The 57,671-nt window shown below is 42.1% G+C and carries 57 protein-coding genes and 2 pseudogenes (2 of these 59 cut by a window edge); 13 read left to right on the top strand and 46 right to left on the bottom strand.

Annotated features, from left to right (window positions below; translation table 11 throughout):
* From JCM19039_RS11500 to JCM19039_RS22045, 5 genes are all read right to left on the bottom strand, one after another.
* Positions 1-362 carry the 5' portion of a carbohydrate ABC transporter permease gene (locus JCM19039_RS11500; RefSeq protein WP_042427248.1) on the bottom strand. The gene continues 544 nt to the left of window position 1, outside the view, so 362 of the gene's 906 nt are visible here — the first part of the coding sequence; its start codon is at positions 360-362; its stop codon lies beyond the left edge, outside the window.
* A gap of 114 nt (positions 363-476) precedes the next feature.
* On the bottom strand, positions 477-1,436 hold the full coding sequence (locus JCM19039_RS11495) for an ABC transporter substrate-binding protein (RefSeq protein ID WP_042427246.1): 960 nt from the start codon (positions 1,434-1,436) through the stop codon (positions 477-479).
* Positions 1,430-1,774 carry an extracellular solute-binding protein gene (locus JCM19039_RS26520; RefSeq protein ID WP_042427243.1) on the bottom strand — a complete coding sequence of 115 codons (345 nt, stop codon included), beginning with the start codon at positions 1,772-1,774 and terminating at the stop codon, positions 1,430-1,432. The genes JCM19039_RS11495 and JCM19039_RS26520 overlap by 7 nt, the downstream gene beginning before the upstream one ends.
* A gap of 9 nt (positions 1,775-1,783) precedes the next feature.
* A complete protein-coding gene (locus JCM19039_RS22050) occupies positions 1,784-2,089 on the bottom strand; it encodes a hypothetical protein (protein WP_152550184.1) in 306 nt (101 codons plus the stop codon).
* Positions 2,090-2,178: 89 nt separating this feature from the next.
* Positions 2,179-2,682 carry an N-acetylglucosamine kinase gene (locus tag JCM19039_RS22045; protein WP_193744216.1) on the bottom strand — a complete coding sequence of 168 codons (504 nt, stop codon included), beginning with the start codon at positions 2,680-2,682 and terminating at the stop codon, positions 2,179-2,181.
* Positions 2,683-3,041: 359 nt separating this feature from the next.
* On the opposite strand from JCM19039_RS22045, the gene JCM19039_RS11475 reads away from it, so the two are divergent.
* Positions 3,042-3,428 (top strand): hypothetical protein, encoded by a 387-nt coding sequence (locus JCM19039_RS11475; RefSeq protein WP_152550183.1) that lies wholly within the window; start codon positions 3,042-3,044, stop codon positions 3,426-3,428.
* A gap of 92 nt (positions 3,429-3,520) precedes the next feature.
* Here the strand turns inward: JCM19039_RS11475 and JCM19039_RS11470 are convergent, their stop codons facing one another.
* On the bottom strand, positions 3,521-4,075 hold the full coding sequence (locus tag JCM19039_RS11470; protein WP_193744215.1) for an NUDIX domain-containing protein: 555 nt from the start codon (positions 4,073-4,075) through the stop codon (positions 3,521-3,523).
* A gap of 993 nt (positions 4,076-5,068) precedes the next feature.
* On the opposite strand from JCM19039_RS11470, the gene JCM19039_RS11465 reads away from it, so the two are divergent.
* The 6 genes and pseudogenes from JCM19039_RS11465 to JCM19039_RS11440 all read left to right on the top strand — a co-directional run bounded on the left by JCM19039_RS11465 (position 5,069) and on the right by JCM19039_RS11440 (position 9,447).
* Complete coding sequence (locus tag JCM19039_RS11465; RefSeq protein ID WP_042427235.1) at positions 5,069-5,281, top strand: hypothetical protein; 213 nt, start codon at positions 5,069-5,071, stop codon at positions 5,279-5,281.
* A 149-nt stretch (positions 5,282-5,430) separates the two neighbouring features.
* Positions 5,431-6,198: a MerR family transcriptional regulator gene (locus tag JCM19039_RS11460; protein ID WP_042427232.1), complete on the top strand. Its 768-nt coding sequence runs from the start codon at positions 5,431-5,433 to the stop codon at positions 6,196-6,198.
* A gap of 257 nt (positions 6,199-6,455) precedes the next feature.
* Positions 6,456-6,758, top strand: coding sequence for a PepSY domain-containing protein (locus JCM19039_RS11455; RefSeq protein ID WP_042427229.1), 303 nt, complete (start codon positions 6,456-6,458; stop codon positions 6,756-6,758).
* A gap of 121 nt (positions 6,759-6,879) precedes the next feature.
* Positions 6,880-7,565: pseudogene (locus JCM19039_RS11450) on the top strand (response regulator transcription factor).
* Positions 7,562-8,920, top strand: coding sequence for a cell wall metabolism sensor histidine kinase WalK (locus JCM19039_RS11445; protein WP_042427225.1), 1,359 nt, complete (start codon positions 7,562-7,564; stop codon positions 8,918-8,920). Before JCM19039_RS11450 ends, JCM19039_RS11445 begins: the two are co-directional and overlap by 4 nt.
* A gap of 5 nt (positions 8,921-8,925) precedes the next feature.
* On the top strand, positions 8,926-9,447 hold the full coding sequence (locus tag JCM19039_RS11440) for a PepSY domain-containing protein (RefSeq protein ID WP_052398729.1): 522 nt from the start codon (positions 8,926-8,928) through the stop codon (positions 9,445-9,447).
* Here the strand turns inward: JCM19039_RS11440 and JCM19039_RS11435 are convergent.
* Entirely contained in the window at positions 9,444-10,268 is an 825-nt protein-coding gene (locus tag JCM19039_RS11435) for an alpha/beta fold hydrolase (RefSeq protein WP_042427220.1), read from the bottom strand. The genes JCM19039_RS11440 and JCM19039_RS11435 overlap by 4 nt on opposite strands.
* 127 nt (positions 10,269-10,395) lie before the next feature.
* Here JCM19039_RS11435 and JCM19039_RS11430 point away from each other — a divergent pair, with 127 nt between their 5' ends.
* Positions 10,396-11,388, top strand: a complete 993-nt coding sequence (locus tag JCM19039_RS11430; protein ID WP_042427217.1) for a hypothetical protein — start codon at positions 10,396-10,398, stop codon at positions 11,386-11,388.
* 14 nt (positions 11,389-11,402) lie between these two features.
* Here the strand turns inward: JCM19039_RS11430 and JCM19039_RS11425 are convergent, their stop codons facing one another.
* From JCM19039_RS11425 to JCM19039_RS11395, 7 genes are all read right to left on the bottom strand, one after another.
* Positions 11,403-13,508: a Z1 domain-containing protein gene (locus JCM19039_RS11425; RefSeq protein ID WP_042427215.1), complete on the bottom strand. Its 2,106-nt coding sequence runs from the start codon at positions 13,506-13,508 to the stop codon at positions 11,403-11,405.
* Between the two features lie 159 nt (positions 13,509-13,667).
* Positions 13,668-15,137: a YdiU family protein gene (locus tag JCM19039_RS11420; protein WP_042427212.1), complete on the bottom strand. Its 1,470-nt coding sequence runs from the start codon at positions 15,135-15,137 to the stop codon at positions 13,668-13,670.
* Between the two features lie 557 nt (positions 15,138-15,694).
* Positions 15,695-16,282: a hypothetical protein gene (locus JCM19039_RS11415; protein ID WP_042427209.1), complete on the bottom strand. Its 588-nt coding sequence runs from the start codon at positions 16,280-16,282 to the stop codon at positions 15,695-15,697.
* Between the two features lie 107 nt (positions 16,283-16,389).
* Positions 16,390-17,214 carry a MetQ/NlpA family ABC transporter substrate-binding protein gene (locus JCM19039_RS11410; protein WP_042427206.1) on the bottom strand — a complete coding sequence of 275 codons (825 nt, stop codon included), beginning with the start codon at positions 17,212-17,214 and terminating at the stop codon, positions 16,390-16,392.
* Positions 17,215-17,228: 14 nt separating this feature from the next.
* Positions 17,229-17,891, bottom strand: coding sequence for a methionine ABC transporter permease (locus JCM19039_RS11405; protein ID WP_042427205.1), 663 nt, complete (start codon positions 17,889-17,891; stop codon positions 17,229-17,231).
* Positions 17,884-18,618, bottom strand: coding sequence for a methionine ABC transporter ATP-binding protein (locus JCM19039_RS11400; RefSeq protein ID WP_052398728.1), 735 nt, complete (start codon positions 18,616-18,618; stop codon positions 17,884-17,886). The genes JCM19039_RS11405 and JCM19039_RS11400 overlap by 8 nt, the downstream gene beginning before the upstream one ends.
* Positions 18,619-19,709: 1,091 nt before the next feature.
* The gene (locus JCM19039_RS11395; protein ID WP_052398727.1) at positions 19,710-20,435 is read right to left on the bottom strand and encodes a hypothetical protein; all 726 of its coding nucleotides are present in this window, start codon (positions 20,433-20,435) and stop codon (positions 19,710-19,712) included.
* 662 nt (positions 20,436-21,097) lie between these two features.
* On the opposite strand from JCM19039_RS11395, the gene JCM19039_RS11390 reads away from it, so the two are divergent.
* Both JCM19039_RS11390 and JCM19039_RS11385 read left to right on the top strand, forming a co-directional pair.
* Entirely contained in the window at positions 21,098-21,700 is a 603-nt protein-coding gene (locus JCM19039_RS11390; RefSeq protein WP_042427204.1) for a histidine phosphatase family protein, read from the top strand.
* Positions 21,701-21,739: 39 nt separating this feature from the next.
* Entirely contained in the window at positions 21,740-22,171 is a 432-nt protein-coding gene (locus tag JCM19039_RS11385; protein WP_042427203.1) for an NUDIX hydrolase, read from the top strand.
* 877 nt (positions 22,172-23,048) lie between these two features.
* On the opposite strand, the gene JCM19039_RS11380 is transcribed toward JCM19039_RS11385, so the two are convergent.
* From JCM19039_RS11380 to argH, 25 genes and pseudogenes are all read right to left on the bottom strand, one after another.
* Positions 23,049-24,293 (bottom strand): M20 family metallo-hydrolase, encoded by a 1,245-nt coding sequence (locus JCM19039_RS11380; protein WP_052398726.1) that lies wholly within the window; start codon positions 24,291-24,293, stop codon positions 23,049-23,051.
* A gap of 32 nt (positions 24,294-24,325) precedes the next feature.
* The gene (locus tag JCM19039_RS11375) at positions 24,326-26,878 is read right to left on the bottom strand and encodes an acyltransferase (RefSeq protein WP_042427200.1); all 2,553 of its coding nucleotides are present in this window, start codon (positions 26,876-26,878) and stop codon (positions 24,326-24,328) included.
* Complete coding sequence (locus tag JCM19039_RS11370; RefSeq protein ID WP_052398725.1) at positions 26,862-27,959, bottom strand: glycosyltransferase family 4 protein; 1,098 nt, start codon at positions 27,957-27,959, stop codon at positions 26,862-26,864. The genes JCM19039_RS11375 and JCM19039_RS11370 overlap by 17 nt, the downstream gene beginning before the upstream one ends.
* Positions 27,931-29,007, bottom strand: a complete 1,077-nt coding sequence (locus JCM19039_RS11365) for an O-antigen ligase (protein WP_193744214.1) — start codon at positions 29,005-29,007, stop codon at positions 27,931-27,933. The genes JCM19039_RS11370 and JCM19039_RS11365 overlap by 29 nt, the downstream gene beginning before the upstream one ends.
* 156 nt (positions 29,008-29,163) lie before the next feature.
* Positions 29,164-30,630, bottom strand: coding sequence for an oligosaccharide flippase family protein (locus JCM19039_RS11360; protein WP_052398724.1), 1,467 nt, complete (start codon positions 30,628-30,630; stop codon positions 29,164-29,166).
* Positions 30,627-30,758: a hypothetical protein gene (locus JCM19039_RS26515; protein WP_255343654.1), complete on the bottom strand. Its 132-nt coding sequence runs from the start codon at positions 30,756-30,758 to the stop codon at positions 30,627-30,629. Before JCM19039_RS26515 ends, JCM19039_RS11360 begins: the two co-directional genes overlap by 4 nt.
* A 76-nt stretch (positions 30,759-30,834) precedes the next feature.
* Entirely contained in the window at positions 30,835-31,188 is a 354-nt protein-coding gene (locus JCM19039_RS11355) for a hypothetical protein (RefSeq protein WP_042427194.1), read from the bottom strand.
* A gap of 102 nt (positions 31,189-31,290) precedes the next feature.
* Positions 31,291-31,893, bottom strand: a complete 603-nt coding sequence (locus JCM19039_RS11350; protein ID WP_238545019.1) for a YveK family protein — start codon at positions 31,891-31,893, stop codon at positions 31,291-31,293.
* 18 nt (positions 31,894-31,911) lie between these two features.
* Entirely contained in the window at positions 31,912-32,838 is a 927-nt protein-coding gene (locus JCM19039_RS11345) for an NAD-dependent epimerase/dehydratase family protein (protein WP_042427187.1), read from the bottom strand.
* A gap of 61 nt (positions 32,839-32,899) precedes the next feature.
* A complete protein-coding gene (locus JCM19039_RS11340; protein ID WP_052398723.1) occupies positions 32,900-33,106 on the bottom strand; it encodes a helix-turn-helix domain-containing protein in 207 nt (68 codons plus the stop codon).
* A gap of 46 nt (positions 33,107-33,152) precedes the next feature.
* Entirely contained in the window at positions 33,153-33,794 is a 642-nt protein-coding gene (locus JCM19039_RS11335; protein WP_042427183.1) for a sugar transferase, read from the bottom strand.
* Positions 33,795-33,808: 14 nt separating this feature from the next.
* A complete protein-coding gene (locus JCM19039_RS11330) occupies positions 33,809-34,567 on the bottom strand; it encodes a glycosyltransferase family 2 protein (protein WP_202963199.1) in 759 nt (252 codons plus the stop codon).
* Between the two features lie 245 nt (positions 34,568-34,812).
* Positions 34,813-35,489, bottom strand: a pseudogene (locus tag JCM19039_RS27955) (sensor histidine kinase).
* Between the two features lie 1,301 nt (positions 35,490-36,790).
* Complete coding sequence (locus JCM19039_RS22040) at positions 36,791-37,390, bottom strand: response regulator transcription factor (RefSeq protein ID WP_052398722.1); 600 nt, start codon at positions 37,388-37,390, stop codon at positions 36,791-36,793.
* A gap of 647 nt (positions 37,391-38,037) precedes the next feature.
* Positions 38,038-38,382 carry a hypothetical protein gene (locus tag JCM19039_RS11315; RefSeq protein WP_042427175.1) on the bottom strand — a complete coding sequence of 115 codons (345 nt, stop codon included), beginning with the start codon at positions 38,380-38,382 and terminating at the stop codon, positions 38,038-38,040.
* Between the two features lie 13 nt (positions 38,383-38,395).
* Entirely contained in the window at positions 38,396-38,713 is a 318-nt protein-coding gene (locus JCM19039_RS11310; protein ID WP_042427172.1) for a hypothetical protein, read from the bottom strand.
* Positions 38,714-38,793: 80 nt separating this feature from the next.
* Complete coding sequence (locus JCM19039_RS22035; protein ID WP_052398721.1) at positions 38,794-39,321, bottom strand: hypothetical protein; 528 nt, start codon at positions 39,319-39,321, stop codon at positions 38,794-38,796.
* The gene (locus JCM19039_RS22030) at positions 39,318-39,662 is read right to left on the bottom strand and encodes a hypothetical protein (RefSeq protein ID WP_052398720.1); all 345 of its coding nucleotides are present in this window, start codon (positions 39,660-39,662) and stop codon (positions 39,318-39,320) included. The genes JCM19039_RS22035 and JCM19039_RS22030 overlap by 4 nt, the downstream gene beginning before the upstream one ends.
* Before the next feature lie 2 nt (positions 39,663-39,664).
* A complete protein-coding gene (locus JCM19039_RS22025) occupies positions 39,665-40,318 on the bottom strand; it encodes an NEW3 domain-containing protein (RefSeq protein ID WP_152550179.1) in 654 nt (217 codons plus the stop codon).
* Complete coding sequence (locus JCM19039_RS22020) at positions 40,252-41,085, bottom strand: PIG-L family deacetylase (protein ID WP_193744211.1); 834 nt, start codon at positions 41,083-41,085, stop codon at positions 40,252-40,254. The genes JCM19039_RS22025 and JCM19039_RS22020 overlap by 67 nt, the downstream gene beginning before the upstream one ends.
* Complete coding sequence (locus JCM19039_RS24410; RefSeq protein ID WP_193744210.1) at positions 40,989-41,276, bottom strand: hypothetical protein; 288 nt, start codon at positions 41,274-41,276, stop codon at positions 40,989-40,991. Before JCM19039_RS24410 ends, JCM19039_RS22020 begins: the two co-directional genes overlap by 97 nt.
* Positions 41,277-41,483: 207 nt before the next feature.
* Positions 41,484-42,116: a carbohydrate ABC transporter permease gene (locus JCM19039_RS11300; protein WP_238545016.1), complete on the bottom strand. Its 633-nt coding sequence runs from the start codon at positions 42,114-42,116 to the stop codon at positions 41,484-41,486.
* A gap of 60 nt (positions 42,117-42,176) precedes the next feature.
* Positions 42,177-43,061, bottom strand: coding sequence for a carbohydrate ABC transporter permease (locus tag JCM19039_RS11295; RefSeq protein WP_238545015.1), 885 nt, complete (start codon positions 43,059-43,061; stop codon positions 42,177-42,179).
* A 471-nt stretch (positions 43,062-43,532) separates the two neighbouring features.
* Positions 43,533-44,843 (bottom strand): extracellular solute-binding protein, encoded by a 1,311-nt coding sequence (locus JCM19039_RS11285; RefSeq protein ID WP_042427168.1) that lies wholly within the window; start codon positions 44,841-44,843, stop codon positions 43,533-43,535.
* Entirely contained in the window at positions 44,840-47,500 is a 2,661-nt protein-coding gene (argH, locus tag JCM19039_RS11280) for an argininosuccinate lyase (RefSeq protein ID WP_042427164.1), read from the bottom strand. The genes JCM19039_RS11285 and argH overlap by 4 nt, the downstream gene beginning before the upstream one ends.
* Positions 47,501-48,082: 582 nt before the next feature.
* Between argH and JCM19039_RS11275 the strand changes: the two genes are divergently transcribed.
* Positions 48,083-49,369 carry an endonuclease MutS2 gene (locus JCM19039_RS11275; RefSeq protein WP_307190231.1) on the top strand — a complete coding sequence of 429 codons (1,287 nt, stop codon included), beginning with the start codon at positions 48,083-48,085 and terminating at the stop codon, positions 49,367-49,369.
* Positions 49,345-50,007 (top strand): hypothetical protein, encoded by a 663-nt coding sequence (locus JCM19039_RS27300; protein ID WP_307190230.1) that lies wholly within the window; start codon positions 49,345-49,347, stop codon positions 50,005-50,007. The genes JCM19039_RS11275 and JCM19039_RS27300 overlap by 25 nt, the downstream gene beginning before the upstream one ends.
* A 74-nt stretch (positions 50,008-50,081) precedes the next feature.
* Here JCM19039_RS27300 and JCM19039_RS11270 read toward each other — a convergent pair whose 3' ends face one another.
* On the bottom strand, positions 50,082-50,543 hold the full coding sequence (locus JCM19039_RS11270) for a hypothetical protein (RefSeq protein WP_042427161.1): 462 nt from the start codon (positions 50,541-50,543) through the stop codon (positions 50,082-50,084).
* A gap of 432 nt (positions 50,544-50,975) precedes the next feature.
* Here JCM19039_RS11270 and JCM19039_RS11265 point away from each other — a divergent pair, with 432 nt between their 5' ends.
* Complete coding sequence (locus JCM19039_RS11265) at positions 50,976-51,221, top strand: hypothetical protein (RefSeq protein ID WP_042427158.1); 246 nt, start codon at positions 50,976-50,978, stop codon at positions 51,219-51,221.
* 82 nt (positions 51,222-51,303) lie between these two features.
* Here the strand turns inward: JCM19039_RS11265 and JCM19039_RS11260 are convergent, their stop codons facing one another.
* The 6 genes from JCM19039_RS11260 to rlmD all read right to left on the bottom strand — a co-directional run.
* Complete coding sequence (locus tag JCM19039_RS11260; RefSeq protein ID WP_042427155.1) at positions 51,304-51,522, bottom strand: hypothetical protein; 219 nt, start codon at positions 51,520-51,522, stop codon at positions 51,304-51,306.
* A gap of 314 nt (positions 51,523-51,836) precedes the next feature.
* Complete coding sequence (locus tag JCM19039_RS11255; RefSeq protein WP_042427151.1) at positions 51,837-54,398, bottom strand: DEAD/DEAH box helicase; 2,562 nt, start codon at positions 54,396-54,398, stop codon at positions 51,837-51,839.
* A complete protein-coding gene (locus JCM19039_RS11250; RefSeq protein WP_042427147.1) occupies positions 54,398-55,306 on the bottom strand; it encodes a DUF1837 domain-containing protein in 909 nt (302 codons plus the stop codon). Before JCM19039_RS11250 ends, JCM19039_RS11255 begins: the two co-directional genes overlap by 1 nt.
* Positions 55,307-55,761: 455 nt before the next feature.
* On the bottom strand, positions 55,762-56,097 hold the full coding sequence (locus JCM19039_RS25520; RefSeq protein ID WP_238545014.1) for a hypothetical protein: 336 nt from the start codon (positions 56,095-56,097) through the stop codon (positions 55,762-55,764).
* 85 nt (positions 56,098-56,182) lie between these two features.
* Positions 56,183-56,602 (bottom strand): ParB/RepB/Spo0J family partition protein, encoded by a 420-nt coding sequence (locus JCM19039_RS25515; protein ID WP_052398716.1) that lies wholly within the window; start codon positions 56,600-56,602, stop codon positions 56,183-56,185.
* Positions 56,603-56,852: 250 nt separating this feature from the next.
* Positions 56,853-57,671 carry the 3' portion of a 23S rRNA (uracil(1939)-C(5))-methyltransferase RlmD gene (rlmD, locus tag JCM19039_RS11235; RefSeq protein WP_042427138.1) on the bottom strand. It continues 570 nt past the right edge of the window, so only the last 819 of its 1,389 coding nucleotides appear in the window; its start codon lies off the right edge, out of view; it ends in the stop codon at positions 56,853-56,855.

Raw genomic sequence — 57,671 nt, 5'->3', positions numbered from 1 at the left:
ATAAACCCAATCATAAGTATGGAAATCGTTACAGGAATAAAGATAATCGTCCGAAACAGTCCGGTCAGCTTCAACCCTCTTGTTAACGCCAGCGCTAAAAGCAGTGCAGTCACATTTTGAAACACCATCGTATATAGGAAAAATTCTAGCGTATTCGTAATCGCATTAATAAACCGATCAGCGTACGGGGATTCAAATAACAGCCTTTGGAAGTTATCTAACCCAATGAAAGTCATGTCTCCGATCCCGGTATACTCATACAAGGCAACACGCATTGACATGAGCAACGGAATTAACATGAACGCTGAGTAGATAACAAATGCCGGTACAAGAAATAGCAGCACACGTTTTCGAAATCTCATGGGGACTCCATCCTCTTTATGATTAATTGGTCGATCTTAATTCGTTCATAAGAAAGCGACGCCACAGCAAACACTATTCACATGCTTGTTGACTTGGCGTCGCCTCACTTTTCGCTATTGCATTGGTTCGTACCAGGAACTTAACCCTTCTTGCATTCGTTCTGCAGCTTCTTCAGGTGTTATGTCTCCTTGCAACAAAGGTCCAATATTCTCAATATGCAATGTTGACATTGCGGGTTCTCCACTATTAAACACATCAAAACCAACGCCTACTGCATAGTTCTCATCGGCACTTCCCCCTGCTTCAAGCCACTTTTGGTTTACGGGATCTTCAAGTTCATCAACAGGAACATCCCCGACTGGAAATTGCCCGGGCAATAAATCCGCAAGCAGCCCTTGCGCATCTTCGGAGACGAGCCAATCTAAGAACAATTTCGCTTCGTCAACATGTTCAGAATCTTGGTTAATGCCGATCGCGGCGCCACCGTTCATTGACACCCATCTCGTATCTTCGCCTTCAGCCATCGGTGCTTGGAACATGTTCATCGTAAAATCAATCGGTTCACCAGCAAGGTCTGTTAATGCCCACGATCCCGTCACCCAAATCGCCGCATTTTCAGCCATGAACATTTGCATCGCATCAATGTATCCAATGCCAGACATATTATCAGGCATATACGGGGCCCAGTTCGTAAGGTTCTCTAAAAAATCTACATATTCTGGGTCAGTAAGCGCATGCTCACCTGCAATTAACCCTTCTCGCCACTCTTCTCCACCGACGAAACTAGAATAAAAGCCATTCGCAATAATTTCATCGACGACCCAATCATCAGCCGTACCAATCGCGAGCGGCGTCACTCCTTCATTTTCAATTGCTTCGAGCACTTCAAAGAATTCATCCCACGTCTCGGGCTCTTCCAACCCAAACTCTTCAAACATATCTTCGTTGTACAAAAATCCGTACGAGACATAATTAAACGGAATGCCGTACAAATCCTCATTTTCAGCTTGATAAATCCCCAATTGAGATTCCGTAATATTCGCTATATTCGGAATGTCACTTTCGTCTAACACTTCCAAATGCCTGCATTATAAATGTTCTCACCGAGTGCAAATGGCCTGACAAAAAAGAGATCAGCAGCTGTTTCAGTGCTTAACTGCGTGTTAAGCGCAGTATCATATTCAGGCGCTGTTGTCGGTTGAAAGTCAATTGTAATGTTCGGATGCTCCTGTTGAAACTCTTCATTAATACGATTAAATTCTTCGGTTTCTCCATTTCTCCAACTGAACAATTCAAGAACAACTTCTCCATCTTCACTTTCTGTAGCCGCCTCTTCTTCACTCTCACCGCCACACCCCGTTAAGATGACAGCAATACCAACCCAACCTGCTAACGACCATTTGTAATTCATTGAATTCCCTCATTTCATTGGTTTATAGTTCATCGCCATCTGAACCGCTCCACTTACCGGCTCATCGACGAGTGGTAAAACACGAAAGTCAATTCCTTCTTTCATAAGCTTCTCTCTTATCAGGCGCCGAAGCGCTTTCGTACTGGATTTTGTTAGCAACGACCCGGCCAATATGATTTGTTGATCTGGCGGTCGATACTCACCCGCGTCGATCAGCACTCTGACCGTTTTTACAAACTCATCCGCTTGCCAATGAAGAATTTGACTGGCGGCTTCGTCTCCTTGTTCTTCTGCAATAAAAAGTAAAGGTGCCAAGTCTTTGGGTACCGTTTTAGGGTAACGTATACATGCTTCATACATCGCTTCAACGGAGTCGTAACCGAGCTGCTCTAAAACGAGCGCTGTTAGTAATGTTGGCTTCTCCCGCTTGTCCCATGCTCGAATGACTGTCCGAAATACTTCTGTAGATAACGCAATCCCCCACCATAATCACCAAAGGCATACCCATGACCGCCTAGATAATGAAGCTCATGGAATGAATCGACGGCAAAAGCATTCACAGCTGTGCCGCATACGATGACGATCCCTTTTCCTGTTGCACTTCCTGCTTGTAAAGCGATTTCTGTATCACAGACGACATGAAACGTTGATAAATGTTTTTCTTGCAAATTCGTCGTAATTTGAGTGATGTCTTCAGAACGATCTGCTCCAGCCAGCCCGAAACACGTGTGTGTTAGTTGATGGCTGTCAATCTTGGCCGCCTCACAAGCTTGGGAGACAGCCCTCTGAATTTCTGCAAACGCTTCGGGATTCGTTTGGTAGTTTGAGCCCCCAGCACGCCCCTCACCTACTCTTTTCCCGGACTGATCAACAACCCAGGCAGTTGTCTTCGTGCCTCCTCCGTCCACACCCATAAAGTAACGAATATAAACCCCTCCTGAGATTGAGTCTTTAAAATAATCAGAATCCTGCTATGATAAAACGAGAGCCTATTAAGAAGGAGATTATGAACCATGTCATTTTTAGATTCTAAGTTTTATCGTGTTGCTGATTTCTTATCTTTTATTGTCTTTATAAATCTTATATGGGTGGCGAGCCTGTTTACAATCGTCCTATTTCTACCTTGTACGTTTGCATTATTTCGAGCTTCTCGGGCGATGATCGTTGATAGTGATAATCGTGCCATCTACCGTTCGTAACGACGATAAAGCAGTATTTTTGGAAAGCGAATGTGTACGGCTTGCCGTTTTTGATGACGGGGTTTAGTTTGTTTTACTATGTAGTCGCCTTCACGTCAGTTAATGCGACATGGTCGGTATACTTGTTAGCACTAACCGTCACTGCAATCGTTCTTTACACGTTGTTTCTCGCCCATTTCCTACCGATTGCATCTCACGTGAGACCGACTGCGCTAACGTCAAACGTGCAACGAGCTTTTTGGCTAATCTTTTACAAGCCCCTCCAATCGTTGTTGCTCATTGTTACGATCGGAATCGTCTCTTTCATTAGCTTACAGTTCTTGCTTCTGTTTATCTTGGCGACTGGAGGCACGCTGGCGTACTACTCTACAAGAAGTGTTTTGAAGAAATTAGAGACCCTTCATGATGAGCATCCTGAAACCGCAAATACGTTACATATTCAGGAAAGTAGTTAAATACAAAAGCTTAGCTCAAGTATAGCATTGCGATATAAGCTGTCAATTAGCGAAAGTATTTTAAAATAAAAATTCATAAAAAGCCTCGGTGATTATGACAATCTCACCAAGGCTTCGACAACTTTCTCATAATATTCATGCGGATGAGGCACAAATCTTCCGGATGTTGCATTTCCATCAATGAATAGGTCCACACATTGCTGTAATGAAATCCACTCGACGCCTTCCACTTCTTCTGCGTCAAACCGAATGTTATCTCTCTCGACTGGATTGAGCTGTTTTACATAAACGTGACAATGCTCCCGGTCTAAACGCCCGCCAGCGAGTGGGGCTTCAACGTGCAACACACCAATTGATGTGAGCTCATTGAAGGCCAACTTGAGGCCAAGCTCTTCTTCAATTTCTCGCACGCCATCTTTCGGTGACTCTCCTGCTTCTAAATGGCCTGCTGCACTAATATCTAGTAACCCAGGATAATCTTCTTTACCCGGGGAGCGTTTTTGAAACAACACGTACACCTCATCGTTTAACATCGTTGTGAACCAACAATGAAACGTCTGATGCCATAAGCCTTGCTCATGAATATCACGACGGGAGGCAACCCCTTGGTGTTGCAACTGTTTATCAAACACATCAATGTACTCCACACTTATCCACTCCACTACATTTTCATCTATCGTACCATGGGTTGAGGTATCTATATAAGTTGAAGGAATGAATTTCATTGGATCCTATGATTGCGATCGCTTTTTGCGGATGAACGCCTTCATATTATCTGTTGAAGTTCATCTTGTTTCACTTCAACAGGCTTCGGTGCGGATCGTTGCTAGCCACTGTGAGGCTTGCGGACAACGCGAAAAGCATTGGCAGAAGGGTAAAGAGATGTGACCGGTGGTGACCGCCTGGCGCAAGTCACGTTACAACCTCTCACTCTTTTATGTGACAATCTAACCATCCAACAGTGCAATTTAGGCGCTCAACTGTCACGTATATCCTGATTTGTGATAATTGATCCCATTTATGTGCAGGTCCATTTTTACATGATGACTTTTCCTTCCCAAAGTGTCACATAAATGAATTTATGTGACACTTCAACTGCTTTCTATACACCTTAGTGAGTAGACAAAAATGGGGAGCCGATGCCTCCCTTGTTATCTGGAGTATAAAGAAAACACGGTGGGCGTCTTTTGACCACCGATGTTGCCCTTATAGTCTGGACTACATAGAAAACACGGTGGTAGATGTTTCGCCACCAATGTTGCCCTTGTGCTCTGGAGTACAAGCATCCGCCTGTTGTGGAGAGAATAAACCACAGGCCAAATCAGGAAAATCTAAAGTTGAACATATAGAAGGCGTTATTTATGAAAGTTTCCGGGAATATATACTGAATGTTATATAGGATATTGGGAATATAAACCCCGAACCTCTGGACGGAGACAACCCATTACCTTACGGAGATTACTTTATAGAAATAGTTGATTAAACAACTAAGAATGCTGCATTCAGCCAAAATATTGCTGGTCTCCATATGGCGTACGAATAACTATTTAAATCTATACAATAAAAAGAGATTGTAATCGTTATTAAGCGGATAGCTGAGAGAATAATAGACCCAGTTACCTGCTTAAGGAGGTATTAGAATGAGTGACGATAACCATTTAACGACTAAAGATCCGTACTCATGGGTTACGAAAATGCGTATTGCTCTCTTTAGTATAGGTGTGATCGTTTTGATCCTCTTTTCATTCGAAATCATACCTGGAAGCTTAGCATTAACCATAGTTGCTATCATGCTCTCGGTTATTATCGTTACGTTTATTATTACTGCAATTCACAAAAGATCTTCATCATGAAGACTTTTTAGTAGACCCATTTACTGCGAAAAGAACATTATTCAGTCGACGGCCAAAATAAGAATTTACTTTTTGAAGAAAGAAATACACTCTCTCTTGCGCTTTCCGTTACGGAAGCGGTTACGCTTTAGTTAAGGAGGCGATATGTCATGTATTCCATTCGAGAATTCAGCAAAAGAACAGGGGTGTCGGCGAGGACGCTGCGATTTTATGAGGAATTGGAAGTGTTACTTCCCGAGAACCGAAATGCTAGCGGCCATCGGGTTTATGGGCTGAAACAACTAGCCGAGCTTCAACAGATTCAATCGTTAAAATTTATTGGGTATTCTCTACAAGAAATTAAACGGTATTTGCATGCTGGGAATCAATCAATAGAAGCTTGGCTTATGTCGTTGCCAATTCAAAAGCATATGTTACTCGAAAAACGAAGCGAGATTGACCGAGCAGTTTCTGCTGTAGAACACGTGCATTCACTTTTAGGCGAAGGAACCGAAGTCACGTGGACGATGGTCAGTGCTTTACTTCAAGAGATGGAGCACGAAGAAGAACGGCTGGAATGGATGAGGGAGCACTTGTCTGAAAAGGTTGTGACCACATACACTTCCATGACTGAACAAGAGCGTGCACATCTAAACCGTGAATTGCTACTCATCCTGTCTGATGTGAAACAATTAATGAAAGACAAGGTGGCGCCTGAATCTAAGCGAGCACAACAAATTCTGATCCAATTGACTGAGTTGATGATGCAGCCTGTGCCAAAAGAGGAATGGGAAGCATATGCGGACGAGCTAGAGCGCGTGCTAGCGTCGGATGAGGCGGATGATTTTCGTTTCCCGAGCTTTTGGTCCCCTGAAGAAGAGGCGTATGTTGAGAAGATCACAAAAGCCTTGGAGCAACAAAACGCGCCAAAACAGTAGACAGCTATTGTTTCCATCGAGCCAGGCGCGCAATGAAAAAACATACGTGCCTGGCTTTTTCACATGCTACTCCCGCCTCTTTACTATATAATTTTCGCTGCTAAATTTTCTCATCAAATTCTAATGTTTCTCTCATCCTTCTATTATTTTTGTTGGCTAAGATGAACCTATACAAAATCTTAGGAGGAATAAAAAAATGAAAAAAACTACTCATTGCAACAAGCTGTGTCGGTGCTCTAACAATTTCGGCTGTCGGAATGTCTCTGTATTCAGCAAATGCAGACACACCGACCTCTACGACGACGACGAGTGAACCGACGAACGTTGAAGTAGAAGAACAACCACAGAATTCTTTAAGTGATGATCTGTTCTTGCATTCTGACTATATTGAAGTGCGCGAGGCGATTGACATTGCGATGAACGAAGTGGATGGCGTTGTTGAGGAAGTAACGCTTGAGCGTGACCGCGGTGGTTTAGAATATGAAATCGAACTTTCTCACGATACAGACGTAACGATTAATGCCCAAACCGGTGAAATCATCGATATTGAATATGATTGATGTTCGTCTAGAGCCTAATCGGATATAATGACTTCAAAGGAGAGCTCATTCACTCACATTTATCTTAAAAGATAAGTGTGAGTGATTTTGAACTTTCGCTCAGTGGTAGGAGGATAACGAGATGAACATTCTAGTCATTGAAGATGAAAAACGATTAGCAAGGCTCTTAACACTAGAACTGATGCACGAAGGTTACGAGGCAGAAGCTATATATGACGGGGAATCTGGCTGGACATGGCGATAAATGGTAAATGGGATCTTATCTTACTTGATGTGATGTTGCCGGGTTTAAGTGGCTTAGAAGTATTACGTCGATACCGTCGTCTTAACTCGACGACGCCGATCATCATGCTCACAGCTAGAAATGAAGTACCCGATCGAGTGAGCGGCTTAGATCTTGGTGCCAACGATTATCTTTCGAAACCATTTGAAACGGAAGAACTGCTCGCCCGCATTCGCGTTCAATTACGAAGCCAACCAACTTCTGAGGAACAAAAGGAGAACGCTGTGCTTGAGTTTGAGGGCCTTCGGCTCGACCCAAGAACCCGTGAGGTGTACCGCGAAGACACTCATATTGAACTTACCCGCAGAGAGTTTGATCTGCTCCAATACTTACTCGCAAATCAAGGGCAAGTATTAGAGAGGGAACAACTCATTCAAACCGTATGGGGGTATGATTATTATGGAGATACGAATGTTGTGGACGTATACATTCGGTATTTACGCAAAAAAATAGATGCCGATCACTCACCATTAATTCATACGGTTCGAGGCATCGGCTATGTCTTGAAAAAGGCTTCCGTATGAAATTAAGAACGAAGTTACAAGTTGCAGCAGCGATTACACTTGTGCTTTTTGTCGCCTTGACGAATACGATCGTTTATCACGTATATGAGACGATTAGTGCTGAATCTGAAGTGGAGCGCGTTCAAGGTCAATCCGAATCCATTGCTGAGCTTGTAAGCTCGGCGATTGAGAATGATCTTCCCGTCCAACAAATACTCAGTGAAACATACGTGCCAAATGATGGGATGGTACGAATTATTAATCAGAACGATGAAACCGTAACGACCATCACGCGTGAGCAACGCTTTCTCCAGTTTCCAACCCGTTACACAAACCAACACGAAGCAAATACACAAATGACGGATGAAGACGAGCGCTTCGCATTTGTATACACACCGATTGTTTGGGAAGATGGCACGATCGTGACGCTTGAAATTTCAGAGCGTCTCGTCGGCATGGAAGAAAATATGGCGTTACTTGGGCTGATTTTAGTTGTCGCCTCACTGCTTGCCCTAATTCCAGCCATCCTTGGCGGTTGGTTGCTTGGCGCTATTATTCTCCGCCCGATTCATTCATTAATTCATCGGATGAACTCGATTCAGGAAAAAGGAAGTTTGCAAACAATTGATGAAAAACGCAGAAGACGCGATGAACTCCAACAATTGATTGACGGGTTTAATGCAATGATCGAACGTTTGCGTGTGCAATTTGAGAAGCAAGATCAATTCGTCTCAGATGCTTCTCATGAACTCCGCACTCCGCTAACGATTATTGATGGTTATGCCTCTATGCTAAAACGTTGGGGGAAAACAAAACCAGATATGCTCGATGAGGCGATTGAAGCGATTACTTCAGAAAGTACAAGAATGAAACAATTGGCTGAACAGTTATTGTTACTCGTAAAAGATGAAGAGCATCTCACGGTGAATAAAGCGGACATTAACGTAGTAACGGTTGTGCAACACTCGGTTCTGGCGATGGAAGTAGCTACAGAACGTGATGTTCGCTTTTCGTCTAGCGACGAGTTACTGATTGCGAATGCCGACGAACAAATGCTGCAACAACTCACTTATATTCTTTTAGATAATGCTTTTAAATATAGTGAAGATCACGTTGATGTTCAAGTGGTCAAGGCGGGGACAAACGTCGAACTCACTGTAACGGATTACGGTAACGGCATTACCCCATCTGAACAAACGAAAATCTTTGATCGTTTTTATCGGATTGAAAAGTCACGCTCACGAGCAGGCGGCGGAAGCGGGCTCGGTTTGGCGATTGCTTCAAAACTCGTCTCATTGCATAATGGTACGATTGGAGTGGATAGCGTCCCCCGTGAACAGACGACATTTACAGTTACTCTCCCAATGAAAGGATGAGCGGCGTGAAGAAACTATTAATCATTACAAGTTGTTTGGCAGTCATTGCTGGAAGTGCAACCTTGATTTCACTTTTCACCGCAAACGCAAACAACACAATAATTGAAGAGCAAGAAGTTACAAGAGCAATCGAATCAATGTATCCTGGCACTGTACAAACAATTGAACTCACTCACGAAAACAATGACCCGCGTTATGAAGTTGAGATTGAGAACCGTCATGGCACTTACGATGCGGTTATTGATGCCACGAGCGGTGATATGCTTCACTTAGAGCAATCCGAAGCGATCGAGCTGGAATCCCCTAATGATCAGGAAACCGAAAAGAATGAAGATGTATTAATTAGCCCTGAACGAGCTGAAGAAATTGCTCTAGCTGAAGTGGAAGACGGGTATGTTGATGACCTTGAGCTCGAACGAGAAGATGGACGTGTGTATTATGAAATCGAATTAGAAACGAGCCAAGGGGAAGTAGACATGGAAATTGATGCCTACACCGGTGAGATTGTGATTATGAGCTTTGATTAGATCGTTTGCTCGAGAAACTTATGGAAACCCCGTTCTTCTTCAATGAATGGAAAGTGACCACTATTTTCAAAGGTAGTCAACTGAGCGTTCGCAAGCAGATGTGAAGCTTCTTTCGTATGACGGTGTGGGCATTGCGTATCATAGCGACCTGAAAATAAATACGCTGGCACTTTAACCGTTGGAAGCGCTGGACGAACATCAAACTTCTTTACGGTTTCAATAAAATATTGAAGCCTCTCATGGTGAATTCCACCATCTTTCGGACGTGCCATCATCGTATGGTACGTTTCTTTATTATAAAGAGAAAACTCTGTCCTCGTTTTGTGAAGGGCTTGCCTCTCTTCTATATCCGTTGCGGTTTTTAACTTCTCCATAATTTCCTTAATCGTACTCGCATGAGGGTTACGTGTGCTATAAATGCTATCTTCATCATCTAAATAAGCAAACGACGGCGTTAGACCCCCGGCGATAATCTTTGTGAGGCTGGATGGTTTTTCCACTGCATATTGGAGCGCAAGCATGCCACCAGCAGACGTGCCCGCAAAAGCCCAAGCTGAATATCCAAATGCAGTTCGAATCGCTTCAAGATCTTGAATGGCCGTCTCCATGCTATACTCTTCCCGATCGTTAATCGACGGTGATTCGTGACACCCACGCAGGTTGATGAGAATAACTCGATAATGTTCACATAATTTTTGGACAAAGAAATCCCCATTCCCTCGAAACGATTGATAGAGGTGAGTAACCGCGACCGGCTGCCCCTTTCCCTCTGTATACACTTCAAACGTCCCCCGTGCTGTTTGTATTCGACTTCTTTTCATTTTGATCTCCTCACCTACCCTTTAAGTAAATAAAACATATCACCAAGAACAAGAGGTGTCCACGTTTCACCCCCTACATGTTAGGGAATATCTACCAAAAGAAGCTTCTGAAGGAGGCGTTCATTGGATGAGAAAGAGGCTGACGTTTGTCGTTCCAATCGTACCATTTCTCATGATGACTGCTTGTTCTGACGAAACGAACGAACCAATCCAGAATGAAGAAGCCGTTGATATTGAGCCTGAACCAGAACAACAAGAAGATCTGGAAAATGAAGATACTGAAATGGAAGAAATTAAAATAGAAGATGCTGATCATTCAGAATCCGAACAAGAAGACGGACCGATTCACGATGAAATGTTCGTTGATGCTCCTTTTCTTCTTCACACAGATGTAAATTTTCTAGATAATGTTTCTAATGAAGTTATGATGGTAGACATTGAGCGTACAGAGGAAGAAATTGCTCGAGCGGATCAATTTTTACTGTCATTACAACAAAGTGACACGACCCAAAATGACATTTTTTCGGCAATTGATGAAACGAGTATGGATGAAGGAAATGCTTTGTTATACTTCTCGTTTGATGGTCCCATGAGTATGGCTTCTACCGAAAGTGCCATCTTTTTAGATAAGTTGCACTATACAGCGGATATGTATGGCATCGAGACGTTGTTCTTTTTTGAGGACGGAGAACCTGGGGCGATGTTTGGGGAACTTGCAGAAATGGAAGCAGAAGACGTTGAAGTCACTCCGAATCGAGGATATTACGTCTACGAACAAGACGGTAATTCAACATTTGCACGCATTGCCGATATTGAAGACATTGATGAGAATCAAGACTTCGGTGAGACACTCGAAGCGATGCAAACCGTCACGGCTCACGAGGAACATTTCCAGCCAGGCATTTCAAACCTCGTTACAATCCATGACGCTTGGACGGACGACGAAGGCACCGCTCAAGTCCATTACGCAGTGACGGATCCTGAAAGCTGGAATGACGAAGATGAGAATGCATTTTTCAAAGCATTACAGCTCACCGCTCTGGATTTCGGGGCTGAACGATTACGGTTGGTCGATGAAGGAAACAAAGAAATTATCGACTACCGGCTGTTGGAAGAGTAAGAGCGAGAGAACCTTTAAGGTCTCTCGCTTTCTTTCGTTTTTTTGGCAAATACGGCTGTTTGACAGTTTAGCGGAGCGACAATGATTGGCCACCAAAATGGTGTGCCCATCCATCCATGTTGCTTCTCTCCGTTTTGTCGCAATAGTATAATGGCAGGTTCTGTTTGCGCCAAACGCTTTGCTGTACCAAGTTCACTGTTGTGACCACTCGGAGTGTCTGGCGCATCTTCAACATTTCCTTCTGAATCAAAACGCCGTATGTTCCTGTTTTTCCGTACAATTACCCATACGTGACCAGTGCTCATGTGCCGAAGTAATGCCTTTTGTTCATCTGGGTCCCAGGAAAATCCTGGCTGCATATGAATCGTGTGTCCAATTTCGTCGATAAGCTTCTCGACAATGTCGATGGGAAGACGCTCGGGTTGCTGTACCTGCACGAGCTGTTGATCGAGCCAGTCGATTGATTTTTTCAGATGGGTTTTATAGCCTGTCTGAAACCCAACAGGCAAAAAGCGCTTATGAGGCTTGATGACATTTAAATCAGACAGCAGCAATTTATTCGGGCTACATGGGATAATCTTGTTTTCGTCATCTTTTTGGATGAATATAACTTGCTGGTCGTCTCCTCCTGATTCGATCGACACACGCAGTGCTTGATCAAATTCATGCACTCGTTTCATCATTTCGTAAATGTTTCTCGACGTATAAAACCTTGTCACGGCTACGTCTTCAGGATCTCTCGCTCCGTAAAGCCTAGAATGTTGAAGAACGGTATCTTGTTGGTAACGGTTCGGATTTCTTCCATAATAAAAGCCAATCAGCTGATTAATTGTGACGCCCCGGTCAAGGATTTGACCGCCGATAAAGATGTTCATTGGGGATGAAAGACGAAGCTGTCCGGTGTGGTCAAGTAATAAAGACACGTCTTGTTCCGAATTCACAACCGAGGTGAGCACATATTCGTCTTGCAAAGCTTTTTGTACATCTGCGATCACCGTTTGTAAACTAGGAATGTCGCCAATGAGCGTTTCTTTCACATTTTCAAATGAAGTTTGGACGAGTTTTTGCCACTTGCGCGGCTCCTCATCGATGAGTTTGTGCAGCTGCGTCTCAATATGTTGGACAATGGTTGCTTGCCAAACATGCGCCGCCTTGCCTCGTTCTGTGTGCATTATAAACGCATATTTCTGTGGCTTTTCGCCTTTGTTTTTCTGTTGAATTCTACGTATCGTTGCCCCGACTAAAAAAAGGAGAAAGGCTTGCCGAAGTCCGGCCACATTTCGACTCGTAAGCAATGTTTCTTTTTTAACCCTTCGTAGGTCTTGTTTTTTCAGTGTCGTAAGTTCCGCTTCTTGAATCTCTTGGAAGTAACGATCAGCATGTTCACTTTCAAAAAATGTTTCACCGCCTACGTATTGTTTGAACGTAGGGACGAGTTCAGTGAACGCGGGTCGTACCGGGGCAAAAACTTTATGGTCATGGATTTTTCGTTCATCAGGTTGTAAATATAATGAATACGGAGTCGCGGTCACTTGGAGATATGCAGACACCAGGCACTTCTTTCGCAATTGATCAATCTTTAGAGAGATGACTCGCACATCGGTCACATTTTTGCGCTCATCCCGCTCATACGAGACACTGGCAAGATCTGCCTCGTCGTCTACAAACAACACATTCCGCTCTGAAAGACTCGGATAAGTAGTGAACATTGCCTCTTGGATGCGATCCATATTCTTCGTTTCTTTCTTTACGATAAATATGAGTTTTTTAGAAAGGTCGTAGTTTCGAAGGTTCGGTGGCATGCGCATAATATCAAACACCCGTACCTGATCTCTTTCTATTAGATGTGCGTACTCTTTAGACATCCGTTCATACGTCTGCTTGGCAAGCGCATTGGACGCTTTTGTAAAAATGATCGCAACGTCCATCCCTTGATCAAAGCTCCGACCGATTACACCGATAAATGCCCTCGTTTTACCTGATTGGATTTTCCCGAGCAACATTCCTGGTCGTTGATGAGACGTGCTCTCCATCATAAGTTTGTCACTTGTTCTCTCAATGACTTTCTGAAGATCATCACTATATTCGTTCGTACGTTTTAAGTATTCATAAATTGTCATCGTGCTCGGCTCCTGGTCGTAAGATTCCTACGGTAGCATAACATAAGAACACGTGTTTGGCTATGTGTATGTACGGTATGTGAAATTAATTGAATAAGAAACACGTGCCCCCCCCCCGTCACTAGTTGACGTTGTAGACGAGGGGGCACGTGTCACTTCTTAAGTGCCGCAATACGTTTGATACGGCGCTTTTGTATCCGCTGGAGGTGCACTATACTCATGTTGTTCTGTCGTGTAAGCAAACGGTGTTCGTAGCTGGGAAACAAGCTTTTCTGCAACGGAGAAATCATTGTGTGTAACCGCAGCTTCAATCGCTTCCTCAACTCGATGATTTCTTGGAATGATCGCCGGATTGTGTGTTTTCATTCTCTCCTGTACTTGGTCTTTTGAATCTCCTTGACGAGCGAGCCTCTCCTGCCACGACTGGTGCCAATCATCAAACTCACTGAGCCCATACAACCCTGTCTCTTCAAGTTTTCCAAGCGTTAGATTACGAAATGTGTTCGTGAAATCTGTTGATCGTTTTTGCATCATTTCAAGCAGGTGACCGATGATTTGTCCGTCTTCTGGTTCCTCATCACGAAGACCGATCTTCCCTCTCATCCCTTTGAGCATGTGGGCATGATACGCTTGTTGGAACTCATGGATGGCATCTGTCGCTAGCTCAACAGCTTCGGTTTCATCATCATGGAGGAGTGGCACGAGCGTCTCCGCAAATCGCGCTAAATTCCAATTCGCAATGTACGGTTGATTGCTATACCGGTATCTTCCCCCCGTATCAATGGAACTAAATGACGTTTCAGGATCATACACATCCATAAAAGCACAAGGACCATAATCAATCGTTTCCCCGCTGATCGTCATGTTGTCTGTATTCATGACCCCATGAATAAAACCAACCTGTTGCCAATTCGCGATCAGTGCCGCTTGGCTTTGAACGACGTGATCTAAAAGATACAAGTATTTGTTTTTCTGGTCTTTCGCTTCAGGAACATGTCGTTCAATTGCATAATCAGCAAGCTGTTGAAGAAGCTCGTGATCTTTTAACCCGCGCGCATATTCAAACGTGCCGACACGCAAATGGCTCGCTGCGATCCGCGTAAGTACGGCTCCTTGCAGCTCGGTTTCCCGGTACACAGGTTCACCCGTTGTGACGACAGCCAAACTTCTCGTTGTCGGTATGCCGAGTCCGTGCATCGCCTCACTCATCATGTATTCACGAAGCATCGGACCCGTTGCTGCAAGGCCGTCTCCCCCTCGTGAATATGAAGTTCGTCCAGATCCTTTTAATTGCACATCGAAGCGTCTACCGTCTGGAGTCATCTGCTCCCCAATCAGCATCGCCCGGCCATCACCAAGCATTGTGAAATTCCCAAATTGATGCCCAGCATACGCTTGTGCAATGAGTGCAGCACCGCTTGGCTGCTCACTCCCTGATAAAAGACGGGCGCCTTCGTCACTATCAAGTTCATCAACATCTAGCCCGAGCTCTTTTGCTAACGTTCGATTAAACAGCTGAATTTCTGGTTGGCTCACTTGGCGTGTACGTAATTGTTCATAGAACACACCTGGTAACGATGTGTACGTATTGTCGAAGTTCCAACCCCCAGCTACTCGAGTCTCCACCATGAGATTCTCCTTTCCATTCTTAACGTCATCCTAACATATCGGACCGTCGCCTTTGAAGAAGAGCCCGTCGATGGATACAGACGACTGTAAATATAGAGTGTTGATGTTTCGTTTCCACCGTCTTGCATAGGACACGGAATGAATTGACGATCTATGAATTCCTACAACATGACTTCTGAAACGTAAGTTAAGAAAGATTGGGGCTATACTCAGTTATTTGTATTCTTTATCGATATGGGTTTAATATACCGTCAACATCATTAATGTGAGTCTTCTTATTGATGATGGATTCCGCGGAATATCTACTTCCAAAAACCATCTATCGGAAACAGATTCACTCATACGTGGCCACTTTCGCATCGCTTTAATTCCAATCGATGAACATCTCGTTCCAAACAACCATTTATGGAAGTAGATCTAGCGCTTTAAGAAAAAAGCCGTCTATTTCCAAAGCTTTCTTCACTTTCTTGATCACACATGCAACGTCTATAGCCCGATGTGATTTCTTGCTCCACAAACGAGCGAATGGCGCCCGCTCAGGCGCCATTCTGTTCATTCTATGACTCAATAAAAGACGCTGTAAAGTCTACTGCATTATCTTCTGTTAATGAGTCTGTCAACACGTAGTGCAATACATAATCGTAGTCACCGACTTCAAATGAATGAACGACATACGGATCTCCACCTTCTTGTTCATTTTCTTCAATGAACACGGTTGTTCCGGCAATCTCCTCTTCAGAAACATCGTTACCTTCATCAGCAATTTCAGGACCGACTTCTACGCGTATATCTGGTGTCGTATCATACACACCGTATATATACTGAACACCACTCGTCTCTTCTAACTCTTCAATTTCTTCATCACTATACGACTCTCCATCTACCGTCTCTGAATAGCCTGCTTCGACAACCCCTCTTCCTTCAGCAGAAGAAATGTAGGCAACGTCTAGCTGATCAGATTCCGGGAATGACACATTCATTTCCAGTATGTTCTGAATATGGTTGTTTGCATCAGCAACAGAATCATACATTTCTGGATTTTCTAGATCTACATCTGGTTCTAAGTCTTCATCATCAGCGACTGGCGCGCAAGCCACGAGCAGTAAGCTACATCCAATTCCAGCAATCCCTACGTGTAACCGCATCTCCATCTCCACCATTCCAACAAGGTTTGTTCTTCTATACCCGCTTCTGGTTGTCATTAACCGTAGAGCCCGATAAGCTCTACGGTTCGTTGGAATTTGCGAATGATTTAAAACGCGGGAATCGCCGTTTCTGAGTAATTATCTTCTAGAAACTGTCGTACTTCATCGCTCATCATTGCTTCTTTTAGTTTTTGGATCGGTTCGGAATCCGCATTGTCCTCTCTAGCTACAAGCGTAATGGCAAATTCATTTTCTGTACCTTCTGTAATGAGACCATCCGCTGCAGGAGTGAGACCTAGAGGCTCTGCATACGCAGGCGTCATAACGACGGCATCCGCATCGTCGTACATTCTTGCTAGCATTAACAAATCAACTTCTTCAAAATTATAATCATTAGGATTTTCAGCAATGTGCGTTTGTGTATAGTATCGTTCATCTGTATCTTCTAGTTCAATGACCCCGTGTTGCTCGAGCAACTGTAAAGAGCGATCAATGTTTGAAATGTCATTGGCGATCGCAATCGTTGCCCCTTCAGGAATATCTTCCATCTGTTCATATTCCTCTGCGTATACACCATAATTGGCAAAATAGATCGATTCTATTGGTGTAAGTTCACCATCGTTGTTAAGATTGTATTCCTCCATAAACGGCACATGTTGGAAAAAATTCGCATCCACTTCTTCATTATGAAGGGCATCGTTAGGCTGAACGTTATCGCCAAGCACGACGATATCAAGGTTTATCCCGTCCTCTTCAAGCTGGGATTGGGCTAATTCTAAAATCTCCGTCATCGGTGGAATGAGCGTTGCAACTTCTAATGTAATTTCCTCAGCTTCTCCCTCTTGCGATTCGGTCGTTTCTTCTTCCTCAGCTGTCCCACATGCAGATAGAACAAGCACAAGTACGGAAAGTAAAGGTAGCAGCTTTCTCATGATGTTTTCTCTCCTTATCGTTTATCTATTTTTCTTGCTACGTATGTTCCTGTAAATTGAATGCTCTGTACAAGGATGACCATAATGACAATCATGTAAAGCATAAGATCGGTTTGGAATTGTTGATACCCATAGCGAATGGCAAAATCACCAACGCCCCCTCCACCAACGACACCCATAATTGTGGAGTAGGAGATAAAACTAATGGTAGACGTCGTTAAACCGAGTACCAGGCCAGAACGTGCTTCAACGAACAAAAAGCGGAATACGACTTCTTTTACAGAAGCGCCCATCGCCAATGCCGCATCAATGACCCCTTTAGGAATATCTAATAAAGATTGTTCAACGAGCCTTGAGTAGTGAGCAAATGCGATGATTGAGAGCGGAACCGTTGCCGCTGCCGTTCCTATTGCTGTACCCATAATCAGCCTAGTAAAAGGAATTAAAAAGACGACGAGTAATAAAAACGGAAACGACCGAATCACATTGACGATGAGATTAAGTGTGGAAAAAATCCAACGGTTTTCTAATAGTTGTCCTTTGCGACACAAATAAAGAAGTGTGCCAACAGGAAGCCCTACGAGTACCGCGGCCAAAATTGAAGCCCCTACCATAATGAACGTTTCCCCAATCGCTTGCCAGATCTCTCCTTGATACCGAAGAATAATTTCAGGCATCGTCTGTCAGCTCCTCTACGAAACGTTCAGGACTTCGGTCACTCGCTTGAATGCCTGTCTTGACGATCGGGATTGTTTTATAAATCGCACCTTCGGACATGACAGAAACACGGTCACAAACGCTTTTTATTACATCCATCTCATGACTAACAATGACGACCGTCACCCCGAGAGTTTGGTTTATATTTTCTAAAACCCCGAGAATTTCTTTTGTCGTATGGGGATCTAACGACGATGTCGGTTCATCACAAAGCAACACATCTGGTTGATTTGCGAGTGCTCTTGCAATCGCCACCCGCTGTTTTTGTCCGCCGCTTAGTTGTGCAGGATACTTTTCTCGTTGCTCCGTTAGGCCAACAAAAGCGAGACATTCTTCCACTCTCGACCGCTCTGCCTCCTTTGAAACCCGAGCCAATTTTAAGGCAATGGCGACATTTTCATAAACGGATTTATTGGCGACGAGATTGAAATGCTGAAAAATCATACCAATCCCTTTTCGAGACGCGCGCAACTTCCGTTTTGACAGCTCGGTTAAATCTTCATCTTTGACAAAGACCTTACCCTCATCGGGAATTTCCAATTGATTCATAAGCCGCAGGACTGTAGATTTCCCCGCACCACTCGCTCCAATTATCCCGTATACTTCTCCTCGATCAATCAATATATTCACGCGGCTAACTGCTGTGAACGTTCCATAGCTTTTTGATACATTTTTTAATCGAATCACAAAAAATTCACTCCATCTACTCTAGGGTGAATGCAACTTTTCTATTATAGTATATGTTTTCTCTCATGTCATTTGTCTGATAGACTTATCAGGAAATCTTACATAAACAACCCCTCATGATCATGTTCGAGGCTCGTTTCCGTTTGAATTCATTCTAAAAAGTAAGCGATATCATCAACAACAGAGCTCGTCTGAGAGTAAGGAGAACCGCTGGCTTCCCTCTGTTCATTGATTCTACATAGGATGAACTTAACATTTTCCTAATTACCCAGTTTGTTGTTGCTTTCCACTTCAGGCGGATGCTTGCACTCCAGAGCATAAGGGCAACATCGGCGGCCAAAAGACAGCCACCGTGTTTTCTTTACACTCCAGAGCATAAGGGCAACATCGGCGGCCAAAAGACAGCCACCGTGTTTTCTTTACACTCCAGAGTATAAGTGCAACATCGGTGGCCAAAGTACGCCCACCGTGTTTTCTTGACCGCGGAGGACCGGCCGAGCCTCCTCGGTCTAACGACCTGCGGGGTCTCGTCTCGGCCCAACTTCTACAGGCGTCACCGCCTTTCGTTCCAAGCAACGGTACTGAATAGACGACGTCGCTGAACTGGGGTTGCTCAATATTAGCATTCAACTCGATCCGTACACTTTGGAGGCTAATAGTAGATACTCATCTTTTCTACGTCTATTGAAACCGATGATGATCGATCTCAAAGTCGATGAACTTTAGGCTTTAACGGTTGGTCTACCATTCGTTTGTGAAGAAATTCTTTAGTTCAACTTATATACATGGAAATTCCCCCGTAAAAACGACTATGTGGGAATTTCATGGTCATCTCAGTCTCTCCTTGCTCAAATCCCCACATAGAAAAGCGAAATCACCACATAAACACGTTAACGATGGGATTTAGTATCAATTAGTGAGGCTAAATCATTAAAATCCCCACATAAACTTACTGTGCACTGGTTGGTCATCCGGGGTAGTGAAATGAAAATCTTCCATACAACCATTTATGGTAAGATTCCCCTTAATTTGCAAGATGTATGGTTGAAAATCCAACCCTTTGAACTGAAAATCTTACCATTTATAATGCACTACCAATCGTACACGTTAATCCTTGGCCACATAATGCCGTAGTCGTTACATGGAAATGCCGGCTTTCTTTCCTCTGTATCGCAAAGAGAACATAATGATAATTGGTACAATAACAATTGTTGGGCTGACCCATAAGAGAAGAGAGACTTCACTAATCGTAAGGAGTCTAGGTGCACCAAAGAGATAAAGGCAGTAATGGCACTAACTCCGCAGCTAAGCATACCTGTAAGGTGTTCAACAATCCAATTTGTTTTGTATTTAGGTTTAGTTGCCCAGTAAAGAAGCTGACTCATACCTAAGAATACGCCTATAAAAGGAAACCAAGTGAGGAGCGCATCATTGAGAGTAATGCCGAACACAATCACAATAAGTGCGCTTAAAGTTAAAAAGCTTGAGTTCATCCAGTCAAACCAAGCGTTATGCTTCCCTTTATGCGCTTTAAATCGCAATACCCGCAATCCGTGCATCGCTGTTACATAACTCAAAACAGCGATAAAAAATAAAAAGATACTAAACGAATATTCAGAAACCGGAACGTTACTTGTGGTCAGTGTAATAAGGACCATTCCCACGCTCGTTCCAGAAATGACAAACATGGAAACTGTAAAGATCCAGCCCGTAAAGATATGGATTCGACCACCTTTTTTCACTACGACAGGTATAAACAAAAAAGCTAGCGAGATAAAGCCCGCAATGACGTGGGTCACGAGTAAGATTGAGTACATCGTTCACGCTCTTTTCACAGAATGTTTGTTTACCATTTGAATGGAAAGTTATAGGAATAGAAACTCAATGACAAAAGGTTTTACTTTATGGAGTCACAGTGTAATCTTCTTGTAGATTATCTTTAATTGGTTATTAGTTTGTCATTATAGACATCATAATACAGCCATCACCTATACTTGTAGCTGAAAAACGAGGGAATAGAAATTAACTAACAATTCACGAGAAAGCCGAGCTAGTATTACTATAAAGTTTCTTCTTTTGTCAATTGATTCTTGAATGGAATGAGTTTCTTTGGTATCGTAGTAAGTCGATTTAAATGACAAATATAACGCCTCTTACAAGTTGATTATATATCAAAAATGGTATATAGAGCGAATTTTTGATTTATGTTCTTTATAAAGGCTATGCGTCATCGGTTATTCCACAGCGGCTCTTATACTAAGCGTAGTAGCAAATAAGACAGAGGAATTATCCTGTTTTAGTAAACAGAATATGATGACTGATTGGGCGTTATGGCAACTGCTCTTGTAAACACTCGGCCGCTGTTTCACTAACGAGTCAGACAATTTTTTAAGAGACAAATTATTATTTTGAACATTCATTATTTACTTTTGGTATTACGCTGTAAGCAATCATTATTTAGAGAAGAAAGGAAAAAAGCATGCAAATACTATTAATTAGACATGGGGAATCAGAAGCAGATCTTTTAAATGTACATGAAGGAAGAGCAGATTTTGAATTAACAGAAATGGGTAGAAAACAAGTGCAAGCTTTAGTACAGAGAGTGCAAAAGGACTTTCCACCAGATCTTATTTGGTCAAGCACATTAAAGCGGGCACGGGAAACTGCTGAAACTTTGGCGGAAACTGTTGGGTGTCCGGTGAACCTTGAAGCAGAATTAATGGAGTTTAATAATGGTATTCAGGCTGGTATGCCTTTTGAGGAAGCAAAAAAGCATCCGGTGCCAAAATTTCTCCATGATCGTTTTGAAAATGGGGAATCTTTCATAGAGTTTCGAATGAGAATTGAAACGATATTTTCTAAAATAGTGACAGAAAATACGCATGACCGGATTGCAGTTGTAGCTCATGGTGGGGTAATCATTAGTATACTACGTGCTTTTTTCCAAATGCCAATGAACATGGATTACTATTTTAAAATAGGGGATACAGGGATTAGTATGATAGAACTCACAAATGCAGATAAAAATAAAGTCATCCATTTTATCAATGATACGAGCCACTTAGAAAGTACTTTTCGCTAATTCATTTGCCAATAACGCGAACTCGAAAGGTTTGAAAAAATGATTAGAGTAAATGTAGTCTATGCACTTATTTATAATGAAGAAGAATCAAAAGTACTGATGGTAAATAACATAGGTGGTGAATGGTCGTTACCTGGTGGTGCGGTTGACGAGGAAGAAACTTTAGAGCAAGCACTAATACGGGAGGTCAAAGAAGAAACCAACTTAAAAATTTATGCTGGAGATGTTATAGCTGTAAATGAAGCAAAGTTCAAAGAGAAAGGGCATCACGCATTATTTATAACTTTTAAAGCCAAAATCATTGAAGGAACAATTTCAATAATTAATAAAGAAGAAATTTCTAATATAGAATGGGTAGACATCAAACGGGCAGATCAGTTAATGCCTTACCATCCAACCGGCGTTGTCGGTTGCTTACAGCATCCTCACCATATGTATATCAGGATTCATAGAAGGGTTGTTTCGGATTGATTTACAGCCTATAAGAGAGAGGCCAGCTTTCGGTTTTGGGGCATGCTGCATCGAGATCTTACACAACGAACACATGGTGGCTTATAATGAGATCGTGTTTAAAAGTCCCTTCGCTCTGCTTCCACTGACATAGAGCTAACTACCTTACAATTGAGATCGCGACAATTTTGCTGCTCCGATAATGATACTCAAGTAGGTGTCGGCCTAAAGTTCCTCAACTACATTTTGGAAACTTCTTCATAACGTCGTGAGATGCATTCGGTGAGTATTGGGGCACTGAACGTGGTTCAGAAGGCAGAGTCACATATGCACAGGAGTAGGAATTAAAATCCAACCATAAAAACTAGAAATCTTACCATAGCAAGAACAATGGTAAGATTTTAGCCTAATACACTTTCAAGTCTGACAAAATCTGCCCAAAGAGCGTATCCTCCTAAATAAAATCCGCCACATAACTTCGGACAGGTTCGTTCATGTTAATGAGAAAAAAGTTCTCGTTGATCAATAATAAAAACGACGAGACGCTGTTTTCAATGACCTGGAAATAAGACCGAAGAAGCTCGACCAGTCCTCCGCTGCATAGGAAACACGGTGGGCGTCTTATGGCCACCGATGTTGAACTTGTAGTCTGGACTGCATAGGAAACACGGCGGGCGTCCTTTGACCACCGATGTTGAACTTGTAGTCTGGACTGCATAGGAAACACGGCGGGCGTCCTTTGACCACCGATGTCGCACTTTTACCCCGGACGACATAGAAACCAGATCGGCAGATGTTTGACCAACGATGTCCTTCTTATACTCTGGAGTTCACGCCACCCTCTTGCTGTGGAGATCTATAACAATTCGCTTCCCTTAGTTGCTCGCATGAAGCTACTTTAACGAATACGTTCGTAATCCAGCGCTAAAACGGTCTTCAAAAACACGTTAGCCGCCTTTTCGATATCATCGATCCGGCTCTCTTCCAACGGACTATGACTAATACCTTTTAAACTAGGCACAAACAACATTCCTGATGGGGTAAGAGTAGCCATATGAGCGGCATCATGTCCGGCCATACTCGTGACTTGTGCGGAATTTATTTCTGATAGCGTAGCGACATGTTCCATCACATCAATCATCTGCTCGTCCATGTAGACTTCTGCTTGGTCGAGCATGATCTTTTGATCGATGCGAACACCTCTCTCGTTCTCTACCTTCTTTGCTGCAACGTGAAGCTTCGAGATAATATTTTGACGTTCGACCGCATGTTGACCTCGGACCTCCACTACGAGTTGAACGTTTCCAGGCACGATGTTTGCAGCATTTGGCGTGACGTTAAATACACCCACTGTTGCGACGACTTCATCGTTAGATTGAGCTTTGCATACCTTTTCCAGTTCGAGCACGAGTGTGGATGCGGCAACTAACGCATCTTTACGGTCTTTCATAAAAGTCGTACCTGCATGGTTGGCCTCTCCTTGCACGTGAAACACTTCCCGGTATATGCCTGCAATACCTGTTACAATTCCTAGCGGTACATCTTTGTCTAGAAGGCGGCGCCCTTGTTCAATGTGCAACTCTAAAAAATGTGCCAATTCTTTTGAAGAGCGCTTCGTATTATTGAATAGCTCATAGCTGCCTCCGGCTCTCTCAAGCACTTCTGTAAGCACATTTCCCGAAGAATCAACCACACCGTCAATGTCTTGTTGCGTTAGTTTTCCTGAGACAGACCGACTTCCAAACGTTGATAAACCGAATGGATTAGCTTCTTCTCCACTAAAAGAGACGAGTTCAAGCGGGTGATCCGTTTGAATCCCTTGCTCCTCTAGCGTTGCCATCACTTCTAACCCGACAAGCACACCAAGTGCACCATCATACTTCCCGCCACCTGGAACGGTATCAATATGAGAGCCGAACACAACTGCCGGCGCATCTTCTGTCCGTCCCGGTCTTCTTCCCCATATGTTCGCCGCTGGATCAATTTGTACGGCTAAGGATTGGTTTTTCATTTGCTGAACAAGCCATTCTCTCGCCTTCACTTCTTCATCAGTAAACGTCGTTCTCGTGATTCCTTCCCCCCGAACAGCGCCAAACTGCCCCAGTTCTTGAATCCAACGTGCCAATCGCTTCGCATTTATCATCGTATTCACTCCAGTACTCAAGGTCTATCATTTTACTTTAACATAGGCTGTTCAATACGAGAGTTCGCAGTTTTGTCCGTACGTAAGTGATTGCGCTTATAATATTGAAACACTTTCCGTTCAACGAAAAGCCAAGACAATAGAGCAAACAGACATGCAAAAGGAAGGGAAATTATAAAGTTCTGACCCGCGGAAATCTCGGGGAGAAAATGTTGCACGCTTTGTTGAACTGGATAGCCAAATAGAAAGACTCCGTATGAACAGTTGCCAAGTAAACGAGACCATGGGACGATAAGCTTCCTCACGTAGATCGCGTACAACGTCAAGTATGAGCCAAAGAATATGAACAGTTCATGAAACCATGGATGATTCCAAAACACGAGCAAGACAAGAACTGAACCAAACGCGAACGTATGTCGAATCGGGATGTTCTCTTTGTAAACAAAACATAACATCCCGAGTAAAAATACGCGGTACAAAGAAATGTACGTCTCCCCTATAGGTAAAGACAAATAGTGCAAAATGTAGGTGAAGACAAGCAACATGATGAGGACACGCGGCTTCGTCAATTGAAGCAATGACAAAATGACAATGGAAGCATAGTAGACGAGCTCTAGTTGCAACGTCCACAACGATCCATTCACAACGTTAGGATATGGATTGTTCGTAAACACCCCTGGCAATTCTTGTTGCAAAAAAACGATGGTAACTCCTAACAGATACTCCCAAGTTTTTGTGTCCGTCATGTAGCTCATGATCGATTTATCTGTCACAATCGGTCCGATGAAAAACAGAGTGACGAACATGAGCACGACCATTCCTGGAAATAATCGTACACACCTGGCCCGAACAAAACCTTTTACACTCCCCCACCGTTCAAAACTCGCGTAGACGAAAAAACCACTAATAAAGAAAAATAGGATCACGCGCAATAACTCATGAGAATGTTCACCACCAGCGATATGAAAAGCATGAAAATACATCACAAACGCGGCAATGATAAACCGAACCAAATCCAAGTTGTTTTCTTTGCCCATACTAGACATCCGCTCTGCCAGTGCGTGCTTCAGCCTCATCATTTCTGTTCCTTTCTTTATCAAATGGTCGTTAATCACGCAATCGCTTGAGCCGCCATTTCTTCCATTTATGAAAAGCGTTGCCCAATGGTAAAATTGTCGTTTTCCATCAATGAGTGTATATTCTCCGACCTTGGAAAGGGTGTGATAGCCATCTGGATACGCACTTTCCTTATCTGGTTCGATGGCTCTCACGACTACTTCTTCATAAAGTGAAGGAGTGAGCTCGATGATTTCATTTAGCACTATTCGGCCTCCATACGTGTTGGAACAATCTTGGGCAGGTCGATACCATTTGCCATCACTATGAAACGGAGTGCCTGCTCCTCGACTCGAGCAAACGTCCACTTTAACAGGATTCAGCGGGTGCGCTTTCCATTCTCCATGCAAATCATCTGCATAAAACAGATGTAAAGAATCATTGTGTTCTTCCGTCCCTTGACGAGCGACGGTGCAAAACAGCCACCAACGGTCGTCACATTGAATGACCGTTGCATCAAGAGCTTGGATTTCTCGTAGTAAGGTTCTCTCTTGCTGCCATTGCCTGTTTTGCGGCTCGTACCGATATAAATTCACCTCTTTATTTTCTGCTGACTCAGGGATACAATAATGCACCCCATCATACTGGAAGAGATAAGGGTACGATAAATGATGCGGGCGAACGAGTTTCCTTTCAGGGGATTGAATAAACCTCTTTTCCTTCATAGAATATGCGCACGTAGAGATAAACCCATTCGGCTCAGCAATCTTCATTTCTTCTACCAAAATGTTCACATGCTCTCCATCAATCCAGCCAAATGGATCGGCATAATAACTATTCTTTTTACGAGCGAACCACGTAATATCAAAGTCTTCCTCTTGAATTATGTGAGCGATTGGACGCTCAATAATGCCTACATTCCAATATTCATCGCGGAACATCCGATCAAAAAACACTTTTACTTTTCGAGCACCTACCTTTACGTCCATGAGCCGTTTCTTAAAAAATGTTGGGGTTTCAAAGGCTCGATTTTCGAAAACTTCCAGCGACTTTCTATGTTCTAGACCGTGTTCTGCTAACCGTTTTTGCAAATACAGTGCTGGCCAAGCTGCAACCGTTTGAAGAATTCGCCTACGGTTTTGTGCAATAGAATGTTGGATCGTACGAAATTGTCCTTCTTGTACGAGTTGATGATCTTGCCATAACGACACGTGAACAATTGGCTCTTTTCGATACACCTCCCACCACCCTAGCGTATCGATTGACGAGGGGTTCGCTCCCCATACGAACGACCATACCCCTAATGGTGTTCCTCCCCAATTACCCTCACATTCGTTCGTTAGTAGCAAAATAAAATCAAATCGATACGCGTGAATCGGTCGATTCAACAAATCGTTAGTCCAAATGTGCATTGTCGCTTCAGCTCCGACATGCTCCAATTGTTGAATGCACTGTTTTTCCCACTCTGTAAGGTGAGGTTGTGCTGTGACGACGGCAAAACGAACGACGGGTCTATCGCCTCGACTCATAATTTTTGCCAAGCCCTTCATAAGTGTCGACCGTATGCTTTGCATTCTCGATTGCTCGATCATATTGCTCGTGTGTATGTTCAACCATCTTTTCTACAGTGAAATTGTTTTCGATGAATTTTCTTGCGTGCTCAGCTTGTAACAACCGCATCATATCGTTATTTCTAAGAGAAAGAATGCGACTTTTAAACATGTTCACATCGTGTGATCCCATTAAATGACCGGTCTTCCCATCAATAATCATTTCTTCAATCCCTCCACGATTTATCGCAACGACATTGGTTCCTGTCGCCATCGCTTCAAGAATCGCCATTGGAAATACTTCACGGTGAGAGGGAACGACGAGCACATCCATAGTTGAAAGGAACTTTGCCGGTTGCTCAACATTTCCGAGACATGTGATGAGTGGATCAAGACCATGTTCCTGAATCTTGCGATTAATCTCTTCTTTCAACGGCCCGTCACCTGCAATATAAAAATGAATATTCTTCTCGTTACGCATCGCTTTCACTAACTCGAGAAAGAACGCATGGTTTTTTTCTTTAGACAACCGAGCTAGAATACCAATTCGAAAAGGAGTATTCATCATTTTTCGCTCCTTTATTGAAAATTTATCTAGATTAACCCCGTTATGAACGATTGCAATCTTTCGAGGTCTAACACCCATCCTCATCAACTTCTTTTGTTCTAATGCACATAAAACGAGCACCCGTCTCGTAGAACGATTTAACAGCCATGCGTAAAGCCTTGGCATCTTCTTTTCAATCATCGTTTCATTATGTTTCGTATAAACAACAGGGCACCTTAATAGAAAGCAGTATAAGAGCATTCGCAAACTATTGGCATGTACGAGGTTTATATTTTGTTTGCACAGTTTGTATAATCGGAAGAGGTTGATCATTGGCAAACGGGATAAAGGGGTGAACGACACTTCATGACGAAGTTTTTCAATCATAGGCCCAGGACGAGCTGCGAAATACACTTGAACGGTTTTGTCTGTTAGTCGATTGGCAAGCACCACACCGTATGTTTCTGCTCCACCAATCCGAAGTTCATCGGTTAAAAACAAGACCCGTCTCAATGGATGCACCTCTTTCTATAGACGTTGGTTTTCTGAAACGTTCCAAGTAAATCGCTACAATCGCAAGATACAAGAAGAACATGTCGTTGATGATGATGGATAGTGAAATGGTTTGTAAGATAAAGCCGAATAGCGCAAAGGCAAGGTACGGTTTTGTTTGATAAAGGCGTGATTGATAAAGTTGATAGATAACAATGAGAAGAAACGATACGTATACGAATAACCCGATTAAGCCTGCGTCCGCTGCAATATCTAAAAACGTATTATGAACAGAAAGTCTATCCCCGTAATGAAAATCATTGTAAGATGAAAAGTTATACGGACCTAAACCTAACCAATGATTCATCGTAATAAACTCTACTGCCCTCTCCCACAACATGAAGCGATTACTGCCCCCATCACTAGTGAAATCTACCATCCTGGCAAAGAGGATTTCATACAAATTGATGCTAAGATAAGAGATTGAAATCCAATGCAAGGCGATCGCTCCTAAAAGAAGTGACAACACCATTTTTATTTTCTTTAGACTCTTGTGGGTGACGACAAACACGAGCAATAGTATGAGCAGCGCAAGTAATCCTCCTCTTGAAAATGTGAGAACAGACGTGAATACGCATACTAGCAACGCTATCTTTCCTTTTCTCGTTTGCCACATCGTCATATACAGCGCAAAAAACAGTGTGTTATAAAACACATAAAAATTCGGATCATCGACGACCCCAATTAATCGCGGATATCCACGATCCATCATCACCCCATAAGAAACGAGTCGGTCCGTCGGCACGTCCGTTCCGATAACGAGTAAGCCAACGATGTACAATCCGAGACTGATGCCATTAAACAAAACTCCGACGACAAAGAGTGACCACTCAAGTTTTGGTATCGTAGTACTCGTCAGGATCGCTCTCATGAGGAAATAACAGACCAAGTACAAGCCAATGCCAATGATAATTCGTATACTAGAAGAGGCATATAAAGCAAAGATTCCAGAAAAACAATAAATAAAATAAAAACCGAGCATGGCCACTTCAAATGGTTGTAGTTTCACAAATACCATTCTAAATAGATAGAAAACGGTGAACATAAACAAAAAAATCATGTATGGTTTTAGTGAGAAACCTATATCAATACCTAAACCTGCAAAAGAAACGAGTAAAATGATCATAAACGCCGGAAGTGTTGGACACTCGGGTCTACATACTTGTTATCCCTTATGCTTAACGTCACTCGCACCCCTCATTTCTTTCCTACGCAATCCATTCGTACCGACGATCGTAAACATTAGCTCCCGCAAATCTCGATCCCAAAATACGAGCATGCCGATGATTGTCACGGTAATTGCTGCCCCTAGTACTCCAGGAAACGAAAGTTGGTGGACGACAACGACTGTGGCTACAAATATGACGACAAAAGGAAGTACAACTTTCTTCGCAATGTGCAGACCATTCGCCCGATACATCCATAAAAAGCCGATGAGACAGATGATCTCAATTGAAACGCCAGCTACCCCAGCACCAATAACCCCGTATCGTTGACTCAAGAAGTAATAAAGGAATCCCCCGACGCTAACAGCAATTAATTGCGTGCACGTTCGTGCCGTTTGGCGTCCAGATGACGTTAGACCATCTGCTATAGCGATATTCAATGCTTGAAATACGAGCATGAAGGAAAGCACGAGAAGTGCTGGTGCAGCAGCTCCCCACTCATTTCCGAATACGTTTACGAGGATCGGTTCTGAAAAATATACGAATGGAACAGCCATCAGCATGCCGATCACTCCCATTAGCTTCGTCTCAACCACATTTAACTGCAAATGTCGCTTATCGTTATTAGTAGCAAATGCTTTGAATAGCGCTGGGTAATAAGCGCCCGCGACTACAAATGGCACTTGTTGCAACGCTTGAGGAATTCGGTAAGCAATGGCGAAAAGACCGACTTCTACCAACGTAATCGAACGTTCCAACACTAACGGACCGAGATGAGGAAGAATGACAAACAACAATCCTCCAGCGGCAAACATCCATAATTGATGAAGCAATCCCTTATGGAATGGAACATACCGCCATTTCAACCGCGCCTGCTTAAGGAAAAGGATCATGCCGAACATCCCCGCGATTACATATGCACACCCATAAAGAAGTGCCATCACTAATGGCGGCAGAGATAAACCTACCCCAACGATCATAAAAAAGACGAGCAGTGATGCCGAAATCATTTTAATGTAGCTTATATATTGCATTTTTTCGTATAGTTGGAAGTACGTTGATGCAATGCTTTGTGCTGTCACACCAATAACCATTGGCAACAACAAATAATAAGAAGTTAGGACAATCTCTTGCTCGCTGTAGTACATAAAATGAATAAACAGAAAACCCGTGACAACGGAAATGAGTAGGAATAGCAAACGAAGCTTCACGAACGATACAAACAGTTTTGAATGTTCATTTTGCTTGTTTGCACCCTCTCTTAATACAATATCGCTCAAACCAACGTCAGTGAAAAAACCTGCAATCATGGCAACGGCAAGTACGACACTGAATACACCGTAATCGTGCGCTTGAAGATACGATGCCAGCACGACGAGGGCTAGCGCATTTAATAATGCAGCCGTCGTCGTTCCATAAAGCAAATGCCAAATATTGATGAGGATACGATTTGTTGAGATGCTCATTGCTCGTAAATCACACCGAGAATTTTTTTATTTCTTCGTTCAATGTGTTGCTTCGCTTCACTTAACTTTCGTTTTCTCGTTTTCATATGTTTGGCATAAAGAATAACTTCATCGCTCTGGTCAAGCATCGTTTGTGCCATTCGTTTTGAAAGGGGCCATACGCATCAATAAAGATGTATGCATAGAATTCTTTCCATTCTTTTACTAACGATTCAAATGAATGAACCCGTGTGCATTCGTTTTTATTTGTAACCGGTCCACACTTCTGTGTAACGTCCGATGAATTTGATATGATTTTTCCGACATCACGTTCGAGCTTTTCGGCAAACAGCTATCCACAAAACTCGTCTTTGCGTAAACGTTGTAATAAAGGACCTTTGCTTGGTTTTTAGCAAGTGTTTTTGCGAGTGTCATCCCTACAAGCGCCTGCTTTTTACTCGATGTAGGACTCGTAAAATAGATGATTTTTGGGTTATTGATCGTTAAGGCTTGGATGTTTTGGTAGATAGCGTTCATTTGCCAATCTCTAATCCACCGTTTCTGACGTCGTTTTGCCACGCACATTCACCTCACTTTTTGCTGCGTAATGCCGGAATTTTTGTTTTGATTTCCCCTTTTTGACGCTCACTTCCCCTAACACAAGTAATTCAAGTTCACGCTCTAGCTCTTCAGGATGTTGTATAACGCCAACGTATTGATGGCGTAGAAACGTAGTGCTAACGCCGAAGAATAGACTAACAATGAAGCGATTGCGATGTTCATTATTGGATTATCTACCCTTCGAGCATCTACTACCTCAGATGCATTGTTCATAACTTGTAGTTCATTCACCCCAAGTGATTGCTCCATAAATGAAACCGTTGAATCTGCCATCGAACGTGCTATGTTCTTTGCTTCTTCTTGATGATGATAATGAACAACGATATTAATGAGTTGAGAGCGTTCATTATGTTGAATCGCAATCTGCTCATCGAGCTGTTGATATGGAATCGCTAATGTTTCAGATACTTCTGTTTTCACCATCGGGCTTCTTAAGAAGTCCATTGTCGAAGCTAAAAGCATATTATTTTGCTCGGTTTGCGCGTATTCCGTCCCTCTCTCCAAATCGCCTACAAGGATCGCTTCACTTGCCTCGTATGTTGGATCAATAACATAGATCACAACAACGGTTGCAGCGGAGAAAAACAACAGAATTGAAGAAAACAGGAATTTCCACCGTTTTCTGAGCATCAGAAGAATTTCATATATATCCATCCGTTGCATCACTCAATCCGCTCCTTTCTATACAAAATTGATGGAGCGATGCATAACTTCACTATGCATAATCGTCTCTTTTAAACCTTCTTCAATCGCGTACATCGGTTGCCACCCTAAACGCTCGTACGCTCGATCTGAATTTAATGAGCTGCGAAATATATCTCCCTGACGTGCTTCTTTGAATACGGGGATCATACTCGAACAGCCAAAATGACGAATCGTTTCCATGAGAGAAAGAATGGACAGTTCTCTTCCACTTCCAATGTTCATCGTTTCGTTGTTTCCATTTGTTAGTGCTTCCACATTGGCACGCGCCACATCTTTGACAAAAACAAAGTCGCGTGTTTGTGATCCATCTCCATAAATGTGCAAAGCTTCCCCGGTTTTCAGCTTATGAATAAACTGTGCCACCACACCTGCTTCTCCGTGTATCGATTGACCAGGGCCATAAACGTTTGCGTATCTGAAAATCGTATAGTTTAACCCATATTGTTCAGAGAAAAAACGAATATACGCTTCTGCTTGCAGTTTAGACAACCCATAAAACGATTGTGGATTTGTTGGGTCTGTCTCTTGAACTAAGACGCTATTTCCACTACCGTAAACAGCCGCAGAAGAAGCAAATATCACTTTCTTCACGCCGTAAGTGACACACATTTTTAACAAGTTAATCGTTGCTAATATGTTTTGTTTTCCATCCACTAAGGGCTGCTGCATTGATTTTGACACCGATACTTGTGCAGCGTGATGGATAACAACATCAGGTTGTTCTTCCTTAAATATCATGTGAAGATTTGAACAAACATTTTTACGATAGACACGAACTTGTTTATTCTTTGGTTCTGTTAAAATTGCATAGTCGACAATGACGACTTCATGATGATTCTCGACCAGTTGCTCAACGATATGAGAACCGATAAAACCAGCACCACCAGTTATGAGTACTTTCATAGTTTGCCTCCATTAGTAGGTTCAAATTTCGTTCGTTATTAAGAACAGACAACGATGAAAATTACTCTTGCTCTTGGATAAAGTGTTCCGGGCGAATATCGAGTGCTTTCGACAATTTCACCAAACAATCTACGGACGGATTCGTCTGAATATTTCGTTCAATTGAGCTGATATAGGACTTTGCAATGCCTGACCGTTCGGACAACATCGTAATCGACATTCCCTTTTGTTCTCGTACACGCTTAATACGTTCTCCTACATATTCCATTTCGTCACATCCTGAATCGTCTTTATTCTCCATGGCCAATGATTCATTAATATGAACCTTTTCCTGACACCACAACGAGGACGGTTTTAAGAATGATTCGGACATCCATCCCGAACGTTTGCTTGTCCACGTACTGATTATCGAATTGAATTTTTTCCCCGTGGGAGATTGAACTTCGCCCATTCACTTGTGCGAAACCAGTAATTCCTGGTTTAACTCGCAACCTTCTCCGTTGACTTTCGTTGTAAAATTTCGTGATCTCGGGAACTTCAGGTCTTGGACCGACGATACTCATTTGCCCGAACAAAACATGAACAAATTGCGGGAGTTCATCCAAACTATACTTGCGAAGAATTCGCCCAATCGGCGTGACTCTATCTCCAGAAGCGCTTTTAAAAACAAAGTCTTCCGGTACATGATCATTCCATGTATACCTCGGTTTGTTAAGATGATGACGGTTTGTCATTGAGCGAAACTTCCACATTGTATATTCTTGTTCAAACTGACCGACACGCTTTTGTCTGAAAAAAATCGGTTTGCCGTCAAGAAGCAATATGAGTAAGGCGATCATGACGAGCAATGGGGAGATGGCAAGTAGAATAATGGAACTTAATGCCACATCCATCATTCGTTTTATGAAGCGCTCTATGACCAGCTTGTTTCGTCGAGTGTTTTTGATGGCGACCATCGCTTGCTCTCCTTTTAGAAATAGTGAATGTTTAACTTTCGGTACTTCTTTAACGACTTCATTAGATGGCTCATTGTATAAAACAGAGCAGCCGGTTGCCAAATTCCGATATGACGATACACACGATACGTCATTTGTATCGATCGAACTTTCTTTCCTGATTTTGAATGTCTTGATACCCTGTAAATCAGAAGTGGTTCGTTTACACTGTACGCGACAATTCCTGTGCGTAATATCGTTAACCAAGCAAGATAGTCCTCTGACAGGTCATCACGTTCCAATTGAAGTTTTTTGAAGTATTTACGCTTGATTACGACTGAGGAACAAGAGATGACGTTTTGCTTAAGTAAATGCTGATATCGCACTTCTTTAGGCACCTGAAAAACAGTCGAATACATGTTGCTTTGCTCATCCATGTATGTTGCACCTGTAAAAATGAACTCTGCCTCTTTTTGTTCAGCAAGTCTCATCTGCAACGCTAATTTTTCGTGATGCCATGCGTCATCACTATCCAAAAAGGCGATCCATTCTCCGGTCGCACAGCTAATCGCCAAATTTCTTGAGAAAGATACACCTCTGTTTTGCTCGTTATGACATATGCGGATTCGATCATCTTGGGCAGCCATATTTTCTACGATTAAACCTGTGTGATCGATCGAGGCATCATTAACAATAATGATCTCTAGATGTTGATAGGTTTGGGCGAGCACGGATTGAACTGCCTCTTGAATGTAAGATTCTGCATTATATGCTGGCATTATGACACTAATCAAAGGGCGCAACTCTACCACCTGCCATTCATTTTCTTCATGAGATATTGCCCATTATATGCACGGGACTTTATTGTATTCTTATTGATTATATGAACACCTCCTCATTCATCTTCGCTAGTTTCCTCTTGCTTATCCTTCACTGTACGGTGTTCCCATAACAAAAACTACTAACGAAAGTTAGTAGTTTTTTAGAAAAATTCATTCTATTATTTTTATACGTTTGTCGAGAATTTCAGCTCATTTTTTTAGTACTCATACGGTAATCGGAAAGTAAAAACACTGCCTTGTCCGACTTGACTTTCAACGAGCAATTGCCCGTTATGTTGATCAATGATCTGTTTGCATATGCTCAGTCCAATGCCGAAACCCTCTGATTCTAACGTTCCATTATTGGCTTGATAAAAGCGTTCAAACACAAACGGTAGCTCACGAGTCGGGATGCCCTGCCTTCATCACGAATCGACACGATGAGTGTTCCATGTAACGAGTCTACACTTACCTCTACAATAATTGCAGATCCTGCTGATGAGAATTTCATCGCATTTGTAATCAGGTTCGTGAACACCTGTTCAATCCGGCTAGCATCAACGATGCAATACGCCTGTTCAACGTGATGTGAGAATTGTAAATGGATCTGCTTTTCGAGCATTTCATCCTCATAACTATTTACGAGTCGCTTCATGAGCGAAACCATTTCCACCTTTTCATACTGCATAGAAAGCATGCCACTTTCTAGCCCGCTAACATCATGCAAATCATCTAAGAGTCTTTCCAAAAGCAAGGTCTTATCATAAACAATTGAAATGTAACGATCGCTTTCTCGTGAAAAAATGCCATCTTTAATTCCTTTCACATATCCCCGTATAGAGGTAAGAGGCCCCCCAAGTTCATGGGTCACATTTTCTACTAGTCGTTTTCGCATCTTCTCGAGTTGAGACAGCTCTTCATTCACGCGTAGTAATTCATTCTGCTTATAATCAAGTTCTTGCGTACGTTCCTGCACTTTCTTCTCCATGGAGACATTTAGAGCAGAAAGCTCATCTGTAAGCTCTTCAATTTTCGTGTACGAACGATACGTTGCGTGTACGAAATTAATAATTTGCATACTAATATGAAACAAAACACCTATAGAAACAATGCTTCCTATAAAAAAACGGTCTTCATAGGTAACCATTTCATAGATCATCGCTGCGTAAAGAATTGCAAAACCAATGGAATTGTACACCGCATTCGGATGTTTTCCTCTAAGAGCACGTAGCAACACGACGAAAGAATAAACAATAAGGAATAATGATGTAACGAGCAATAGATAGTGAAAGTATTGAAATGTTTGATACGGACTCACGATAATGAAGAAAGCAAACAAGAAGAGCGTGACAATCGCTAACCGGTTTATTAAAACGTACGTATATTTGGCAAAATCTGAAATGATGTATTGCAATAACCATGCATGGGCGAGAATACATAAACCGTACACAAATCGATATTCAATGTGCCATGCAAACATATGAAACCAATCCATTTGAAAAATCGCTAAAAATCCCACAATTACGCAAAAAATTGCATAATACATCACTTGTTTCAACTTCGGAAGAAAAGCAAAAAAAATGAGGTACGAAACCCCGATGATGAGCAATGCACTTAACGGAACATAGGAGAGTATCAATTGCTGAAGATAATAGGTCGTAATCTCTTCATGATTGCCAAAGCGTATCGTATGAATGAGTCCACCACTGTCGTCCAAATAGCCAGAAATGTTAATGACAACTTCTACGGATGGGCCTTGGGCTTCAAACGGAATCATCCTTTGCGTTTCTCGTCTGTGTACTGGGTACGGTGCGACGAGCGCTTCATTGACCCAAATTTGATAGTGACCGATACGGTCAGGAAGCACGATCGCAAACAGTCGTTCTGATTCTTGGATGTCTAACACTTTTCGGTACGACAATGGTGCTCCAATGAGAGACGGGTCAGAAATGCTTAAACGATGTGGTACAGAAACATTTTTAATGAACGTGTCATCGCTCATATCATTAGGGTGGAGTTCACCAAGGTGAAGCTCCCAATCCCCACTTAAGACAAGCAGGTCAGACCATTATAAGTAGCATCATCGCTGTGCGCCTCATCAGCATTTAACGTGTACGAAAATAAGATAAAGAACAAACATATAAGACAATTATTTCTCCATTTCATATGCTTATTCCCCTTGCCTGACATCAATCCTCATGACACAATGCCGATCTCTCGTGCTTTCGTAATGGCTTGGGTCCGACTGCGCACATCCAGTTTCTTATAAATGACGTTGTTATACCCTTTTACCGTCCCTTCCGAAATGTACAATCGTTCAGCAATCTCTTTATTTGTATACCCCCGGTTTAACAACATTAACGTTTCAATTTCTCGATTAGTAAGTGATTCAATGAATGCATGTTCAATAGGAGTCGTCGAGCTCAACAGCTGTTGCCTTCTTATGCCTGCATTCACTCTAGCAACGAGAATATCCGGCTCAAACGGCTTCGTCACATAATCATCTCCACCCAATTCGAGTCCTGTAATCACTTCATCCCTTTCACGTCGAGCGGTGAGAAAGATAATAGGGACCGATGAAGTCGCGCGTATTTGCTTGCAAATACTAAACCCATCCATATCAGGAAGCATAATATCTAATACGAGTAGGTCCGGATCAAAAAGCTCTACCTTGTCAAATCCATGAAAAGCATCATGAGCCACTTGCACTGTATAACCTGCTCGTTTTAAATATTCAGAAATAAGATACGCAACATCGACATCATCTTCAATTATGAGAACACGACCTCGGATCATCAGTTCATCCCTTCTCTCATCGTTAGTCATCGACAATTGTACTAGTTCAATTATTATATACGTTTTATGAAAGTTTTGGAATATCACTCAAATATTCCATATTATTACAATTATAGCACGCAATCTGTAAGAAAACTTACTTTATATACAGTCTATTGTCATTTTGTGGGAAAATCAAAAAAAAAGACAGTATCTATCGATACTGTAACGGATGGCTTATCTATTCAATTGTTCTTTCTATATAGAATGAACTTAACATTTTCCTAAATTCACGCTGTTGGGTTGAAGGGGTAGCGCGGTGCAGGATGCCATTTTGCGCGCTAGTTTACACGTTCTGCGAGCAAGTTTGCCTACTTTAACGTTTTCGGTCTCCTGCGCAGTTTGTTCCGACTGGAGCGCAGATTCAATGCTAAGAAGCGAGCAACCTGTCGGCCCGAGCAGGCCCGAAGCAAAGTCGGACTCGGTTCGCGCTGACAACATGTTGGTACTTCGGGGCGGGGATGTACACGTGACCCGGTAATCTGTTACCTATTTTACAAGAATATACCGCTTTTCCTGCGATTTCCCCCAACTTGAGAACCGTTCGGTCGCAATTCGAGCACATTTTCCACTTTACCAAGCTTACCACTGGTTCTTGAAGAAATGATTTAGTTCAACTTATATAGAACCTCGCTCATTCGATGGATGGCTTTTTCTTTTAATAGAAGATCGGTGCGCCATCGTCTTGGGTGCGAGAAATTCATTCGATTGTCCTCTGAAACCACGAGCTGTTCGACTTGTTCCGCCCATTTCTTTACTTGTGCAATGCGTTCAACGAATACATTGTTTACAAACCCCATCATAATAAAGTCTAGCGATTGAGCATGCTGATGAAACGTTGCAAAATCATGAGTAACCGGATCTTCAAGGAGTGCTAGGTCCTGCCCTTGTTCAACAATCAACGTTTTAAGACGTTCGTGTTGGTATTCCGCTTTCTCGCCTTTATTCTGCACAGCATTTGAAAGATTATAGATGTGAACTTGACCATTCGGTGTATGCCCTGCGCGCTTGTACTTTTCGTATCACTTCGATTACACATTGCATCGTCATATCGGGGAAATTCTCACCGTCGTAATGGTCATGCAGCCCTTCGCCCGCCTGAAATAACTGCCATTCTTCCGTATTTTCACATTTAAAAGAACCGGGATTTGTCATTAAAATGATACCAATTGTCGCTTTACTTTCCCCAAACTGTATACGGGTTTGTTTACGAATTAGGAGCACTTCATCATCATCGATGATCCGATACATTTTTGCTCGCACTCGTTCAGGGTACATCCTCACGATACAGCCCCCATTCCTTATTATGCACCCTCAACCTTAAGAATTGTGCCCTTACGTAAGGGCACAATTTAATAAGAACATTATTCAGCATGAGGATAACTTAACAGGTTTACGAATAAGCGATAACCTCCTGGCACTTGCGCTTGCAGTTGTCGGTACCACGAAAGACTCGTGTAGGCGTAAGTTCCATCCCCAAACTCTGCAACGAGAAGACCTCCGTCTAACGCTTCTTCCTCAGGGTCTGCCATAGACATGAGCGGTGTAAAACGCTCATCCCATGAAGATGGATAATAGAGCCCACGCTCTTGTACCCAACCATCAAAATCTGATGAGCCAATCTGATTTGGCTCAGAAAAAACAGGGTGATTCGGCTCTAATACATCAATATGAGCCGTTTGATCTGTGACACGCCACTCAATGGAAGGACTGCCTGGTTGCACCGGATAAGGCGCAAGCTGTGGGTCCCAATTATCATTGGGATTATGGTACTGCATGACCACATGTCCACCGTTTTCTACATATTGCAGTAAACGGTCATTGTTTGCTAACAAGTCATTACGACTTAAATATGCACGAATTCCAACGACAATCGTGTCGTATTCACTCAATCTCCAGACGTCAACATGGCCTCATCGATTGACTCAACGTTTAATCCCGCTTCCTTCAAACGTTCCGAAACGGTATCAAACCCACTTTCAATGTAACCAATGCGCAACGTTTCATCGACTTCTAAAGAGAAAGCTTCCACGTCCAACTGCCCCTCCTTTAACCAATACGATTGTTCGATATGATCGTAGTCAATGGGTTGAACGATGGTAGAATCATCTCCAGCATAAATCCGAACAGACTCTTGAGCGTCAGTAAGGGATTCATGACCTGTTACCGTAAATGTGAATGTTTTCTTTTCACCAATTTCTTTGAACTGGATATTTTTTGTCGCTCGTTCCACCGTTAAGCCTTCTGTTGGCTCGAGGCGAATGGACGTTTCATAGCCATCTTCATAGTAATTGGTTGCCGTACTTCAAGCTCAATTTCGTCGTTCCCGGTTTGTGTATTGAGTATCGTCGCTTCTGGTGACAATTCAAGGCCGACTTTCGGGAGGACAGCAACAGTCTCCTCTGTTGATACTTGATGCTCTACAACATTACCCCTCAGCCGATAAGAAAGGTCACCAATGATTGCTGGCTCTCCATATGCATCAAAAAATTCAGCATCCTCATCGATTGCTACGGTAAACGTCGCTTCAACTTTTTGATTCGCTCTAACGCTCCTTGGTACATCTTGGTCCGTCACTTGCCAACCATCTGGCAAGTGTAAATCGGCATTCAACTGCACTAACGGTCGAGGGTTTTCGTTATCAATGTCAATCGTCACTTCCACCTGACCGTCTCTTGTAACTTCATAAGCAGAACTCGTGACCGTCACTTCTACTTCACCGCTCTCGTCAATCACACGCTGGAGCTGCGCTTCTTTCACATCCAGACGTTCGAGTAGATCTGTGTCCATGTTTTGACGATCGGCGATATGCTGAGCACTTCTTACTTCACGTAAGGACTGTACTGCTTCCGCGTACACACCTTCACGATCTGGGTACGTCGCGACCACCTCATCCAGGGAGCTTGAAGCCTTGCTAAACGATTTTCCCAAGAACGGTTATCAAGCGTTTTGCCATACTCTCTTAAATCAAATGCTAATCCAGTGAAAATATCTTCCTCTTCTTCTTCACTCACATGAGACCCTGCCAAATTCAACGATTGGAAGAAATCTTCAATTGGCAAGTCACGTCCCATGCCTTGACTTCGATGCAAAAAGCGTGACTCTTCCCCAAGTTGTGGATACGTTTTTTCATAGATTGGATCATAGATACCGATATTAAAGTTTAACGTTTCGGTCTCTTCCGTGCCCGGTAAATAAAACTTTAGCGGCTGCCACGGCAAAAGCCCTTCATCGGCATGCTCAGGGAAGACTGATGGATCAGCGGCGTCCACAAATGCTCGTTCAGTAAGGACCGTCATCGTACGATGATGCCCGTGTTGACTTGGGACATCGAGAAATGATGTGAACAAAATATCTGGGCGTTCTTCACGAATGGTGCGAATGAGCCGCTCATAAACCCGCTCTTCTCCCCATTCATCTAACGTTTCATCAATAGATTTCGAAAAACCGAAGTCATAAATGTCATCATCCAATTGCTCACTTAGAATGCGTAAATCCAAATTTAAGACCTCAGATGCTTCCTCTAATTCGAGGGAGCGGATGATGCCAAGTCCGTTACCTAATTCTGTTCCAATTTCATTCTGCCCGCCTTCGCCACGATTGGCGATGACGCTGCTCGTTCGAACCCCATTTCCAAGTGACATGTACGAAAGCAACGCGCTTCGCTCATCGTCTGGATGAGCCCTGTGTTCATAAAGCTTACTACGGTCTCTAGCGGTTGCACGACTTTCCATAAATCAGGGTCATGTGCTTGATCATGGCCATGTGTCACCTCCGGAATGGTTGTTGACGTTGCAAGAACTGCGGCAGTTACAACGGTCACTGCAAAAGAGAGCTTCTTCTTCATTTCATCTTCCTTTCCTATTTTATTTCATCCCAGTGAGGACAATGCCTTTAATGATGTGTCTTTGTAAAAGCAAGAATACAAGAATGAGCGGGATCGCGGTAATCGTTGCCCCAGCCATAATAAGCTCCCACCTTGATTCAAATTCACCGGATGCAAAGTAGGCAAGGCCTACTGGGAGAGTAAAGACTTCTTGGGATTGTGCAACAATTAACGGCCATAAAAAAGCGTTCCAGTTGCTAAGAAAACTGAAAATAAACAGCGCGGATATCGCCGGCCACACTTGGGGTACGCAACTTTAAAAAAGATGCCAAGTTCTCCCATCCCATCTACACGGGCCGCATGAAGGAGGTCATCAGGGATCGATTCAAGAAATTGTTTCATTAGAAATACACCAAACCCTGTCATTAGACCAGGAAATAATAACCCCCAATACGAATCTGTCCACCCGAGTTCTGCACTCATCAAATACCACGGGATAATTAACATCTCTGTTGGCACCATGAGCGTACTTAAAATCGCTACGAAGATGAGTGTTTTTCCGATAAACTTAAATTTCGCCAGAATATAACCTACGAGTGTATCAAAGAAACAAACACTAATCGTCGTAATAACGGCAATAACAATACTGTTTATCATCCAGCGACCAAACATTGTATCTGTAAAAATGCGTGTATAGTTTTCTAGTGTAAGGTTCTCAGGAATAATACTTAATGAATAAATGTCTGCCGGCGGCTTTAGTGACGTTGACACCATCCATATAAAAGGAAAAAGGACGATGATCGCTCCGGCAGTTAAAAGGAGATACGGCATGAATCTCCAAATTGGATGTTTCTTTTTCATGCACGAATCCTCCTTTTTAATAGTCAAACTTTCTTGTAAGTACTTTCATTTGGAACAACGTTAGCATGAGAATCGCAATAAAAAGTACGACCGTCGCCGCGGATGCATCCCCATGTTGAATTGGTTAAATGCGAGTCGGTAAATGTAAACAACGACTGTAATTGTCGAGTGAAGTGGACCACCAGCACCATCAGGACTCATGTTCACCACTTGCGTAAACGATACTTGAATAAATGTAATTGTCCCGATGACGACCGAAAACACAATCGTAGGGTTTAGTAATGGAATGGTGATGGATTTGAACTTGTTCCATGCACTTGCTCCGTCAACGTCAGCGGCTTCATAGAAAGATTCCGGTATGTTCTCTAACCCGGCAAGAAAGATAACCATTTGGAAACCGAGTGCTTGCCAAATCATCGTTCCAACAATGATGTAAATCGCTTGTTCTGGGTCCCCTAAAAATCCTTGCGGAGAAAAACCGAGTTCAACTAAGAAATTGTTCACAAACCCATTGTTCATAAACAACCAGCGGAACACCCAACTGACGGCCACAATGCTCGTCACATAAGGAATAAAGTAAATGACCCGAAACAATCCTTTAAACCGATTTATTTTTTGGAGTAAAAGTGCAACAGCAAGGCCTAAAATGACTTGTCCGAGCACACCAAAAACAATAACGATAATGGTATTAATTAATGAGCGAATGAACACCGGGTCTTGAAAAATAGCTGCGTAGTTATCGAAGAACACATATTCATGTTCACCCGTTAAAATCTGGTAATCTTGAAACCCGATATTAAATGTATAAAGTGTTGGAAAAAAACGAATCGTTAAATAAAAAATGAGCGGGATAAGTAAACACGTATATACAAATAAGTACGTTTTCTGCTTCATATTTAAGCGAGGTGAGCGTGTCTTTCTCGCTGCAATGGCTCCGTCAGGCAATTCTAATCTCCTCCTCCTCTTTCTGTATAAGTTGAACTTTAAAATTTCCACATTTACCCTGTTTGTGCTTGATTTCCACTACAGGCGGATGCTTGCCGCGGAGGACCTGCCGAGCCTCCTCGGTCACTCCGTTCCCTGCGGGGTCTCGTCTCGGCCCTTCTTCCGCAGGCTTCACCGCCCTTCGTTCCAATCAACGGAATTAATTATGGACGTAGTTGAACTAGTGATGCCCAATAACCTTACACATAGGTAATCATTGTGACAATTAATCAAATCTGTTTTCCCATAAATGCAACAGCTTTGTTGCAGAGAAACATATACTGTTACATATAATGTGAACCATTTTCATAGACTTGGGATGGCGTTGAACTGTAGACGTTAAAGGGCTATATAAAATACCTTCTTAGATAATCTCTTTATTTCATCCTATATAGTCAGAAAAGATGGGAAGCCAAAGCTTCCCACTCCTCATTAGTTCCAATACGCATCAAATAATGCTTGTGTCTCTTCGGTGAGGATGTCGAGAGATTCTTCAGGTGACATGTCTTGAAGGAGCACGCGATCAACTGCAGCAATAAACAAGTCACGTTCAGTGCTTTCATCAACAAACGTATGTGTACTTGCGTAAGGAAGCTGTTCTACGAATGGTCCAAACAATTCATCATCGGCGAATTGCTCTTGCATGGCGACAGATTCTCTTGCTGGTAGTTCTCCAATTTCTTCTGTCCAACGCTCCATCACGTCTTCACTTGTTAAAAACTCTAAAAATTTCACAGATGCGTCGAGTTTCTCATCTTCAACCCCTGCAACGATGCCATTACTCCAGAAGGTTGCCGGTGACGATAGTTCTCCACCCTCTTCATGAACAGGTAGAGGTGCAACTGCGTAATTTAAGTCTGGTGCTTCGGTTTGCAATGTACCGAGGCGGAACGAACCATCAATGTTCATCGCCGCGTTCTCTGTCTGAAAAGCGATAAAGTCCTCTGTATAAAAATCTCGCTCCGATGTTTCATGAACACGTGCGAAGCTTAAATAATATTCAAAAGATTCTAGCCCGGCATCAGTATCGTTCCATGTGACCGTTTGGGCATCATCACTTAAACTTTGCCCACCTGCTTGCGGCAACAAGCCATCTCGCCACCAATGGTGCCCTTGTTGAGCTGGCTCCCATGCCATGCCCGATTGTTCAAGTTGCCCATTATCTGTGCGTTCAGTTAGCTCAACCGCTGTATCGACAAGCTCATCCCACGTTTCTGGTGGTCCATCGATTCCATATTCTTCAAAGATATCCACATTGTAAAAGAGAGATAACGTACGCACACCTGTAGGTAATGTCCAATATTCATCGTCAAGCTTTACAGATTCAATAAACGGGAAAAACTCATTCTCGATCTCCTCATGTGAAAAGCTCTCTTGTGGGAGCGGTTGCAAAAACCCTTGATCTACATAGTTTGGTACCCACCCATTGAATAAGTTGATCACATCTGGTCCTTCACCTGCAGGCACTTGCGTCGCCACACGCTCATTGAATTGGTCATAAGGAAAGTTTGTTTGTGTAACCGTAATGTCAGGGTTTGCATCTTCAAACTCCTCAATGAGTTCATCCATCAAATCAACTTTTGAATCAAATTGGTACTGCCAATACGAGATTTCAACTGGATCGCCATTCGCCCCATCTTCGGTATCCCCTGTTCCTGATTGAGAATCATCTCCGCCAGAACAAGCGGATAAAATTATCGCCACACTCGCCAAAGCACCGGTATACTTCCAATGTTTCTTCATCTTTCTTCCCCCTCATTTGCTGTTCGTTGGAACAATTTAGTCCGATATGTTGTAAATCCTTCTTGCTTTTGATTTACCTTGGTTCTCGTGTTACGCAACGCTTCCTGTACGTGCATGATGTGTTCATGAATGGCTACAGGAGCGGGTCCTCCTTGAACTTTGCGAACATCAATGAATGAAGCAACATCAATCGCCTTTTCATACTGCTTTTGGCTTAAATTTACAGCAACACCGACACGTTGACCCGCCTCTTGCAGTCGCTTTACATTTCCATCACTGAGTTTCTCGGTGCTCTTCACGAATGTTTGAACGACTAGATGAGCTTCCCGAAACGATAACCCACCGTCGCGAACGAGTACATCGGCAAGCTCGGTAACCGTGGAAAATCCATTTGCTGCCCGGTCGTATAACACATCGGTGTGAAAGGTTCCGTGATCAAGGATTTGCTCGAGTAATTGAATCGTCTGGGTCACTTTCGTAAAACCATCCAATAGCTTCGGTTGAATATCATCGCCAATGTCGACAATATCGCCATGCGGAACGTGGTGACTCATGAACGGTACACCATTCAACACACCCATCGCATCACTCATCATCGCGCGCGTATGTTCTAATGCCGATGGGTTTCGTTTTTGTGGCATAATGCTTGACGTTTGCACGTGCAAATCCCCTAAGCGAAACGTGTTCACCTCGTTCATTGTCATCTGAAGCAAGTCGTACACGACTCTAGACATTGAACTCATACAGATTGTGAGTACCGAAGCGAGCTCAATCATATAGTCTGAGGCAGAAACGGCGTCATACGAATTCGTCAGAACGCGCTCGAACCCTAGCGAGTCACTCATCCATGTCCGGTCAATTGGATGACCCGTTGTCCCTAGAGCGCATGCACCCATTGGTGATTGGTCAATTCTCGTTAAAAGCGACCAGCCTCTCTCCACATCACGTTGGAGGTTACTCGCCACACTCATAAAATAATGGGCCAATGTCGTTGGTTGCGCTTGTTGATGATGCGTGTATGCTGGCATATACGCGGATGTATGACCATTAGCAATTTTAAGAATTTTATCGGCGAGTGTATGAATATCGTTCATCCATTCAACAACACGCTCCCGCCAAAACATGCGATACATCGTGGCATCCATGTCATTGCGACTAAACGCAACGTGCATATTGCCTACGACTTCATGGCCAACCTTTTCTGATAAATCATGTTCAATCATGAAAAATAAGTCTTCAAATTGGGCGTTGTACGGTTTGTTCCACCCTGTTTCATAAAGCTTAGTCGTTGCTTCTACGAGCGTAGACGCATGAATGTCTGGGATGATTTTTTGTCGGCGCAGCATTTGGATATGTGCAATGCTAATCTCTAAGATATAAGTAAAATAATGATCTCTCGTAAATGAGTAGGTCGGTGCCAAAACATAATCAACGTATGTTTGACACCTTGTTGTCGGTTGATTCAATCGTTTCATCCCCTGAGTATTGAGTCGTGTTCTAACGTGCTTAAATAGGCTGCTCCTAAACAAGATATATATCGATTTTGTGTAATATATATGTTTGTGTTCACAGGCAAATGCTGTTCCATCACATCGACAAAAATATGAATGTACCGATGCAGCGAACGGGATATGCCCCCACCGAGCACAAGGCTTTCGGTTGATAATTGAGACAATATTTACGATGGCGAAACTAAGATGACTTACCATCTCTTCTACGACATATGCAGCATCAGCGTCATCCTCTGCCGCGAGCTGGAAGATTTGCTCCGCTGACAAACCTCGATCTCCGACCCTGCGATTCATTTGTTCAGTAAGAGCTGGCCCGCCAATCTGATTATCTAAAAAACCGTATCCTTCAAAAGATGAATAGTCATTTTCTTTTGCCAATGTTCGGTCTGTAACGAGATGCCCAATTTCTCCTGCCGCATATGCGTGACCACGATATAAATCACCGTTAAGGATCATCCCGCAGCCTACACCAGTACCAAGCGTAATCATGACGACATTTTCGTCATTTTTTGCTTTACCGAGCCAATGCTCACCGAGCACCGCCATATTCACGTCATTATCAATATAAATTGAATACGGTGTTAATGCTTCAAGCTCGGCTTTAAGAGGGAAATTCTTCCAACCTAATGATTGCGCTTCAACGACAACACCGGTTTTCGTATTCGTAATTCCAGGCACCCCAATGCCAATACTCATCATTTTTTCTTTCACAATATTTGCTTCCTGAACCACTTCCTCAATCATGTGAGCAATTCGAGACAACAGCATGCCACTGCGTAATTGTTCTTGCGTTGAAAACGACCGAGCAACGATGACCTCGCCTGCAAGGTTCGTCAACACGCATTCTGTATGTGTCCCCCCTATATCAATGCCGATGAGGTATCGTGCGTTTTTGTTAAAAGATAACCGCACCGGCTTTCTACCCGCTCGAGACGACTGCGTATGCTCTCCTACCTCAATAATCCACTCTTCTGCAACAAGCTCATCAATGAGTGTGCTCATCGTCGGTTTACTAATGTTAAGAAAAGCAGCTAGAGAAGCTCTAGACACTTCCTTATCCGTGTCATGCAATCGAATTGATTGCAACACCTTTTGCTTATTAAACAATCGCAGACTTGACGGTGTTCCATCATTCATCTTCTCCATTCATCTACTCCTTGCCGAAAAGCGATCAACGTTGTATCGTTAGTTAAGTTTACTAACTAATTAGCTACTAATAAAATATCGCATCTTCACTACGGAGTCAATACATTATTTTGAATATTCTTTTCCTTTCGCTGCATTGACAATGTGTATGTACGCCCATATAATAGAGCCATTCTAGTCTGGAGGTTTTTGTTTGGTACACTTATGTTCATTACTGGGGAGTAAGCTTTCTTAATCGCTTCCACGATTTAAGAAAGTCCAACGAAACGAGCGACCGAATTTTTACGAATAATTGAGATGAAATAAAGGGGAAGTATTGATGGATCTGGCGGTTCTTAACTAATCATTAAATGATAACTGGATATGCGTTTTTTATCGTCATCATGACGATTATTTGTCGTACGCAATTCCAGCTAGTTAAGAACACGTTTACAAATCCGTTGCGAACCCGTAATGGGTGTGCCTTTTATAGGCTCATCCGTATACACGCACGCTGTGAACGATTGTTCACAGCGATTTTTCGTATGCACTCGTGTGAACAATCGTTCCGGCCTGCCCTACTTTAATACAGGAGGAAACACCGTGAACGATAAAACTTTAGAAGCCATTGGCTATACAAAAACACTCTCTGATATCCAATCTTATGCAAGAACAGAACGAGGAAAAACATCGATTCAAAACCTGAAACCGATGATGAATCCAGCACAGATCAATCGCTCGATGCAAGAAATCGAGGAGTCTGTTGAGATTCTAAAAATGAGCAGCAGTGTACCGATTCATACCGTAGATGATATCGAGCAACTGATCGCTCATGCGAAAAAAGGGGTATTCATTCGCGCCGATCAATTCACACGCGTCCTGTCATTTCTAGATCATTGCGAGAAATTAAAACGGTTTATGAAAAGCAAAGAACATGTTGCCCCTACCGTAAGCTCTTACGCATTCTCCATTGAAGATTTAACTCAACTTGAAGAAACAATCTCCGGTGCGATCCGTCATGGGCACGTGGACGATTACGCCTCAAAAACATTGACCGATTTACGCAGGCAAGTTGCGGAGCTCTCAGACAGAATGCAAGCGCGTGTGCAACAATTGGCGAGGGGAAACAAATATGCATCGTATTTACAAGACACAACTGTCTCTGAACGGTATGGACGTTTCGTTCTCCCGGTGAAAAAAGAGTATCGCGCCAAAGTTCGAGGAACGATATTGGACACCTCTTCTTCTGGCTCGACCGTCTTCGTTGAACCAGAAGAAATTGCGAGCATTCAAGAAGAGCTTAATGATTATAAAACATTCGAGGAATCTGAAGTGGAACGGATTTTGTTTGAACTTACGAATGAATTTCTCGAATACGAGCACACCATCCGTTTAGCGATGGAAGTGATGCACAATTATGATGTGTTATTCGCAAAAGCGAAATATTGTCACGCCATCGATGCGACTAAACCAACGCTCACAGACGACAAGACGATGCATTTAATTAATGCCCGTCACCCAGAATTGTCAGATCGAGCGGTACCGTTAAGCGTACAATTTGGTGGGCATGAACGAGCCCTCGTCATCACCGGCCCGAATACAGGTGGAAAAACCGTTACGCTTAAAACGGTCGGACTTGTTAAAGTCATGGCCCAGGCAGGTCTACTCATCCCTGCTGATGCCGGGAGTAAGACCGCCATTTTCCAACATGTATTTGTCGATATTGGTGACGGTCAGAGCATTGAAGATAACTTAAGTACGTTTAGCTCACGACTTGTTTCGATCATTCATATTCTAGAAGATGCGAACGATCATTCTCTCGTCTTGCTCGACGAACTCGGTTCGGGTACAGACCCAGCTGAAGGATGGGGCTTGCCATCGCCATTTTAGAACAACTCTATCAAAAAGGTGCTACACTGTTTGCAACGACGCACTACAGTGAGATGAAGACCTTTGCCGAAAATACCGACGGCTTCATCAACGGCTCCATGGAGTTTGACATTGAAACGCTTCAACCGACGTATCGTTTGCTTCTCGGTGAAACCGGTAAAAGTCAAGCGTTTGAAATCGCCATCAAGTTAGGCCTGCATCCGAACATCGTCGAACGAGCCCACGATATGGCTTACGAAGATCACGAAAATTATCGTGAACGATTTAGTGACGAGCAGTTAAAACAAGCGTCCTTTAAGCGGCAAATCGCCATCAATCGCTACTCCGGGCACAAAGCGAAAAAACAAGCCGGTGAAGTAAAACCATTTGACCAAGGAGACAATGTGACGATCCAAGCAATTGATGAGATGGGAATTGTGTACACAGGACCTGATGAGCGCGGCAACTATGTTGTGCAAATCAAAGGAGAAAAGAAGACCTTTAATCACAAACGCCTAGCACTTGCCATCCCCGCGTCTGAATTGTATCCAGAAGACTATGATTTTGACATCATCTTCAAAAGCAAAACGTACCGCAAAATCAAAAAAGACCAAGCAAGAAAACACGTAGAAGGCGTGTGGCTTGAAGAGGAAGAATAAAAATAGAAAAGCGCGCCAAGTGCGTGACTCACGTTATGGAGTCGCGACTTGGCGCGCTTTTTGTTCGAAGACGTTTAGTCGATTTCGAAGATGTCAGACATCGCTTCCCACTGTTCGTCTGACAGTGTGTACGCAAATTCATCTCCTTCCATAAGCGTATTGGAACTCGCCCACAAATGGAAAATCTCGCCCCCGATTCGCATTCGGTATTCAGGCTCTAATTGTTCGACTGAACTGCCCGGTTGTTCATTTCGAACATCGTTAATGATCTTCACTACCTCTCTAATATCCTCTTCATCCGTAAGCGTTTGCTCAGTTCCATCAATGCTCTTTAAATAGTCCTCGGTTTCAACAAACTGAATCAGCTCCGTTGAATCCGAATCAATTGGCTCAACGTCTACGAGCCCTTCATCAAACATTACGTCAATATCGTCCCCGTCTTTCTGTTCCTCTTCTGTAACAGGTGATCGTTCATTCTCACCGCAAGCAGTCAGGGCAAAGACGAGAATGGTGGCGAAGTAAAACCTATTTCCCATCATCAAACACCTCTTCCTTGCATATTTCGAATCGATCAGTATACGACTTGCGTAAATGCTACATTTAAGCGGACAGCGGGACTGAACCTTTCAATTCTCATCATGTTACGGGTGTTGTTATCTAGTTGTCAACCAAGTGAAGAAGGCTAGCAATGAGAAAGGAATTAACCTTTTATTTAAAGCGGCACTGAAAGGATCGACCACTCAGGAAGCCTCGTAGTAGCGATTGTTACAACGGAACAATTTTAACAAGACCTCCGCACTTAAAGTGGAGTTTCTACTCTATCTATTATAATTCTTAGTTATACGACAAACGACAGTTCAATAAGAAGTTACATTTCATGACTAAAGAACGTTTCTGTACGAATACACTGACGACTTCCTAAGTGATTGATATACTACCAATGAATACAGTTTTGAGGTGATGTATACATGGAGATCGCTTGTCCGAAATGCAAGTCAACAAACATCCGAACCTTTAGTAAAAAACGAAATGTACTATCCATGCTTGCGCTTAGTGTCGTTGGTATTATTTTAGGCTTTATTATTCATGATATCCTTCTATTCATCGGCATCGCCTGGCTGCTCGCTTCCCCGTTAATGGTACTCTTAAAAGACACTATCAATGCAAAGATTGCCGTAAGCAATTCAAGGAAAAACCTGCATGAGCTTGCTTAACGTGCTTCTTAAGATTAATATATGCCGAGCATACCTAATGAACCGATCCAAAACATTTTGGGTCGGTTCTTCCCCCACTTTGTTAAGCAGCTCTTTCTAGCCAAGTGACACTCTCACTTTTGCCTTGCAATCTTCTAAACTTTTGGCTTGCAAAATACACCAGCTTGTACACTCGACTTTCTAGAATATCGGTCCGTTGTTGTCGCAGGCGATCAAACTTATAACGATTCCGTTGGTGACCGACAAAACGTAACTCTCCAAATGTTGCTGGATCTGCAAAAATGCCATTTTGATAAATCATCAAATGATCTCTCCTTTTCTAAAAATGTGGTAAGCATAAGGAACGACCATACTTTCAAGGCCATTTTTTACAATTGTTTTGAGACATCACCTCCTTCAAGTCATAAAGAAATGAGATATTTAGCAGCCTTTCTTCCATAAATGTTTAATGAACATAAAAAAACGTCAGTTGTTGGTGATTTACCAGTCAAATGACGTTAGAGATGAGGAAAAATATTTTTCAATATTTCTATGTAAGTCACGGCAATTTAAAATTCATGTCATAATTCAGAGTTGCTATAGCCTTAAAGATAAATGCACTTACTTTGTGTATTTTTATGTCCATTCTAGTAATTTGGATAGTTCATTAAACTCATTTTTGTATTTTTCTGTGTTTATCTCATTTTTTAATTTATGAGTATCAAATTCTGTAATTTCTCCTTCTACAAACTGAAAACAATGGGGATAATTTTCTTTCAAAAAAGTTGCTAAATGACGCGGAAACCCTATGTTTTGAATTTCTATAATAAACCTGTCAATGGTTCCATACTCTAAGAAGTCAGACCAATTTGATTTAACTTCGACCCCTCTTTCTACTAGAAGGAGAATGTAATTATTAACATAACTCTTTATTTTAAATCGAATAGCATTTTCAATATCGGAAATAAGATTGTTAATGAGTATATTAATATGAGTGGCATTTTCTTTGTTGAATGTCTCATATTGATTAGCACGAATATTAAGATCCTTATCATGTTCATCAAAATATTTGATTGTATTGGAAATAATGATTTTTAAGGGTTTTGAATTTACCCAGGAGTTTATTAATACAGCATAATAATTAAGGTGTTCTCGATTTTTAACTAATGGATTTAATCCAATGCTCTCTTCTTTTTGCCATTCATAATCATCATATAGAATATTCAACATCTGCAAGCAACTTTTATAATCAGTTCCTTCCGGTAATTGATCAGTAGATTCAGTGGAGAATATTTTATTTTGAATATCAATTCTTATATTAGCACTTTGAGCAATAATATAATCTGGAACTTTGATAGTAGAAGTCACTTTCTCTAAAGTAATTCGTGCATCCTTATTCTTTTCAAAAAATCGGTTACGAAGAATCGAATCGCTTTTTACTATGTCATGATATACTAAAATGTTTCCGTACATATTTATATATTTTTTTTCATTAGCTGATAAATTTTTATTAGTAAATGGTTGTCCAGAAAGAGAATTACTAATATTTTTATATAAATTTTTGTCATTCTTTTTCATTAATGGAGATTCGATCTCAGTAATTTTTTTGTTTTTTACTTTTTCTATTTCCTTAGTTTTTTTCCAGTAGCCTTCTTGGTCGATAATTCTTGCACAAAATATATTTCCGCTTAAATCTTTAGCAAGTCTACCGGCCCGTCCAGCTAAATTCCAAAAGTTCACTTCATCCATATAATTCATACCAATTTTTGTACTTAATATAAAAATATTTTTAGCTGGTAGGTTTACTCCCTCAAGAAGGGTAGAGGTACAAAATAGAAAACGAATTTCTCCACTTCGAAACAGAGATTCAATTCCTTCTCTTATGCGTTGTGGAATTTTTCCAAAATGAAAAGCAACTCCCTTTTTTAAGCACTCAATCAAGAAGTATTGATCGTGGACACTTTCTTTTATAAGGGCAATTAGCTCTTCAATTCTCTTACTAGAATTATTTTGTAAGTGCGATGAAAATTCTCTGGCATGTTTAACGGTATATTCAATCGTATTACAATAGATAATATTTTGCTTATCGGCTCCCAATTTATTGACTACCTCAATTAGATTTTCTACTTCATTTTTAGTGTATTTAAGACCATTGAGAGGGATATCTTTTCCAAAATCCGAAAACATTACAGCTTTTTTATCAATGCAATCAATGAAGAAACGATTCTGAGCTACAGGACTTTCAGTTATTGAAGTGCTTTCTTCTATACTATTCCCAAATAATCTCAAAAACACTTCCGTATTTGGTATATTTGGTGAAGCAAAATATAATTTTACACTTTTTCTTTTCGCTTGCATTAGCGAATGATATAAAAGTGGCGTTCTTTGATCTTTATCACTTAATAGTTTATGGGCTTCGTCTACAAATAAATAATTTATAGAAGGATTATTAGAATCCGAAAAATACGATATTAACCTTTCTGGAGTGAATACAAAAATAAATCTATTACCTTCATTTTTATAGAGTAGAGGTACTTTAGGATGAGATACAATCTTATATTTTTTATTTTTTATCTCAGATTTTAATTTTATAGTAACTTGATTGATTAATGCCCTAGTTGGCACAAGAATTGCTATATTATCAGAAGCATTTCTCTCATCAATAATATAATTCATAAAAGCTTCAAATATAAAAGACTTACCAAAAGATGTTGATCCAGAAAAGCTATAATGATTACTGTCCTTCATTTTTTCAAAAACATCATATTGAGCGTCTGTAAAAATATATTTAGAATTCGGTGCTTGTTGCATGGTACTTTTGAGTATTTTATCAATCTCAATCTCTTCGTCATTGTTATCTTCATGATTCGAACCAACAATACTTATAGATGGAAAATTACCTAATTTCGTTAAAACACTTTCTGAGAAATTTTTAAAGTCATTATCATTCTTATAACCTTCTAGTTCGTATAGAAGACTGATGATTTTTAATGCAGTATTTCTAGCTTCAGGTTTTTTAGATCTAGATAATATATCGGCAAATCGTAAAAGGTCATAATATTCCTTTGAATTAAAGATTTGATTGAGCTCATCACTATTGAAGATCGTTTGCCCATAAATAGTTTCTGCTTTATAGATTAACGATTTAAGATACTCATCATTTAGTGCCATTTCGGTTAATTCTTCAAAAAAATTCATTAACTTAATAACTCCTTTAGCATCATTTCTCTCGTATCATCAAGTTTTGAGAAAGGGAGCACATAAATATGAAATATGTGGCCATATAAGTCAAACTTTTCGATGTAATTTGCTACATTCTCTTTTTGCGTTTCTATCTCTTCTTTTATGGCTGTTTCAACATGCTCTCTAAATCCAATATTTGAAAGTGTTTTTCGTTCATTTTCAAACTCCACTTCGTACCCTATGAAAATCCCGAAAGCTTCATCTACATCATATGAACTTTCACCTGGAGTAGGATAAACAATACTACGGAGAAATGTCTTTTCTTCTTCGGAAAAAGTTTCTCTGTCTAAGTTACTAGACATAAGGCTTCTCTCAAAAGAAATTCCGCTTTTTTCATTTCCTTTAGCGTTCACTGACTCCTTGAAATCCCGGATAGATTTAAATGCATCACGAATAGCTGGGTTAAGTTGTTTGTGTAATTTCGATTCTCCGAAAATTAATTGATAATTACCATTTGATAACTTTAAATAGTGAAGACCATCGGCACCATGTACATACATCTCACTTGATGTTTTTAATTCTAATTTTGATAGAATTTTTGGAGCTTGTAGATGTCCTTCTAAAAAGCAAAAGAGTAGAAATTCGCCTAGCTCTCCTGTGTTTTGTCTCCAATCTTTAAATTTTGCCCTGGCATCTTTAGATAATTTCATATAGTTTGTTTTTCCAATATATTCTTTGGCTTTTCTAGATAGAGCAAAGTCAGCAACCGATTCTAATAAATGATTTGCAGCAACTTTGTGGTCAAACTGATTCGAAGAGATAGGAAAAATGAATACTTGCAAATTATTTTCTACAGGAATTTGTGAGGTTGATACTTGTCGCATTGCTTTAGTAATATTCAAAGAATTATTGCTTATTTTCATTACGATCCCCCAAATCTCATTATTATATTTTTTCATATTATAACATCAAGATATTGGAAAATCGCTGTATAGGTCTTTAGAAAGATAGCATTATGCTAATTATTTTTAAATAAACATAAATAATTTCTTGTTTTTCTAGCAGAGACATCCCCCCTTTAATGAAACAATAAAAATAACTACCGATATTCATCTGATTTGTGTTTTGGGACAGTGAGCTTTTCCTTTACTGGTCTTTTATCACATGAGACAGAGTGATCACTCTTAATGCCTATCCCTCTATCAAATCCCGGAGTTTTTTTCATGAAACGTTCATAGTCACGCCATTTTCCTTCTGTAAAATGCATAGCCGCATTCACCTCTTCTGACAAAAAAATCTCCCTGTTAATAACAGAGAGTTGAAATATATGAAAATGACTTACTGGAATCCTAAAAACTGACTATTAGCTCGGCAGATTTTAAAATCTTCTATTACTACTCCATCGTTTTAGTAACTTCACGATCACCTCTTCTTTCTGTTTATCCGTATAACCGGATGGGAAATATGGGTTTATTCTTTCTTTTTGTATTACCATTTTCTCTTTTTGATTCGGCTTCTGTTCACTAAGAATTGCAAGAACCCTATCTGTATCTAACTTATTCTCTTGACTCATTTTCTTCAGTCGTATCGCTTGAGACAAAGAAGGCGTACATTCTTCTGATTTCATCGTCTCGTAAAGCCTTTCTTGCTCATTTGCTCGTAAATACGACAATTCCAACGCTATGGTAAACGCAATTTCTTTTTCATCGACCATTTCAAGAATCGGCGATATTAAGCTGGCTAAACGGGTATAACAATGAACCTGGTTACGACTTTCTCCAACCTGTCCAGCCAATAAATCATGTGACCGTTTTTCTTTCCCAACTTGGGACACATTTTTTTGGAAGATCTTCCAGCTTGTATTTTATCGCGTCCAACTTCACCTTAAAGGCGAAAGCTTTTTCACTCGGAGCTATTTTTTCACTTTGCAGATTACTGTCCTCCATTTCACGGACAATACAAGGCATCGAAGAAACCCCTGCGAGCTCGCTGGCCTTTTTCCGTCGATGTCCTGAAATCATTTCATATCCTCCTTCTCCCTTTGGTCGTACAAGCCCAGGAACAAGCACACCATATTGATCCACACTTTCTGCCATTTCCAACATCTCTTCATCAACCTTGATTTTAAAAGGATGATGAGGAAAATGACTGATCTCCAATAAATGAATTTCCTCCACTTTTTCTGTTCGCACAGTTGAAAGATGTTCTGAATTCAGCATGGCACCCATCTCCTTTCATAAAAAAAAGCCGACTGCTCTATTTAGCAATCGGCAATAATTTTATATAAAAAGGAAACGCCTGTCATAGAGGCATTTCCTTCGTTTTTTGTTTATCAAATTCACAAAAATGGTAGATCCAAATCGAGCGCGACACATACATCGATATACTGATACAATTTCTATGTCAGGAAGCCACACTCATCTTCTTCAATCGTATAGAATTTCGTAGGATGCTGGAATGACAGTACTTTCACGTATCATTCCGACGTATCGAAACCACACTCTCCACATGCGTCGTCTGCGGGAACATGTCCACAGGGGTGATTTCTTTCGCTTCATACCCGCCTTCTTCAAGAATCTTGAGGTCACGGGCTAACGTTGCCGGGTTGCAGGAAACGTAAACGATTCGCTCCGGCTTCATTTTAATCATCGTATCGAGTAGGGCGGGGTCGCACCCTTTTCTCGGTGGATCGACGACCATGACGTCGGCTTCGATGCCGTGGGCGGCGCGCCACCACGGGACGATTTCTTCGGCTTTGCCGACGGCGAAATCGACGTTGGTCATGCCGTTCAGCTCGGCGTTGTTTTTGGCGTCGCGGATGGCGTCACCGACGATTTCAACGCCGTAGACGTGCCTGGCTTGTTGGGCGAGAAATAGCGAGATCGAACCAATCCCACAATAGGCGTCAATGACCGTTTCTTTTCCGGTGAGTGCGGCGTACTCCATCACTTTGTTGTATAAGACTTCGGTCTGGGTCGGGTTCACTTGGAAAAATGAACGCGGTGAGATCAGGAAGCGAACGTCGCCGATTTTGTCTTCGATCGTACGCGATCCCCACAACACTTCGCTTTGGTCACCGAAGATGACGTTCGTGTCTTTTGTATTAATGTTTTGGACGATGGAACGAACATTGTTGACTTCGTTTTTTATATCGTCAATGAGTGCTTCTTTGTTTGGCAGTTTTTTGCCGTTCGTGACGAGGACGACCATCACTTCTCCACTCGTATGGCTGTGACGGGCGACGATGTGGCGAATCACTCCGCGTCGGGTCTTTTCATCATACGGCTG

Source organism: Geomicrobium sp. JCM 19039 (assembly GCF_000698145.1).
Lineage (GTDB): Bacteria > Bacillota > Bacilli > Bacillales > Marinococcaceae > Geomicrobium_A.
The sequence above is the reverse complement of the archived record's forward strand: the minus strand, read 5'-3'. Positions and strand labels throughout refer to the sequence as shown.

Excerpts from the sequence above, each read along its gene's own strand:
- JCM19039_RS26520 (WP_042427243.1), bottom strand. The coding sequence starts at position 1,774 with ATGAATTACAAATGGTCGTTAGCAGGTTGGGTTGGTATTGCTGTCATC.
- JCM19039_RS11465 (WP_042427235.1), top strand. The coding sequence starts at position 5,069 with ATGAGTGACGATAACCATTTAACGACTAAAGATCCGTACTCATGGGTT.
- JCM19039_RS11460 (WP_042427232.1), top strand. The coding sequence starts at position 5,431 with ATGTATTCCATTCGAGAATTCAGCAAAAGAACAGGGGTGTCGGCGAGG.
- JCM19039_RS11455 (WP_042427229.1), top strand. The coding sequence starts at position 6,456 with ATGTCTCTGTATTCAGCAAATGCAGACACACCGACCTCTACGACGACG.
- JCM19039_RS11445 (WP_042427225.1), top strand. The coding sequence starts at position 7,562 with ATGAAATTAAGAACGAAGTTACAAGTTGCAGCAGCGATTACACTTGTG.
- JCM19039_RS11435 (WP_042427220.1), bottom strand. The coding sequence starts at position 10,268 with ATGAAAAGAAGTCGAATACAAACAGCACGGGGGACGTTTGAAGTGTAT.
- JCM19039_RS11430 (WP_042427217.1), top strand. The coding sequence starts at position 10,396 with ATGAGAAAGAGGCTGACGTTTGTCGTTCCAATCGTACCATTTCTCATG.
- JCM19039_RS11425 (WP_042427215.1), bottom strand. The coding sequence starts at position 13,508 with ATGACAATTTATGAATACTTAAAACGTACGAACGAATATAGTGATGAT.
- JCM19039_RS11420 (WP_042427212.1), bottom strand. The coding sequence starts at position 15,137 with ATGGTGGAGACTCGAGTAGCTGGGGGTTGGAACTTCGACAATACGTAC.
- JCM19039_RS11415 (WP_042427209.1), bottom strand. The coding sequence starts at position 16,282 with ATGCGGTTACACGTAGGGATTGCTGGAATTGGATGTAGCTTACTGCTC.
- JCM19039_RS11410 (WP_042427206.1), bottom strand. The coding sequence starts at position 17,214 with ATGAGAAAGCTGCTACCTTTACTTTCCGTACTTGTGCTTGTTCTATCT.
- JCM19039_RS11405 (WP_042427205.1), bottom strand. The coding sequence starts at position 17,891 with ATGCCTGAAATTATTCTTCGGTATCAAGGAGAGATCTGGCAAGCGATT.
- JCM19039_RS11395 (WP_052398727.1), bottom strand. The coding sequence starts at position 20,435 with ATGTACTCAATCTTACTCGTGACCCACGTCATTGCGGGCTTTATCTCG.
- JCM19039_RS11390 (WP_042427204.1), top strand. The coding sequence starts at position 21,098 with ATGCAAATACTATTAATTAGACATGGGGAATCAGAAGCAGATCTTTTA.
- JCM19039_RS11385 (WP_042427203.1), top strand. The coding sequence starts at position 21,740 with ATGATTAGAGTAAATGTAGTCTATGCACTTATTTATAATGAAGAAGAA.
- JCM19039_RS11380 (WP_052398726.1), bottom strand. The coding sequence starts at position 24,293 with ATGATAAATGCGAAGCGATTGGCACGTTGGATTCAAGAACTGGGGCAG.
- JCM19039_RS11375 (WP_042427200.1), bottom strand. The coding sequence starts at position 26,878 with ATGAGTCGAGGCGATAGACCCGTCGTTCGTTTTGCCGTCGTCACAGCA.
- JCM19039_RS11360 (WP_052398724.1), bottom strand. The coding sequence starts at position 30,630 with ATGAGCATCTCAACAAATCGTATCCTCATCAATATTTGGCATTTGCTT.
- JCM19039_RS26515 (WP_255343654.1), bottom strand. The coding sequence starts at position 30,758 with ATGCTTGACCAGAGCGATGAAGTTATTCTTTATGCCAAACATATGAAA.
- JCM19039_RS11350 (WP_238545019.1), bottom strand. The coding sequence starts at position 31,893 with ATGCAACGGATGGATATATATGAAATTCTTCTGATGCTCAGAAAACGG.
- JCM19039_RS11345 (WP_042427187.1), bottom strand. The coding sequence starts at position 32,838 with ATGAAAGTACTCATAACTGGTGGTGCTGGTTTTATCGGTTCTCATATC.
- JCM19039_RS11340 (WP_052398723.1), bottom strand. The coding sequence starts at position 33,106 with ATGGAATATGTAGGAGAACGTATTAAGCGTGTACGAGAACAAAAGGGA.
- JCM19039_RS11335 (WP_042427183.1), bottom strand. The coding sequence starts at position 33,794 with ATGGTCGCCATCAAAAACACTCGACGAAACAAGCTGGTCATAGAGCGC.
- JCM19039_RS22040 (WP_052398722.1), bottom strand. The coding sequence starts at position 37,390 with ATGATCCGAGGTCGTGTTCTCATAATTGAAGATGATGTCGATGTTGCG.
- JCM19039_RS24410 (WP_193744210.1), bottom strand. The coding sequence starts at position 41,276 with ATGAAGAAGAAGCTCTCTTTTGCAGTGACCGTTGTAACTGCCGCAGTT.
- JCM19039_RS11300 (WP_238545016.1), bottom strand. The coding sequence starts at position 42,116 with ATGAAAAAGAAACATCCAATTTGGAGATTCATGCCGTATCTCCTTTTA.
- JCM19039_RS11285 (WP_042427168.1), bottom strand. The coding sequence starts at position 44,843 with ATGAAGAAACATTGGAAGTATACCGGTGCTTTGGCGAGTGTGGCGATA.
- argH (WP_042427164.1), bottom strand. The coding sequence starts at position 47,500 with ATGGAGAAGATGAATGATGGAACACCGTCAAGTCTGCGATTGTTTAAT.
- JCM19039_RS27300 (WP_307190230.1), top strand. The coding sequence starts at position 49,345 with ATGGGGCTTGCCATCGCCATTTTAGAACAACTCTATCAAAAAGGTGCT.
- JCM19039_RS11270 (WP_042427161.1), bottom strand. The coding sequence starts at position 50,543 with ATGGGAAATAGGTTTTACTTCGCCACCATTCTCGTCTTTGCCCTGACT.
- JCM19039_RS11265 (WP_042427158.1), top strand. The coding sequence starts at position 50,976 with ATGGAGATCGCTTGTCCGAAATGCAAGTCAACAAACATCCGAACCTTT.
- JCM19039_RS11260 (WP_042427155.1), bottom strand. The coding sequence starts at position 51,522 with ATGATTTATCAAAATGGCATTTTTGCAGATCCAGCAACATTTGGAGAG.
- JCM19039_RS11255 (WP_042427151.1), bottom strand. The coding sequence starts at position 54,398 with ATGAATTTTTTTGAAGAATTAACCGAAATGGCACTAAATGATGAGTAT.
- JCM19039_RS11250 (WP_042427147.1), bottom strand. The coding sequence starts at position 55,306 with ATGAAAATAAGCAATAATTCTTTGAATATTACTAAAGCAATGCGACAA.
- JCM19039_RS25520 (WP_238545014.1), bottom strand. The coding sequence starts at position 56,097 with ATGGTCGATGAAAAAGAAATTGCGTTTACCATAGCGTTGGAATTGTCG.
- JCM19039_RS25515 (WP_052398716.1), bottom strand. The coding sequence starts at position 56,602 with ATGCTGAATTCAGAACATCTTTCAACTGTGCGAACAGAAAAAGTGGAG.